Origin of the sequence: Parabacteroides goldsteinii, from assembly GCF_020091425.1 — a bacterium.
GTDB lineage: Bacteria > Bacteroidota > Bacteroidia > Bacteroidales > Tannerellaceae > Parabacteroides > Parabacteroides goldsteinii.
The window spans coordinates 3,575,629-3,633,299 of sequence record NZ_CP081906.1 but is presented as its reverse complement, the minus strand read 5'-3'; the positions used below and the strand labels follow the sequence as shown (position 1 = coordinate 3,633,299).

The 57,671-nt window shown below is 43.3% G+C and carries 38 protein-coding genes and 2 pseudogenes (2 of these 40 only partly in view); 32 read left to right on the top strand and 8 right to left on the bottom strand.

The window, feature by feature from the left end:
* The 5 genes and pseudogenes from K6V26_RS16120 to K6V26_RS16100 form a co-directional block, all read right to left on the bottom strand.
* Positions 1 to 1,958 carry the 5' portion of a DUF4906 domain-containing protein gene (locus K6V26_RS16120; protein WP_224263294.1) on the bottom strand. 343 nt of this gene lie to the left of the window's left edge, so the window shows 1,958 of its 2,301 coding nt (coding positions 1-1,958); the start codon lies at positions 1,956 to 1,958; its stop codon lies beyond the left edge, outside the window.
* A 6-nt stretch (positions 1,959 to 1,964) separates the two neighbouring features.
* Positions 1,965 to 4,427 carry a fimbrial protein gene (locus K6V26_RS16115; protein ID WP_224263293.1) on the bottom strand — a complete coding sequence of 821 codons (2,463 nt, stop codon included), beginning with the start codon at positions 4,425 to 4,427 and terminating at the stop codon, positions 1,965 to 1,967.
* A 10-nt stretch (positions 4,428 to 4,437) separates the two neighbouring features.
* On the bottom strand, positions 4,438 to 5,436 hold the full coding sequence (locus tag K6V26_RS16110; protein ID WP_224263292.1) for a FimB/Mfa2 family fimbrial subunit: 999 nt from the start codon (positions 5,434 to 5,436) through the stop codon (positions 4,438 to 4,440).
* Between the two features lie 24 nt (positions 5,437 to 5,460).
* Positions 5,461 to 7,068: pseudogene (locus K6V26_RS16105) on the bottom strand (Mfa1 family fimbria major subunit).
* Between the two features lie 36 nt (positions 7,069 to 7,104).
* Entirely contained in the window at positions 7,105 to 7,692 is a 588-nt protein-coding gene (locus K6V26_RS16100) for a DUF3575 domain-containing protein (RefSeq protein ID WP_224263291.1), read from the bottom strand.
* A 664-nt stretch (positions 7,693 to 8,356) separates the two neighbouring features.
* Between K6V26_RS16100 and K6V26_RS16095 the strand changes: the two genes are divergently transcribed.
* From K6V26_RS16095 to K6V26_RS16060, 8 genes are all read left to right on the top strand, one after another.
* Positions 8,357 to 10,678 (top strand): TonB-dependent receptor, encoded by a 2,322-nt coding sequence (locus K6V26_RS16095; RefSeq protein ID WP_224263290.1) that lies wholly within the window; start codon positions 8,357 to 8,359, stop codon positions 10,676 to 10,678.
* Between the two features lie 161 nt (positions 10,679 to 10,839).
* On the top strand, positions 10,840 to 12,912 hold the full coding sequence (locus tag K6V26_RS16090; protein WP_224263289.1) for a TonB-dependent receptor: 2,073 nt from the start codon (positions 10,840 to 10,842) through the stop codon (positions 12,910 to 12,912).
* Positions 12,913 to 13,251: 339 nt separating this feature from the next.
* Positions 13,252 to 14,457, top strand: coding sequence for an MFS transporter (locus K6V26_RS16085; RefSeq protein ID WP_122327170.1), 1,206 nt, complete (start codon positions 13,252 to 13,254; stop codon positions 14,455 to 14,457).
* A 2-nt stretch (positions 14,458 to 14,459) separates the two neighbouring features.
* On the top strand, positions 14,460 to 15,827 hold the full coding sequence (gene hemN, locus K6V26_RS16080; protein WP_224263288.1) for an oxygen-independent coproporphyrinogen III oxidase: 1,368 nt from the start codon (positions 14,460 to 14,462) through the stop codon (positions 15,825 to 15,827).
* Position 15,828: 1 nt separating this feature from the next.
* Positions 15,829 to 17,202, top strand: coding sequence for a protoporphyrinogen oxidase (hemG, locus tag K6V26_RS16075; RefSeq protein WP_224263287.1), 1,374 nt, complete (start codon positions 15,829 to 15,831; stop codon positions 17,200 to 17,202).
* Positions 17,203 to 17,236: 34 nt separating this feature from the next.
* Positions 17,237 to 17,635, top strand: a complete 399-nt coding sequence (locus K6V26_RS16070; RefSeq protein ID WP_224263286.1) for a putative signal transducing protein — start codon at positions 17,237 to 17,239, stop codon at positions 17,633 to 17,635.
* A 13-nt stretch (positions 17,636 to 17,648) separates the two neighbouring features.
* Complete coding sequence (locus K6V26_RS16065) at positions 17,649 to 17,831, top strand: hypothetical protein (protein ID WP_224263285.1); 183 nt, start codon at positions 17,649 to 17,651, stop codon at positions 17,829 to 17,831.
* A gap of 162 nt (positions 17,832 to 17,993) precedes the next feature.
* Positions 17,994 to 19,328 carry an NADP-specific glutamate dehydrogenase gene (locus K6V26_RS16060; protein WP_046145185.1) on the top strand — a complete coding sequence of 445 codons (1,335 nt, stop codon included), beginning with the start codon at positions 17,994 to 17,996 and terminating at the stop codon, positions 19,326 to 19,328.
* 88 nt (positions 19,329 to 19,416) lie between these two features.
* Here K6V26_RS16060 and K6V26_RS16055 read toward each other — a convergent pair whose 3' ends face one another.
* Genes K6V26_RS16055 through K6V26_RS16045 form a run of 3 tightly spaced genes read right to left on the bottom strand, consistent with a single transcriptional unit; the run spans position 19,417 to position 21,730 of the window.
* Positions 19,417 to 20,601 carry a class I SAM-dependent rRNA methyltransferase gene (locus tag K6V26_RS16055; protein ID WP_007657372.1) on the bottom strand — a complete coding sequence of 395 codons (1,185 nt, stop codon included), beginning with the start codon at positions 20,599 to 20,601 and terminating at the stop codon, positions 19,417 to 19,419.
* A 2-nt stretch (positions 20,602 to 20,603) separates the two neighbouring features.
* On the bottom strand, positions 20,604 to 21,188 hold the full coding sequence (locus tag K6V26_RS16050) for a 3'-5' exonuclease (protein WP_048314819.1): 585 nt from the start codon (positions 21,186 to 21,188) through the stop codon (positions 20,604 to 20,606).
* Complete coding sequence (locus K6V26_RS16045; protein WP_048314817.1) at positions 21,185 to 21,730, bottom strand: DUF5063 domain-containing protein; 546 nt, start codon at positions 21,728 to 21,730, stop codon at positions 21,185 to 21,187. Before K6V26_RS16045 ends, K6V26_RS16050 begins: the two co-directional genes overlap by 4 nt.
* A gap of 378 nt (positions 21,731 to 22,108) precedes the next feature.
* Here K6V26_RS16045 and K6V26_RS16040 point away from each other — a divergent pair, with 378 nt between their 5' ends.
* The 24 genes and pseudogenes from K6V26_RS16040 to K6V26_RS15925 all read left to right on the top strand — a co-directional run.
* The gene (locus tag K6V26_RS16040; RefSeq protein WP_048314816.1) at positions 22,109 to 22,708 is read left to right on the top strand and encodes an HU family DNA-binding protein; all 600 of its coding nucleotides are present in this window, start codon (positions 22,109 to 22,111) and stop codon (positions 22,706 to 22,708) included.
* 1 nt (position 22,709) lies between these two features.
* A pseudogene (locus K6V26_RS16035) lies at positions 22,710 to 23,101 on the top strand (A1S_2505 family phage non-structural protein).
* Positions 23,102 to 23,331: 230 nt separating this feature from the next.
* Positions 23,332 to 23,919, top strand: a complete 588-nt coding sequence (locus tag K6V26_RS16030) for an RNA polymerase sigma factor (RefSeq protein WP_048314815.1) — start codon at positions 23,332 to 23,334, stop codon at positions 23,917 to 23,919.
* 87 nt (positions 23,920 to 24,006) lie between these two features.
* Complete coding sequence (locus K6V26_RS16025) at positions 24,007 to 25,182, top strand: FecR family protein (protein WP_224263284.1); 1,176 nt, start codon at positions 24,007 to 24,009, stop codon at positions 25,180 to 25,182.
* 147 nt (positions 25,183 to 25,329) lie between these two features.
* Complete coding sequence (locus K6V26_RS16020) at positions 25,330 to 28,767, top strand: TonB-dependent receptor (protein WP_224263283.1); 3,438 nt, start codon at positions 25,330 to 25,332, stop codon at positions 28,765 to 28,767.
* Positions 28,768 to 28,780: 13 nt separating this feature from the next.
* Positions 28,781 to 30,406, top strand: coding sequence for a RagB/SusD family nutrient uptake outer membrane protein (locus K6V26_RS16015; protein WP_224263282.1), 1,626 nt, complete (start codon positions 28,781 to 28,783; stop codon positions 30,404 to 30,406).
* Positions 30,407 to 30,451: 45 nt separating this feature from the next.
* A complete protein-coding gene (locus K6V26_RS16010; protein WP_224263281.1) occupies positions 30,452 to 30,631 on the top strand; it encodes a hypothetical protein in 180 nt (59 codons plus the stop codon).
* Between the two features lie 27 nt (positions 30,632 to 30,658).
* Complete coding sequence (locus tag K6V26_RS16005; RefSeq protein WP_224263280.1) at positions 30,659 to 33,808, top strand: SusC/RagA family TonB-linked outer membrane protein; 3,150 nt, start codon at positions 30,659 to 30,661, stop codon at positions 33,806 to 33,808.
* Between the two features lie 13 nt (positions 33,809 to 33,821).
* Positions 33,822 to 35,642 carry a RagB/SusD family nutrient uptake outer membrane protein gene (locus K6V26_RS16000; RefSeq protein ID WP_224263279.1) on the top strand — a complete coding sequence of 607 codons (1,821 nt, stop codon included), beginning with the start codon at positions 33,822 to 33,824 and terminating at the stop codon, positions 35,640 to 35,642.
* 26 nt (positions 35,643 to 35,668) lie between these two features.
* Complete coding sequence (locus K6V26_RS15995) at positions 35,669 to 36,001, top strand: hypothetical protein (RefSeq protein WP_224263278.1); 333 nt, start codon at positions 35,669 to 35,671, stop codon at positions 35,999 to 36,001.
* Positions 36,002 to 36,016: 15 nt separating this feature from the next.
* Positions 36,017 to 36,640: a hypothetical protein gene (locus K6V26_RS15990; protein WP_224263277.1), complete on the top strand. Its 624-nt coding sequence runs from the start codon at positions 36,017 to 36,019 to the stop codon at positions 36,638 to 36,640.
* 80 nt (positions 36,641 to 36,720) lie between these two features.
* The gene (locus K6V26_RS15985; protein WP_224263276.1) at positions 36,721 to 39,111 is read left to right on the top strand and encodes a glycoside hydrolase family 88 protein; all 2,391 of its coding nucleotides are present in this window, start codon (positions 36,721 to 36,723) and stop codon (positions 39,109 to 39,111) included.
* Positions 39,112 to 39,286: 175 nt separating this feature from the next.
* On the top strand, positions 39,287 to 39,838 hold the full coding sequence (locus K6V26_RS15980; protein WP_007657398.1) for an RNA polymerase sigma-70 factor: 552 nt from the start codon (positions 39,287 to 39,289) through the stop codon (positions 39,836 to 39,838).
* A 77-nt stretch (positions 39,839 to 39,915) separates the two neighbouring features.
* Positions 39,916 to 40,899 carry a FecR family protein gene (locus tag K6V26_RS15975; RefSeq protein WP_224263275.1) on the top strand — a complete coding sequence of 328 codons (984 nt, stop codon included), beginning with the start codon at positions 39,916 to 39,918 and terminating at the stop codon, positions 40,897 to 40,899.
* Between the two features lie 210 nt (positions 40,900 to 41,109).
* The gene (locus K6V26_RS15970) at positions 41,110 to 44,496 is read left to right on the top strand and encodes a TonB-dependent receptor (protein ID WP_224263274.1); all 3,387 of its coding nucleotides are present in this window, start codon (positions 41,110 to 41,112) and stop codon (positions 44,494 to 44,496) included.
* A gap of 17 nt (positions 44,497 to 44,513) precedes the next feature.
* Positions 44,514 to 45,995 (top strand): RagB/SusD family nutrient uptake outer membrane protein, encoded by a 1,482-nt coding sequence (locus K6V26_RS15965; RefSeq protein WP_010802308.1) that lies wholly within the window; start codon positions 44,514 to 44,516, stop codon positions 45,993 to 45,995.
* A 184-nt stretch (positions 45,996 to 46,179) separates the two neighbouring features.
* Positions 46,180 to 48,687, top strand: a complete 2,508-nt coding sequence (locus K6V26_RS15960) for a family 43 glycosylhydrolase (RefSeq protein WP_224263273.1) — start codon at positions 46,180 to 46,182, stop codon at positions 48,685 to 48,687.
* Positions 48,688 to 48,721: 34 nt separating this feature from the next.
* Entirely contained in the window at positions 48,722 to 50,815 is a 2,094-nt protein-coding gene (locus K6V26_RS15955) for a beta-galactosidase (protein WP_224263272.1), read from the top strand.
* Positions 50,816 to 51,021: 206 nt separating this feature from the next.
* Entirely contained in the window at positions 51,022 to 53,538 is a 2,517-nt protein-coding gene (locus tag K6V26_RS15950; protein WP_224263271.1) for an FtsK/SpoIIIE family DNA translocase, read from the top strand.
* A 24-nt stretch (positions 53,539 to 53,562) separates the two neighbouring features.
* Positions 53,563 to 54,237, top strand: a complete 675-nt coding sequence (locus K6V26_RS15945; protein WP_007657411.1) for a LolA-like putative outer membrane lipoprotein chaperone — start codon at positions 53,563 to 53,565, stop codon at positions 54,235 to 54,237.
* A 54-nt stretch (positions 54,238 to 54,291) separates the two neighbouring features.
* Positions 54,292 to 55,245, top strand: a complete 954-nt coding sequence (gene trxB / locus K6V26_RS15940) for a thioredoxin-disulfide reductase (RefSeq protein ID WP_046145166.1) — start codon at positions 54,292 to 54,294, stop codon at positions 55,243 to 55,245.
* 42 nt (positions 55,246 to 55,287) lie between these two features.
* Entirely contained in the window at positions 55,288 to 56,766 is a 1,479-nt protein-coding gene (locus K6V26_RS15935; protein WP_224263270.1) for a glycoside hydrolase family 10 protein, read from the top strand.
* Between the two features lie 47 nt (positions 56,767 to 56,813).
* Positions 56,814 to 57,251 (top strand): hypothetical protein, encoded by a 438-nt coding sequence (locus tag K6V26_RS15930; protein WP_224263269.1) that lies wholly within the window; start codon positions 56,814 to 56,816, stop codon positions 57,249 to 57,251.
* A 318-nt stretch (positions 57,252 to 57,569) separates the two neighbouring features.
* Positions 57,570 to 57,671, top strand: the 5' end (the start) of a protein-coding gene (locus tag K6V26_RS15925; protein WP_224263268.1) for a TonB-dependent receptor. The gene runs 2,109 nt beyond the window's last position; the window shows 102 of its 2,211 coding nt (coding positions 1-102); the start codon lies at positions 57,570 to 57,572; its stop codon lies beyond the right edge, outside the window.

Below are 57,671 nucleotides of genomic sequence, written 5' to 3'. Positions count from 1 at the left end.
GGAACATAAGCAGATATACTATTATTCATCTCCAGGTTTTTAGGGTTTTCAGACAGTTCCCGGGTAACGGCTTTCCCGTTATCCAGGTTCGCCGTTCCATAGTCATCAGCCGTGTTTACGCGATAATAACCGGGATATTGGGCTTTTTTCTGTTGCTCCTTATTCTCTGAATATGGGGAGATATTTTCTCTTATCTGTTCACACAAAAGTCCCATCTTATAAACCCCGTTTTCCTTCTCTCCTCCGAAACGTCCGCAGTAGATTGCCGGACGCTGGTCCATGCGGTAGATGGTGGTAGCCTCCACCGGCTTTCCTTCTTCGCCTTCGGTGGCGGTGGTTATTTTGATGTACAATGAGCGTTTACCTCCCTTGCCGTCCGTACCCGTGTCGGGAAGGGTGACGCCATCGTCCAGATACGTATATTCATTGCTGTAAAGGTAGAGCCTTACTTCTGTCGGAAGGACAGTCTTTGTCGTCATGAGCGTGCTCAGGGGTTCCTTTCTATTGTTATATGCATCCGTATAGTTGGACGAGGAGGAAAGGCGGAGCCAGCTGGTAGCTTCTGAAGCCTGGATAGTAGCCCCCTTATCCGTATATACCCCGACGGTAATGATACGCCCGTGTGCCTTTATATTGATGGGGCGTGTGTCGCAATGAGCGTCGAGGTCGTATTTGACATCGGGCACATCATACTTACCCTTGGTTCCGCTTGTGATAGCGCTGGCACGGAAATTAATGCTTTGTTCGGCGGTATACGCCCTGATGCGTTCGTCGTTCTTGGCCGATTCGATCTCTGCATTGATAGAGGTGCGCAGGTTGTAGAAATGGTTGGGGGTCACATCGAAATTATCCGTATTATTGTTGCCCACATACATCTGGTAGATGGCATATTTATCCGCCGACTCTGTGGAATAGGCCCATGCCTCTATCTGGGTGCCGAGTGGCGGGGCTTGCCCCGATTCGACTGTTCCGTCCACCTTGTAATACCGTTTGTCTTCGGAGATGATGGTGCCGACGGTGCCCCGGCGGTTTTGTGCCACATACCAGGTCTGCGTCCGGAAGCCATCGGCGGCGGGTTCTCCTTCCAGCACGCTTTCCAATGTTCCGTAGGCGTTGACTTTCTCGTCGTTTACATCCGGATTGGTGAGGCGGATGGTCTTGCTGACATTGAGTAGCTTCAATCCCTGCAACCGGTAGTTGTCAACATCGAATTTATAATGCAGCGTGATACGTGCCATCAGTCTGCGTATCTCGATTGCCCCGGTAAACCCTTCGGGCGTATTGTATTCTACCAGTCCGTGCTTGCCCGAATCGATGTCGCTGACAGTGACGCCTGTCACTTTGCCGGCGAAAGGCACATCGACATCGGAAGTGATCAGCGATTTGTCGCTTCCTCCTTCACTGGTCAGATAATCGAAGCTATTCTTTTCCAGCTCTTCAAGTGTTGTCACGCCACTGAAATCCCGGTCCAGTTTAGGCCCCAGCACCAGCAGGTAGAGTGTCTGGTCGGTAGCGACCACCAGGGGAACTTCCAATGTCGCCCTATCGTTGACCGCTGTTGTAGCATCGCTCAGTTTTTGCGGTTCGCCGTTGATGGAGCCGTCGGCATTGAACTGGAAGAGCCACAGGTTATGTAGTTCTGTCGTGCCGTCGGATGCTTTGGTATTTGTTTCCGGTTGCGCTTGTTCGAGATATACCATAAACGCGGCGTCGGCATTATTTCCTTGCTGTGTTTGTATGCTTTGCCCGGATCGCCCGCTTCGTGAAGCCTGCGCTGCTTGTTTCGTCCCGGCGGTGGGATCGATGGCAGGCGGCAGGCTGACTTGCAGGCTGACCATGACGGTCTTTCCTGTCCGGTTACCCGGTTTGACGAGGCTTTCGTCCGTGCAGCCGCTCGGCAATGCCAGTATCAGGCATGCAGCCAGGAAACAACTCGTATATACTATCCACCTTTTCATATTTTATTAATTAGTTCCTTTCTGTTGTAAGTCTCTGATGGCGAGTTGCACGTCTCCCATACCTTCCCGTTTCAATATAAGAATGACTTTAATGCCGATCATATCGGGGAAGTTGTTCGGGTTGATTGTTAGCGGCACCGAATAGTTATGTTCCCCAGAGCTGATGGCCACTTCCTCACTTTGTGTTTGTAACACACCCAGATAGGATACGTAAAGCCATAATTTCCCGGCAGGCGGATCGATGTCTTCAGGAGTAAGGGTGACAGTAACCGTATAGTCGCCTCCGGCCTGTGGCACCGGATCGATAGCCTTGTCAAAAGCGAGCTTTCCTTTGTATGTATAGCCGCTCTGGGAAATGGTCGTTATTGTGCTGACGGTCTCTCCGTCGAGACCGGTTCCTTCTACCTTAACCTTGAAAGTCCGCCCGCTCTGATTCTCCCAGCGCGGAAGGTAAGCAAAGGTCTGTTGTGAGTAGCTTCCGTGGGTGGTATGAACTTGTCCTTCATCCTTTTTGAACGAGAACTGATCGAAATCGATGGCAGTTCCCGCCCCCTCCCCGGTTATCAGCGTGGCCGTCCAGTAAGGGACATTCGATTCGATCTCGAAGGAAGGGGTTCCGCCTTTATATTCGACTGAAATGATTCTTACTACTTTCATTGAACTAGCCGGGATGGTATTACGTACACACCGGATCGTATAGCCGTTCTGTGTATCTGCATTCTCAATGGCGGCTGTCGGCGTGCCTCCGCTGAAGTTGAATGCTTTACCGTATGATGTTGTCCAGTAATGGCCCGAAGCAAGGTCACCCGCCACTTCCCCGTTCGTGCTGCGATAGGTGGCATGAGGCTGCAATAACCAGTGGAAAGAGGGATATCCGTCAGCATTCGCTTCATTGTCGCATGTATTGATCAATATCTGATATTGCTCGGCGGTTGCCATGTGCCATTGCAGGTTGTCTACAATCTTGTTGTCCCTGATCTGCACTTCTGAAAGGCCGACCAGTTTGCAGGGATCACCCAAAGCCTTTTTAACCTCATCCTCACTGTTATCCGCAGGGATATCACCCGATTGCAGGTAAGGGATACCGGCCCAATCAGAGATATTCGCTACCGTGGTGTATGATCCCGGATACCATAGGATATCTTTCAGGTCACTACCACTTACAGGCGGTTCAAAAGCTGTGCCTGTAGTGGATTTTCTCTTGGTTTGCACAGCGATCAGGCTGCCGTATTTGAACACGACGTCCTTATAACCCGTTTCGGAATGGTAGGTTTTCAGGATGCCCGAGTAGACGCTGTAGTCGTCCCAGACATTGACGTTCTTTGAGGTATCGTTGTCAAAGTCAAAGTCGGCCGACTTGTCGCTGACAATCACCAGGCCGTCGATCGGTTTCCAGTTGATCGTGATATCGTGCTCCTCCATCTCTACAATTTCGGCATAGATGCCCAGGGCGCCTAATCCTGTAATGGTAGCATATATATGGTATGAGTTGTTTCGTTTCAGATTATAGTCAGGCGAAACCCCTTCACCGATATTCAGCAGATAGATGCTTCGCAGCACCTGTGTGCTCCCGTTCTTCAGTTGGCATTCGGCTTCTATCTTCAGGTAGGTGGCACGTGAAGCATCCGCCCTGTTCGACAGGATATGTTCCGGAATATAGGTCTCCGGGAGGGTGATCGAGTGTATGCCGTCGGGGACGGTATAAGTCCAGGGATCGGCAGATTTGTCGACGGTGTATGTTCCGTTGTTGTCGAGTTCGCCGGTTTGCCCGATCAGGAGTTCGTCCGACCATGCATCTGCCGTATATGGCTGATCTTCGCCAACCGTTGTAGACTTTGGCATGCGGCATACCCGAATACTGACTTTCGTCACTTTGAAGTCTTCCTCTTTCGTACCGTCCACGTTCTTGATGGCCGTAAAACCGAGACGTGCCACCATACGGGTTACTTTGACCGGAAGCTCCGTCAATTTGGTGCCGCCGACCGTGACTGTGGCCTGTGAACCGTCGCTGCGGGCCTCGATAAAAGCGTTCTCCACTTTTCCGTACATGGGAGGTGTCCCCGTGATGCCGACGGCGTTGAAGGTGATATCTTCGATATCGCTTTGTGTTGCGATGCCATCCAGTTTCCCTGTCAACTCTGTCGTCTCATTACAGAAGATATACACATGGTTGATTCCGCGCGCTGCCTTGACTTTGATAACACGAGAACCATCCGTGGAGTTGGCGACGGGGTCTGGTGCGCCATTAAATACCAGTTCCCCGTCACCGTTAAACACGATTGCCCTGACTCCGGTGATCTCCAAGTCCGGGTCGGTGGCATCACGTGTCTCCATCTGTATGTTCAGCGCGACCTTTTCGCCGGTGTAGTGATGCCCTCCGATCTCCGTTTCGTTCGAACAGGATGGGAGCAGCAGAAGCACGTACAGGAAAAAGACGGTTGCCGTATATGTCGTTTTAAGTAGTATCATCGTTTATTAATCAGAGGTCTGTCGGATAGAACCAATATACCCAGTTGTTGATCGTTATGCACAGCGCCAGATACGCATCGCCTCCCTCGCCCAGACGGATACGGATGTCCCACAGATACCGCCGGTCGAGGTATTCCTGGTCGCCCATTCCCTCCGGTTTGCTCCGGAGCAGGTATCCGATCAGGTCGAGCTGTGTGCCGCCTCCTATGTCGATGGCCTTTCCGGTAGACTTCTCCGTGATGGAGAAGGTGATGTCTTCTCCTTTGACAAACCGGAGAGTATGCAACCGGACTTCGGATGGCAACGATGCTTCCCCGGCATCCGGAGCGTTCCCGCTCTCCGGGGTCTCCTCTTCGGGGCAGGGACAGTAGGTGATCAGGCGGGTTTCGTCCGATGGCTCATTTTTATAATTGTATGCGCCGTCGGCACTTTTGATCACGATGTCGAAGGCGGACATGTCGAGCGGGGTATTCCCACGGGAGATGCCGACCGTTACGTCGTTCGTGTTGCGTACCAGGCTGGCGGTTTCCGTATCGCCGGTGTACCCTTCCGTAAAAAGCGGTAACGGACCGCTATGCCAGAGCGCATCGAGATGGTTGTTGCTGACATTCTCCTTGGGTTCATACTTCAAAGCCAGTTTCTCTATCGGATCGCCTGCCGCGAGGGTCGGAAGCGAATAGAACCGTTCGGTCTTTCCTGCCCACACCACGGCGGTGCTGCCTTTCAGCTTATAAGGGATCGGCATGCGGTACCCCGGCTTCTTCAATGCGGCACCGCTTTCCGTGAGTGTCCGGATATATTTCCCTTCGGCACTGAACAGAAAGACCTTGACCGCTCCCACTTGGTCGGCAAACCAGTCTTCGCGAGCCAGGTTATAGTCATACCGGAACCGAAGGTACAGGTCGCACTCGCTCAGGTCGTCGTGAAGGACATCACAACCGCCCATCCCTGCCGCCATCATGACGGCAAGGGACATCACAAACTTCCCTATGTGGCTGAATATACGCATGCTATGAGCTGAACCGGCTGACGATTAATGCAGGTTTGCCTCCTGTGTCCAGAAAGTCCAGGGGTTGATTGTTATCTTGACGGATAAGTAAGCATCGTTCTCGTCGTCATCGATATCCGGACCGGTTGGATTTTCGGGGTCCGGTTTAGGGTTATCCGGATCTGTCGGGTCGGGATCGGACGGGTCCGGTATCCACGGTGTGCCGGGGCCGGTTACGCTTTTGAGTTCGATGGAATACCAGTTGTTACGCACTACACCTCAGCGGCCCAATGCCATCTTTTGTTCGACGTTTTTGTCATGGCGGATCAGGACGTCATAATAGCAAACGGATTCATGATAATAACGGACAGCGCAATAACGACCGATGATGCCGGTCTTCTCTGTGAATTGGTCTGCTGTGAGAGCGGCAACAGCATTGCTTTTTGCCTCGTCAGTCCCGTTAAATACACCATCCTCCATAAGTTTGGCTTTATGGAGAAACTTCGGCAGGTCTGTTTTCAGACCGCCACTGGTTGTATTGTTATATGCCGTCTTGAGGGCGTCCAACGTATAGAATTTCCCGGCATAGGAGAAATAGCTTGTATTTTCTGTAATATCTTTAGGTGTATATTTTGCTTTGACAACCACTTTGGTGGTGAAGCCTAATTTCTGAGCTTTTGCTTCCATCGTGTTTTCAAGGCAGTAAGCACTTGCTTCGCTTGCTCTCGTTACTTCCGGTATGTCCTCCGATGTATTATCTATGTTCTTCAGATAATCAAAAGCAGCCCGCAGTTCAGTTGGATTTTTGGGCTGTTCGTTCTCCAAGTAATTCTTGTCCTTACGGTATACGGCACCAGTCGTTTTATTATCATAATCCACCAGGTCGGAATAAAGCCGTACACTCTTATTGGTTACACTCAACTCCCAACCCTGAAATGTGAATTTAGCGCCTGTCGGTGCTATTGTAAAGTCTGCCGCTTTAGTGACAGTGACCTTGCTGGCAAGACGGTCTACATTGACCACAGCCGGAGAACCTTTTGCCGCTGTTTTCGCTGCTTCGATTTTCTCTGTAGTGTAATCATCCGGTATTTTTACGTTCGTTGTAACATCGGTCAATGCCCCTTTATCAGCAGTAGTTTTGTCTCCTTCACTGACCATCATAAAATGATCGTCTGTCGCTACATTCTCTGCCTTCGCATCAGTAAGAGTCGTATTAATCTCATCCCATGTCTTGTTTTTCACTTTATCTTCTGTGAAATCCCAACCGGTAGTATAAGGGTTGATCACGACAAACACCTTTGCTGTCTTTGGCGGAACCGCTATCGCTTCAGTTGCTTCGGCCGGAGGATTATTATTGCTTACGCCATCACTGTTACCAATCTTCGCATCTGTGACAGTTACTACCCCCAGGCAAAGATCGTGCTCATCAAACAATAAGACCTTTACATCTCCTGCCTTACTTTCTTCTGCACTCCCCGGCTTTTCTTCAATGCTGCCAGTTGCTCTCGTCGAAGGTCCCGTAGTGCTTTGCAGCGACAACGACAGGAAGGCCCTTCCTATCATTGATGGGTCCGGAGAATCTCCCTCACTATCCGAACAGCCGGTAAACAGGGCGGCGGCCAGAACGGTTAACAATAAACTCTTTGCTTTCATATTAGTGTCTATTTTTATTTTGAATTATTTCTCTGATTACTTGAAAAAATACATGATTGATATCCCTACTTTGGTAGGCCCCCAGTAATTGCGGTTTTCCGTACCGATTTTGTCTCCGCAGGTCTCACACCGGAACTTATCGTAATGTAACCGCGCATATCCTACGCCTATGGTCGCTTCCGCACTCCATCGGTTACTGATGATATATTGATAACCATACGAAACACCCGCCCCGGCACCCCAGCCTTCAAAACGATATTGTTTGGAATGTTTCCCGAACAGAAGTGGCAATTCGTGCCCTGCAATATTGTATTGTCCTCCCAGGGCATGCACTCCGAAGAAATGACCGTTGAACTTTTCGCAAGTCCAGTACCGGTATTCGGCCATACCCAGCCAATGAACCAGTTTCTTATTGGTTGCGGATTTGCCGGAGGTGAACCAGTTATAGCCACCGCTCAGGTCTAGCGTGCTGCGCGAAGAGAGCCACACTTCCACTCCCAGATTCGGAGTACGGGAGTAGGAGCCATAGAACAGATTCGTTTTTGCCGTCACTTTCTGGGCAACACAGGTTAGTGTGCTCAAAAAGAAAGCCAATAACAGTATCAGTACATATCTCATGCCCATAAAATGATTGCCTGTATGATACTGCCCTTTCCTATAACTATGGAAGTGATTAGTCGACGCCAAAATGAATATTATATTAATAATAGTGTTTCTAATAATTCTTTCTGAGGAAGGTGTCTAATTGTTGCCATATGTTAAATGACGAGTTTAAACGATCCTTTTTTCTCGCCACTGTTTTGAAGGCAAATTAGTTTGTAATTTTAAATCACAATATTTCAACTTAAATTCATATTCAACTGATAATAAACAATATATATTTACAAGTTATTTCTTTGATTTTAGTTGCTTTTATGAAACTTATTAGTAATTTTGTGGCGAGAAAAAAGGATCGTTTAAATTAGTCATACCTAAAATAACCATCATACATTGTTTATCAAATAATGAACTGCTATTTTTATCCTTCAAACACATTACTTCTATAAATTGGGTACATAATAACGTACATGCGTACATATATTCTATTGTAATAAAATGCCTTTTTCAGCTCTTTTTAGACATTCCGGTTAAATTCACCCGGTTTTAGCCGATTTCCCGATAGGAGAAAGTCCGACATAAAACTTATGAACTCTGTCTGTATTTTGTTAAAATCACTACATCTAGTGATTGACCGCCTTGTTTCTTTCCTGTTCCTTTGCAATCGTAATATACTAATAGTGAAAATACGATGAAACAACGCTACTTGTTTGTTCTGATTGCAGGGGCTGTCTCTGGATTACAACCGTTGATGGCTGATGAAGTAAATGTGAATGTAAATGAAAATGACACCATCAAGACGTATAATATTGATGAGGTCATTATAACATCTTCTACAAAGGAAACGAATGACTTACGGTTATTGCCCGGCTCTGTTTCCATCCTTTCCCCCCAAGCGATATCAGGACGTCAGATCGATGCGTTGAAAGATATCAGTTCGTTTGTTCCTAACCTGTATATGCCGGATTACGGCTCCAAGATGACTTCGGCTATCTATATCCGCGGTATCGGTGCACGAAGCAGCGGACAGTCGATCGGACTTTATGTCGATAATGTGCCGTACCTGGATAAGAGTACCTTTGATTTTGAATTGAACGATATACAGCGCATGGAGGTGCTGCGTGGTCCGCAGGGTACTTTGTACGGGCGTAATGCGATGGGAGGGATTGTGAATATTTATACATTGTCACCCTTCAATTATCAGGGAACGAAGTTCTCCATGTCGACAGGTAACTATGGAGCCTCCAAGATCAAAGCGTCCCATTATCGAAAATTGAGCGAGCACGTAGGTATTTCCCTTAGCGGTTACTACGACAGGAATGACGGTTTTTTCATGAACGAATATTCCGATACGAAGGCAGATAAGGAGAAGTCTGCCGGCGGACGTTTTAAACTGGATTGGCTGATCAATCCGGCAATGAAACTGCAATATGCATTCAATTATGATTATGTTGACCAGGGCGCCTTCCCTTACGGACAATATAACACGGAGACAGGAAAGGTGGAGCCTGTACGTATAAATGATCCCAGCACCTATTGGCGGCGGATGCTGAATAACAGTATTTATTATGAGTGGAAAACGGATAAATTCCTGCTGTCCTCTACCACCGCCTACCAGTATCTGAAAGACGATATGAAGATGGACCAGGATTATACGGAGAAGTCTATTTTCACACTGAACCAGAAACAAAAGCAATATGCCTGGAGTGAAGAGGTGGCGATCCGGTCGAATCACCAGAAGAATTATCAATGGAGCTTCGGTGCATACGGCTTTTATAATAGCCTGAAAACAGATGGCCCGGTGATGTTTAAGGAGGATGGTCTGAAAGATGTCTTGCAGAAAGCCTTTGATGAGATCGTGGCCGGTAACCCCAAGGCTCCGCAATTGACCGTATACGGTGATGATAAGAACCGGATTTATTTCCCCGGATATTTTGAAACGCCTACATTCGGTTTTGCTGTCTTCCACCAGTCCACTTATAACAACTTATTTACGGACGGACTGTCTGTAACGGCTGGTATCCGGCTGGATTATGAAAAGGCAAAGCTGAATTACGACTCTTCGGTAGATAGTATGAAGATAGGTGTGTCGATGGGAGGACGTCCTATGGGTGTTCTGCCTGTCGAGACAAGATTGGAGGGGAAAACATCGCAGGACTTTTTGCAGGTGTTGCCTAAGGTGTCTGTGAGGTATCAATGTTCGCCGGGTACGTTTACGTATGTATCGGTTGCCAAAGGGTATAAGACGGGAGGCTACAATGTGCAGATGTTTGGTGACCTGGTGCAGGAGTATGCCCGGTATGACCTGATGTCGAAGTTTATGCCAAGCGAAGCAAAGAAGCCGGCAGAGGTGGAAGAAGTGGCTGCCTATAAACCGGAGCACAGCTGGAATTATGAAATGGGCATCCGCAGCGAATTGATCAAGGACCGCCTGCATGCCGAACTGACACTTTTTTATATGGATATTCAGGATATCCAGTTGACGACATTTGCCAAAGGGGGAAGCGGGCGCATGATCACCAATGGAGGCAAGGCCGACAGTTATGGGGTGGAGGTAAGCCTTCGCAGCCGTATTGCCGAGGGCCTGACGGCTGATTTGAATTATGGTTTCACCCGTGCTACCTTCCGCGATTATAAGACGTTGGATAAAAACGAAACGGAGATAAATTATAAGGATAACTTCATCCCGTACACTCCCCGCCACACCGTCAGTCTGGGATTGAACTATACCAAATTGTTGCGGAACAGTTGGTTCGACCAGTTTACTGCTTCCGTCCAGTATGCCGGAGCCGGGAAGATCTTCTGGACCGAAAAGAACGATATCAGTCAGGACTTTTACGGTGTGTTGAATGGCAAAGTGGGAGTGCGTAAGGGGATCGTCAACCTGAATGTATGGAGCCGCAATATGACTGACACTGACTACCAGGCGTTTTATTTCGAATCATTCGATAATTCATTTATACAAAAAGGCAAACCCTTCCAGATCGGGGCGGAAGTGGCTGTGACGTTTTAATTCAGTATTTATCAGATATGAGCTATCCTGTCCCCGTGCTTGACACGGGGCCGCAAGAGAACTGGCGGTATCAAAAGATATTATAGGATACGGTCTGTGCCTTTGCGATCCCGTGTCAAGCACGGGAACGGGATAACTCAATTATTTCTAAAATAACTTATATGAAAGTATTATTCTTATTTGTTTGTTTGTGCTTGTCCGCATCAGCGGTTAAAGCAGATGATCCGGATACAACGAAAGTTCGTCAGGTGGAGTTGAACGAGGTAGTGGTCCGGTCGTTTAAACAAAACAGGGATTTGCGCCTGGAACCGCTGTCGGCTTCCTCCGTTACCGGCACAGCCATACAAAATAAGAATATTACAGGTATTAAGGAGTTCAGTTCCTTTATCCCGAACCTGTTTATGCCTGATTATGGGTCGAAGCTGACTTCGCCTGTGTATATCCGTGGGATCGGTTCGAAGATCAATGCGCCTTCCGTCGGGCTTTATGTGGACGGTATCCCTTATTTTGAAAAGTCAGCGTTCGATTTCGATTTTGCAGAGATCGACCGTGTCGAAGTGTTGCGTGGCCCGCAGGGAACTCTATACGGACGCAATACGATGGGGGGAATCATCAATGTCTATACCAAATCCCCTTTGAAATTTCAGGGAATGAATGCTTCGATCTCTAACGGTACTTACGGTGCCCGCGAGTATGCCCTTTCCCGCTATGCGAAAATAGGGGAGAAGTTCGGCTACTCCCTTTCCGCCAATTATAACAGGAATGACGGATATTTTACCAATCTGTTTACCGACAAGAAAGCGGATGACCTGAAAAGCGGCTCCGGCCGTATCCGATTGGAATGGCAGCCGACGGAACGGTTGTCGCTCGGCCTGATGAGTTCGTATGACAATTCCAGGCAGGGAGGTTATCCGTATGCCGTCTGCGATTCGGTGACACACCGGCCGGGCGACGTCAACTACAACGATTACAGTTTTTATAAACGGGCCATGTCTACCACCGGTCTGACGGTGGAATATAAAGGTACGGGATACAGTCTCAGTAGCAAAACGGCTTTCCAGTACCTGTCGGATCATCAGGGGATCGACCAGGACTTTTCTCCGGCAAGTATTTATTTTGCCAAACAGGATCAGAAACAGAAGATGTTTTCGGAAGAGTTTAATATAAAATCGATGACAGACGGGCGGTATAAATGGCTGTTCGGCGCCTTCGGTTTCTGGCAGGGAATAGATAATACGGTGATAATGGATTATCTGTCGGCTGCCTACAGTTCGCGTAAGTTGTACGACACGCCCACCTACGGAATAGCCTTTTATCATCAGTCAACCTTCGATGACCTGTTGGTCGACGGCCTTTCCGCAACGATCGGCATACGTTATGATTACGAACGCGCTTCTACCGATTATCTTAGCTTCAAAGATACGGAGGAGGAGAGTAAGGAGTTGGATGCCTTTTACAGCAAACTTAAATTCAGCCAGGTTACACCTAAATTTGCCTTGCAATATATGTTTCCCTCTTCCGGGATTATCTACGCCACTGTAACGAAAGGATATAAAACCGGTGGCTTCAACACCTCTTTCGAGCGGGAAGAAGACCGCTCTTTCCGACCGGAGACCAGTTGGAATTATGAAGTGGGAGGCAAGCATCCTTTCCTCGATAACCGCCTGCGTGCCGAGATCGCTCTTTTCTGGATCAACTGGAAAAACCAGCAGATCAGCCAGTCGCTTACGGTAGGTTCCATGCTCAACAATGCGGGGCGGAGCGAAAGCAAAGGGGTGGAAGTCAGCTTGCAGGGAAATCCGGTCAACGGATTGATGGTACAGTTGAATTACGGGTTTACCCATGCCACATTCAAGGATTATACAGACAAGAAGAAAGACAAAGTGTATGACTATTCGGGCAATTATCTGCCGCTGGTCCCCTCGCATACTTTCTCTGCCGGGGCTGATTATACCATTTCGAATCCTTGTTCCCATATCGACCGCATCCTGATCAGTGCGAACTTTACCGGTGCGGGCCGGATATATTGGAAAGAAGATAACGTTGTTTCCCAACCTTTTTACGGACAATTGAACGGAAAAGTTTCTGCAACGAAAGGATTTGCTACCTTTGCAATCTGGGCTAAGAATATCACCAACACACAATATACCGCTTTTTATTTTGAGATGGGAAAAGGTCTGGCACAAGCGGGCCGCCCTTTCACGATCGGAGGAAGTGTAGCGGTGGCCTTTTAATCGGGTGTAAAATGCTTTCCCGGTTTGGGAAACGACTTTACAAGGGTGCAAAATGCTTTCCCGATTTGGGAAACGACTTTACAAGGGTGTAAAATGCTTTCCCGATTTGGGAAACGACTTTACAAGGGTGTAAAATGCTTTCCCGATTTGGGAAACGACTTTACAAGGGTGTAAAATGCTTTCCCGATTTGGGAAACGACTTTACAAGGGTGTAAAATGCTTTCCCGATTTGGGAAACGACTTTACAAGGGTGTAAAATGCTTTCCCAACGTGGGAAACGACTTTACAAGGATGAAAAGTGCTTTCCCAACATGGGAAACCATATTACAAAGAAAACGAATGGAACAAAAAAATAAAATATTCAATCTCGGGACCTTTTTCTGCCTCTACATTGCGCAGACTATCCCGATGAGTTTTTTCTCTACCGTTATCCCGGTAATGATGCGGCAGGAGAATTTTTCTTTATCAGCCATCGGTTTGCTGCAACTGATCAAGCTGCCTTGGATACTGAAATTCCTCTGGTCGCCGATGGTGGATCGCCATGCCCGGACAACGGGCGATTATAAACGGTGGATCTTCTCGTCTGAACTGATCTATGCCGTCCTGATCTTTGCCGTCGCTTTCCTCGATTTTAAAACGGATTTCTATACCATTATCGCCCTGATCATCGTATCGTTCGTAGCTTCTGCCACTCAGGATATTGCGACCGATGCGCTGGCCGTCCTTTCCTTTAGCCGGAAAGACAAGAGCCTGGTGAACAGCATGCAGTCGATGGGCAGTTTCGGCGGCTCGATGATCGGGGGAGGCGTGTTGCTGCTGTTGTTCAAACAGCTGGGATGGAACAGCCTGTTGCCTTGTGTCGCCTTGTTTGTGATCGTCGCTTTACTGCCGTTACTGTTCAACCGCGGACTGGAGATTGCACCGAAAGATACGCATGAACGGGCGAAGAAAGCAGATGTCTTTTACTTCTTTACCCAAAAGAATATATGGAAACAGATCGGTTTCCTTTTCCTTTACTATTCCGGCCTGATCGGTACGCTGGCGATGTTGAAGCCTTACCTGGTCGACCTGGGATACTCGATGAAAGAGATCGGGGTGATGAGCGGTGTGATAGGGACCTCTTTCGGGTTCATCTTTTCTTTTGTCGGGGGCTTTATCGTGCGCCGCATCGGACGGCATTGGGCACGCATCCTGTTTGCCGTGTTTGTATTGCTTGCCACGCTTTATTTCCTCGGATTGTCTTATGTCACTCCGACACTCGGACTCTTGCATGCCGGCATTGCCCTGCTCTGGGGCAGCTATGGGATGGCGACGATCGTGGTTTATACAACGGCGATGGATTGTGTTCGTCCCGGACGGGAAGGCACGGACTTTACGATACAGACGGTTATAACCCATCTGAGCGGAATGGTGATGGCGATATTGAGCGGAAAGATTGCCGACCATACCGGCTACCACGGCTTGTTTTTCTTTGAAGTCAGCCTGGCGGCCTTGTCGTTGGTTTATATATTGATCGTATTCAGGAAAGAGAAAGAAACAGTATAATTATGATACAGGATTTATTACAAAAATATAATGTGCCGGTGCCGAGATATACCAGTTATCCGCCGGCCAACTATTTTACGGAAGCGTTTGCCAATAAGGAATACGAATCGGCCATAGAGGCATCCAATACGGCACGGCCCGAGCATATCTCTTTTTATGTGCATATACCGTTCTGCCGCCATCTTTGCCATTACTGCGGGTGTAATTCATTCCCGATGATGAAGCGGGACGTGATAGAACGTTATTTCTCAGCGTTGCACAGGGAAATAGAACTGGTAAAGATGCGGCTGGCTCCCGGACGTAAGATTTCCCAGATACATTATGGCGGAGGAAGTCCGACATCCATGCCCGTGTATTATCTGAGAGAACTGAACGAGCATTTGTTGGCAGGTTTTGAAACGATCGACCAGCCCGAAATAGCGGTCGAGTGCCATCCCGGATATCTGGATGAAGAGTCTTGGCAGTCATTGACGGAGGCGGGTTTCAATCGGTTCAGCCTCGGCGTGCAGGATTTCAATGAAAAGGTGTTGAAGACGGTCAACCGCCGCCCGTCGTTATTGCCGGCGGAGATGATCTTTCAGATTCTCCGTAGCAAAGGGGCTCGCATCAATATGGACTTTATCTACGGCTTGCCGTTCCAGACGGCCGAAAGTTTTGCGGAAACCATTACGCGGGCGGCAGTTCTGTGTCCTGACCGCCTGGTTACTTTCTCGTATGCCCATGTCCCTTGGGTGAACAAACAGCAACTTATCCTGGAAAAAGCCGGTTTGCCGCCCAGTGAGGAGAAAAGCCGCATGTATGAATCGGCAAAGAAACTTTTGTCAACAGCCGGTTACAAGACGATCGGCCTGGACCATTTTGTCCGGCAGGATGATGAATTGTATACGGCGTTGAAGAACGGCCGCTTGCACCGTAACTTCCAGGGCTATTGTACCCGCCGTACAACCGGACAGGTGTATGCTTTCGGTGTGACCGGAATCAGCCAGCTGAATACCGCCTATACCCAGAACAGCAAGGATATTAATCAATATATGGAACGAATCGAAAACGATACGTTTGCCGTATCGAAAGGATATGAGTTGAGCCGGGACGAACAGATTACCCGTGAGGTAATCGAAACGTTGATGTGTAACTATTCCCTGGACTGGCAGGAGATAGCTGCCCGTTTCTCCCTGTCTGCGGAAGAGGTAAAATCGGCAACCGCCTATAATGACAATCGTCTGAATGAATTTGCCGCCGACGGCCTGATCGAGTATGACGACAACCATATCCGTATGACTTCCGGTGGAGCTCTCTTTGTCCGTAACGTTGCCGCTTCGCTGGATAAACTGATGCTTCATTCCAATAAATCATTTTCAAAACCTGTTTGATATGGAACAACATAATACGGATATTCTGGTCATCGGAGCCGGACTGACCGGTCTGACTACCGCCTTCCGGCTGACTCGCGGGGGAAAACAGGTACATATCTTGGAATGCAGTAACCGGGTAGGCGGGCAAATACATACCTTCCGTGAAGACGGATTCGTTTTTGAAAGCGGACCGAATACTGGAGTAGTATCCTATCCCGAAGTAGCCGAATTGTTTGAAGCCTTGTCGCCTGCCTGCCAATTGGAAACGGCCCATGAAGAGGCCAAACGCCGCCTGATCTGGAAAGGAAACTCTTTCCGTGCATTACCTTCCGGCTTGTTCAGTGCAATAACAACCCCGTTGTTTACCCTCGGTGATAAATTCCGTATCCTGGGCGAACCCTTCCGTGCAAAAGGTACGAATCCGGATGAATCGGTCGGTGAACTGGCTGCTCGCCGTTTGGGTAAGTCATTCCTGAATTATGCCGTAGACCCCTTCCTCTCCGGTGTTTATGCCGGCGATCCGCTGAAACTTATTACCCGTTATGCTTTACCCAAATTGTATAACCTGGAACAGCAATACGGAGGATTTATCAAAGGCACGATTGCCAAAGCTCGGCAGCCCAAAACAGACCGTGACCGGTTGGCTACCAAAAAAGTGTTCTCCGCTGCCGGAGGTTTGGAGAATCTGGCAAAAGCGATGGCGGATGCTATCGGTTCTCAGAATATCACCTTGTCGGCTTCCGGCGTGACGGTCCGTCCGTCTGAAAAAGGCTGGCTGGCAACTTATACGACTTCCGAGGGTGAACAACTTATGCATGCCAATAAGGTCGTAACGACGAGCGGTGCCTATACTTTGCCTGACCTGCTGCCGTTCATTCCCCGGGAAGATATGGATAAGATCAGTAACCTGCAATATGCTCCGGTGGTACAGGCGAGTGTCGGCATTCGTAATACCGGGAGTTTGCGTTTTAACGCTTTTGGCGGACTGGTCCCTTCCTGCGAAAAGAAAGATGTGCTGGGGATTCTTTTCCCGGCTGCCTGTTTCGATAACCGTGCACCGAAAGAAGGAGCCCTCTTTTCTTTCTTTATCGGTGGCGTCAAGCGGGCGGAACTGACCCGTTTAACCGATGATGAACTAAAGGCACTGATCACATATGAATTTCATGCAATGCTGAAATTCCCTATTCAGGTGCAACCGGATATGATCCGTATTTTCCGCCACCAGCATGCAATACCACAGTATGGCCTGAGCAGCGGCGAACGTTTCGCTACGATCGATCAGCTGGAGGCGCGTTATCCCGGACTGATACTGGCCGGTAATATGAAAGGTGGCATCGGCATGGCTGACCGTATCCGGCAGGCAACTGGTATTGCTGAAAACTTGCTCATGTAAGTCAAAATCCTTTTCTTTGTAAAAAAGTCAAATTATGGATAAGGTCGAGGATAAAATGGTTGAAATAGCCCGGTTTCAATATGTGGAACAAGCTCAGGGACTGGCCTCTTTATTGCAAGCCAACGGAGTTGTATGTTATGTAAGAAATGAATATACAACTCAGGTTATGGGACTTACGGATGTGGGAGGTATCCGTGTGGAACTTTTGGAAAGCGATGTGGAACAGGCTATGCAGATTATGGAAGCCAACGGATATGAAATTCCCTCAGAAGAGGAAGAACCAGAGCAGATACAGGTCGTAGCCGGATGGGCCCGTCATATCCCTTTTCTTCGTAATTACACGTTAGAGAAGCAAATTGTCATCTTATTTGTGATTATTGCTGTGTTTTTGGTATTATTGATCTTTTTTGGATCACAAATCTCGTCTAACTAAAAAAATGTAACCGATGGCCCGTAGAAAGATAACAAATAGTCAGGCGGTGTGTCTCACTCTTTTATGGGGTGTTTTGGCCTACATGCTGCTTGTTTACAGTGAAAAGATAACCTTTGATGTGATTTTTGCCCTGGTGGCGTCCGCTATCATTGTGTTCGTTCCTGTCTATAAAAACATAAAACGTAGAAATGAGTGACATTTAGTCACGTTTGCCTCTTTAAAATATCATTTCGATATTTTTTTATCATTTTTTCTTTCAAATATTTGCTGGTTTGAAAAAATGGCTTACCTTTGCGACGTTCTTAAAAGAAGAACGCTAACTAGCAAATTGGTATAACATTCTAAATAAACAGTTCTTATGAAGGCAAATGAAGTTTTAGACAACTTAAAGAGAAGATTTCCTAACGAACCCGAGTATCATCAGGCTGTTGCTGAAGTTTTAGGCACAATTGAAGAAGCCTATAACGAACATCCTGAATTTGAAAAGAGCAACCTGATCGAACGTCTTTGTATTCCTGATCGTATTTTCTCATTCCGTGTAACATGGGTAGACGATAAAGGACAGGTACAGACAAACATGGGTTACCGTATCCAGCATAACAACGTGATCGGCCCGTACAAAGGCGGTATCCGTTTCCATGCTTCTGTAAATCAATCTATCCTTAAGTTCCTGGCTTTCGAACAGACTTTCAAGAACTCATTGACTACACTGCCGATGGGTGGGGGTAAAGGTGGTGCCGACTTCAGCCCGCGTGGCAAATCAAATGCTGAAATCATGCGTTTCTGCCAGGCTTTCGTTATGGAATTGTGGCGTCATATCGGTCCGGATACAGACGTTCCTGCCGGTGATATAGGTGTTGGCGGACGTGAAGTGGCTTATATGTATGGTATGTACAAAAAGCTGGCCCGCGAAAACACAGGTACATTCACAGGTAAAGGTATCGAATTCGGTGGTTCACTGATTCGTCCGGAAGCAACAGGTTACGGTAACGTTTACTTCCTGCTGGAAATGTTGAAGACTCGTAACATCGACATTAAAGGTAAAGTGGTTGCTGTTTCAGGTTCGGGTAACGTTGCTCAGTATACGGTTGAAAAACTGATCGAACTGGGTGCTAAGCCGGTTACTATGTCTGACTCTGACGGTTATATCTATGATCCGGACGGTATCGACCGTGAGAAACTGGATTATATCATGGAATTGAAGAACCTCTATCGTGGACGTATCCGCGAATATGCAGAAAAATATGGCTGCAAATATGTTCAGGGTGGCCGTCCCTGGGGCGAAAAATGTGACATCGCCATGCCGAGTGCAACTCAGAACGAATTGAACGGTGACGATGCCAAGACATTGTTGGCTAACGGTTGTTTCGCTGTATCGGAAGGTGCAAACATGCCTTCTACTCCGGAAGCTATCGATGCATTCCTGGAAGCTAAGATCCTGTATGCTCCGGGTAAGGCTGCTAACGCCGGTGGTGTTTCCGTATCAGGTCTGGAAATGACTCAGAATGCAATGAAGCTGAGCTGGACAAGAGAAGAAGTAGACGAAAAGCTGAAAGGCATCATGAAGTCTATCCACGAACAATGTGTAAAATACGGAACACAGGCTGACGGAACTGTAAATTACGTGAAGGGTGCAAATGTGGCCGGCTTCATGAAGGTTGCAAAAGCTATGATGGCGCAAGGTATCTTATAATTGACAGAAATGTCGGTTACCATATAGATTTTGGTCATGGAAAAAGGGAGTCAAAAATGGCTCCCTTTTTTATTAAATACAATTTTTTTTATTCCACGTATAAAACCAGTCCTTTCAGATATTCCCCTTCCGGATGGTAAATATTGACCGGATGATCGGCCGGTTGCGTCAGCTGATGCAGGATACGGACGCTACGTCCGGATTGTGCTGCGGCACTGAATACGGCCAGGCGGAAATTCTCTTTACTGACAACCTGCGAACAGGAGAAAGTAAATAAAATACCTCCCGGTTTAATCTTTTCAAAAGCGATCGCGTTCAGTTTACGGTATCCTTGCAAAGCATTGCGGAGCACGTTCTTATGCTTGGCAAAGGCTGGCGGGTCCAGAATGATCAGATCGTAATTACTTCCCATCTTTTCCAGATATTTGAAGGCATCTTCGGCAAAAGCCTTATGTCGCAGGTCGCCAGGGAAGTTCAATTCCACATTTTTATTTGTCAGTGAAATCGCTTTGGCCGAACTGTCTACCGAATGAACCACTTCGGCACCGCCACGCATCGCATAGAACGAAAATCCACCGGTATAGCAAAACATGTTCAGCACCGAATGACCTTTGGCGTACCGTTCCAGCAAAGAACGGTTTTCGCGCTGGTCCACAAAGAAACCGGTCTTTTGTCCCTTCTGCCAGTCCACGCAGAATTTCAGTCCGTTTTCTGTCGCAATATCCTCTACTTCTCCGCCATACAGATAACCGTCCTCACTGCCGAGATTGGCCTTGTAAGGAAGAGTCGCTTCCGATTTATAATAAATGTTCTGTAAAGTATCTCCCAGTACCGTTTTTAACGCTTCGGCAATTTCGTGGCGGGCATAATGCATACCGACCGAATGCGCCTGCATAACAGCCGTATGGGCATACATGTCGATAACGAGTCCCGGAAGATTATCTCCTTCCCCATGAATCAGGCGAAAAGTATTATTGTTTTCCACACCTGCCAGTCCCAGTTCGCGGCGAATAGCATAAGCCACGCGGATACGTTCTACCCAGAAATCCGCATCGATCGTAATCGGTTTGAACGATAAGATACGTACGGCGATGCTGCCTATCTGATAATGGCCGATAGCCAGAAAACGCTGGTTCGTTCCGTACACCTCTACCAGGTCGCCCTCTTCAGGATTCCCTTCAATGCTTTGGATAGCTCCGGAGAATACCCACGGATGGAAGCGCAACAACGATTCTTCCTTTTTCGGTTTGAGAAAGATTTTACAATAGTTCATTCTTATTTATCTTGATTCAATTGGTTGTAAATTTTCAGACAAGCCCAGGCGTCCAGGGCTGCATATTTCTTTTGTTGTTCGGTCAGCACATCGGCTTCCCAGTTGCTCAGGCGCTGGCCTTTCGATATTTTCTTATCGAAAAGGATTGCATAGATTTTTTGCAGGCTGGCATCCTCGATACCGAATTGTCCTACATAATTCTGCAAATCCAGAAAGTTAGCCGGTTTGATATCCGTCCGCTTCCGCATGGCACCGAAATCATCACGCAGGGATAACCCGATTTTTAATATTTTATCGTTAACCAGAAAATCTTCAAGCGATTGCGGAATACCGATTCTGTTCAACCGGAACAGGAAGCAAGCCTCGTCTGTCGAAATCTGCATCAACGAAATCTTATAGCGTGTCCCCTTTTTAAAACTGGGACGTGTTTCCGTATCGAAGCCAACCGCTTCGAACTGGGTTAAATAGCTGATGGCTTTATCGGCATCCTTTTCGGTGTCGATAACAAGAATCCGTCCCGGAAATTCTTCAATTTCAAGAAGTGATATCTCTTCTTTTGTTATTGTGTGTGTGTATTGTGTCATCATTCCTCGTTCGTTTCAATAATTTCTTCATCGCTGTAACGGATAGCGTGAAGCGCTTTCAGTGCATTTAAGAGTTGCTGTCCCCAGAACTCCTGGAAATTGGCGCGGCATAAGGCAATAGCCTGAAGCATGACTTCCTCATTTCCCTGTCGGAAAAGTGAAACAAAATTTCCTGTGTCCTGGTAAACATCTGCCAGGTTTTCCGAGATAAATGCAGCGATTGGCGTGTCGCTGTATTGCATATCCGGATGAAATGTCTCCAGGTAAGAGTCTTTTTCTCCCAGCAGGGTGGCAATACGGGTCCGCACGGCTTCGTACATATCTTCCGTAACAGTCAGTTCCGGTTCGTCATCTTCGTCGTCCACTTCCGCTTCCGGCAATAGTGTCGCCTTCAGATAGAGCAGAGGTAATAGCTTGATTCCTTTATCTATAAAATCAAAAAGGCCGTTTTGTCCGGCTGTTTCAACAAATGTACAAAATTCCAGCGCTACAGTTACAAACTCCAGCGTATTGCGTTCATATATGGGATTATTCTCCTTTTCCATGCTACTTCTTATAGTATACCTATGATTTCTAACTTGCAAAAGTAAGAAATATATTGCGATAATCAGAATTATTAATTCTTATTAAGGTCTAATAAGAGGATGTCGATGAGAAAATTTTCGTGTGTGTTGAAGATAATACGCGGGAAACAATAAAATATAAGCGTTCAGGAGAATAATTTCTCCCTTTCTGTTGTATCTTTGATGCTAATGGATTTAGCGGCTGATAATTGTCGGCCGTTTGGTTGATAATTATGTGCCAATCGGTCGATAATTGTGAGCCAAACGGCCGAGGGTTATCAACCATTGATTACCTGCCGTACTAATTCAAATTAGTAAGGCATATAGATGAAAAGAGTATGTAACCAAATAAATAATACCATGTCAATAAAATTTAAAGCTTACTACACGCCGAAGCCCAATGGACGTAAAGGCATGCGGTTGACACATGCCCGTGCGATCAGCAGGGGAACTTATAATCTGGAAAAAGTTTGCAGGTTGATAAGCGAACGTTCTGCTGTGTCGTCGGCAGAAGTCAAAAGTGTCTTGGATTCATTTGCCTGGGTGGTCGAACTGGCCCTGGAGGACGGCTGCCATATCGAGTTGGATGATCTGGGGTATTTCTCGCCATCATTGAAAACTACTCCGAATAAAGAAAACGGAAACAAGGGAACGGTTTATGTAGATGGAATTAATTACCGTTGTTCCACTTCTCTACGAAAAAAGTTAAGAAAAATCGATCTGGAGTTTGAAAAAGATAAAAAGAAACTTGATAACTGGGAGACACGAAAAGATAAATTGTTGAAATACATGAAAGATTGGGAAAGTGTGACTCCGCGTGCTTATGCTAAAGAATTTGGTTGTAGCCGTTACCGGGCGGAAATAGATCTGAAGAAGTTCGTGGAGGAAGGCGTACTCGTCAAGGTAGGCTATCAGAATAAGGTGATGTATTTGCTGGCGGCGGATAAGCAGGAAGAATAGTATGTATAAACAGCGCATAACAAACAATCGGATACAGGAGTTGAAGCCGGATGAGATTTTTGTATTTGGTAGTAATTTGGCTGGGGCTCATGGTGGAGGAGCCGCTCTCCTGGCTTATCGTAAATGGGGAGCTGTATGGGGCAAGGTGTTGGTTTACAGGGGTAAACGTATGCTATGCCTACGATGCATGGCGGTGTGGATAAAATCGATCCTTATGTAAAGGATTTTATCTGTTTTGCAAAGCAACATCCGGAAATGACTTTTCTGGTAACAGAAATCGGTTGTGGAATTGCTGGCTTTCTTCTGGAAGAAATTGCTCCTTTGTTTAATGAGGCTATTCTGGTCGGGAACATTTATCTTCCGGAAAGGTTTTGGATGGTTTTGATGAGTTAGTAGATTGATTAACATAGTAAAAACAAATAATATACCATTGGTTGTGCTCGTTTTCCGAATTGTGGCTATCTGTATTGGAAGTATTAACTGCATATGAAGTATTTGTTTGTTATAGGTAAGTATTATATGCTTTTTGCTCAATAAAAAAGCATATAATAAAAAAATGGCTATATTTGGAAGCTGAAGTTAACCAGGTGCAGGTAGACACTGGTTAGTCTATTAATGCTTTTATGAATGTAGCTGAAGAAGATATTATAAAAAAATTAGTTCAGGGAGATCGAGAGAGTTTTGACTATATTTATACTTGTTATGTGAATAATTTGTATGCTTATGGGAAAGGGTTCGGTCTTTCGGACGATGAATTGTATGATGTTCTTCATGACCTTTTCCTGTCATTGTTATCTAATACGAAAATTTTTGAAGGCGTTAGAAATATAAAATCTTTTTTGTTTACTTGTTTTAAGAACAGACTTTTGAATGTCTTAAAAATCCCCTATGAATATAGTGACGTAGAACAGTGTGAACATTTATTTGTTGTTGAAGTCGATTTGCTGGATGAACTGATAGACCGTGAACAAGCTGCTATGAGAGTACAGAAAGTAAAATCTCTGCTGAATACTTTAACGGACCGGCAACGGGAAGCCATCTATTTAAGGTATATGCAAAAACTTTCCTATGATGAGATTGCAGATATGTTAGACCTGACCCAGAAAGGTGCACGAAAGTTGGTGGCGAGGGGAATTGAACATATGCGTGAGGAGGCAACCTCATCTGTTATTCTGCTATTTTTGGTAATCTTTCCTCCTGATTGGATATAAAAAATTATTTTTTTTAATTATTTGAATTTTTGTGGGGGCAAAAAATGAGTGAGGTTGTCTTAATAGTAACAACACTTGTTTTCTTATATGAAAAAGAAAGTAAATAATGATTTTTGGCAAGATGAGCGTTTTGTCCGTAACAGACTGTTGTCGGATGAAGAATCTACTGCATATTGGGAAGCCTATTTGAAGGAACATCCTGATAAGCAGGAATTTTATGAAGAAGCGTGCCATGATTTTGAAAAAATACAATTGAACAATTATTCTTTATCGGAGGAAAAGCAAAAGGAATTATTGGATAAGGTTTATAGAAGCCATAATGCACAAAAGAAAAAACAAAAACAACATAACCTTTATTTATATGGGGCACTGGTTGCAGCCTGCCTGATCGGAGTTTTGTTTTTGATTCCGGTTTATCTGAGTCATAATTCATCTGTCGGTCAAGATAGTTTGACTGTTCTCCCAGTAAGCGATACTGTTCATACGGAAGTTACTTTAATCACAGATCGAGCAGAAACAATTGAGATTGAAGATAATGCTATTATTGCCTACGATTCTACTGTTTATGTACAGAATGCCAAAGGGCAGAAAAATTATTTATCAGAATCGAAGGTGGACCCGAAGGAAAAAATGGTTTACAATACCTTAGTCGTTCCCCGTGGAAAACGTTCCTCATTGCAATTGCCGGACGGATCGAAAGTATGGGTCAATGCCGGATCTGTTTTACGTTTCCCTTCAACGTTTGCTTCTGAAAAGCGAATGATTCAAGTGCAGGGTGAAATTTATATAGAGGTGGTCAGAGACGAGTCGAAACCTTTTTATGTGCAAACTCCTAAATTTACAGTCAATGTGCTAGGGACGAGTTTTAATGTCTCTGCTTATTCTGATGAAGAACTTCAGTCTGTCGTTTTGGTTAAAGGGCAGGTCGCTGTAAAAACAGAGATGAATGAAGAAATAAAATTAATTCCTAATCAGAAACTAGAGATGAACGATCACAAGAATAAAGTCGTACCAGTCGATGTGTACGACTACACTTCATGGAAAGATGGAATTCTTCAGTTTAAGGGAGAAACTGTTGCCGAAGTATTGAAACGGTTGAGCCGTTATTATAATGTAGAGATAAAGTGTGATCCATCAGTGGCCGGTAGGCGATGTGGTGGTGAGTTGATTCTTTTTGATGATGTAAATCAGGTGATGAAGTCTCTTTCTTTGTTATATGAATTTACTTATCGGTTTGAATCGGAGACTATTATAATTGAATAATAACTAAAAATGAAAAGCCTATGTAAAATGTAAAGAGAGTCATTGTTAATTAGTAAAGAATAAGCCCGGATAACGGCAATTATCCAGGCTTGATTGAATTTAAATTTTCCAGTAGTAAATTGAAAAACCTAAAATGTATACAAATGTATGAAAAAAGTAAGTCGTAACAATACAAATCGGTTACGTTCTCTTCTTAAAATGTTTGAAAGTGTGGGATTTATTGTAGTTCTATTATTAGGAGCTACTAATATTCATGCTCACACGGATCATGTTTTCGTATCGATAGAACAACTAGTTAAAGCTAGAAAAACAACCATGTTGGATGTCTTTAAAACGATAAAGGAAAAGACCGGGTATATATTCTTTTATTCGGAAGACATAAAAGCTGAGTTGGAGAAAGAAGTTACTCTAAAGACTACCTCCGGTTCTATAGAGGATATTTTAAAGCCTCTTTTTGTAAATTCTAATCTGACTTTTGAAATTAACGAAAAGCAGGTTATTATTAAACAGAAAATGGATAGATCCGTAGCTCCTTCCATACAACAACAACCGATTGAATTGACGGGTGTTGTGGTGGATGAGACAGGAGTACCTGTTATCGGAGCCAATGTGTTGGTTAAAGGAACGACAATGGGTATAATAACGGATGTCGATGGTAAATTTATATTGAAAGTGCCTGCTAACAGTACGTTGGTTGTTTCTTTTATCGGATATAAAACGGTAGAGATAAAACCGGGTAAAAGGAATCATGTCTCTGTAGAACTGGTAGAGGATACGGAACATCTGGAGGAAGTAGTGATCGTTGGATACGGAGTCCAAGAAAAAGAAAGTGTTGTGGGTGCGATCACACAGGTTGGAAATAAGAGTTTGGTGCAATCTGGAGTGTCTGATGTGACTGCTGCAATTGCCGGTAAACTATCCGGTGTATTAACTATGCAGCAATCTGGTCAACCGGGACAGACCACGAATGATATTATTATTCGTGGTGTTTCCAGTTGGAACAGCTCTAAACCTTTGGTTATGGTGGACGGAGTGGAACGTGATTTTGCGGATCTCGACCCGAATGAAATCAATACGATTTCTGTTTTAAAAGACGCTTCGGCGACAGCTGTTTTCGGTGCAAAAGGTGCTAATGGGGTTATCTTGGTGACGACTAAGCGTGGTGTGGAGTCTAAACCGAAATTAGATTTTTCAGCTTCTTACGGTATTGAACTGCCGACCCGAATGCCTAAGCATATTAATTCTTATACGACAATGAGTATGTATAATGTCGGATTGATGAATGCCGGGACTTTTCAGAGCCTAACCCCTCAGAATGTACTTGATGAGTACCGTAACCCTTCTACCCCTTTGAATTCAATCCGTTATCCGGATGTCGATTGGTTTGATGTACTGGCTCGTGATTTTGCGTCGGTAACGAATGCCAATTTTAATATACGCGGCGGTACAAATTTTGTGAAATACTTTGCTTCTTTGGGATATTATCATCAAGGTTCATTCTTTAATTCTTTGAATGAAGGTTATTGCGATACGAGATATAAGTATGATCGTTTTAATTTTCGTGGAAATTTGGATTTTGATTTGACTAAGTCTACTGTTCTATCCTTTAATATCGGAGGAGATATTAGTATACAGAATACTCCGGGTGAAGATCCTTGGAGGCCGGTTTATCAGGCTAGTACAACATTGTATCCAGCCTATTATCCGGCATGGGTTTTGGAGCAGGTTCCGGATCTGGATTATCCGGATGCGTCCGGAGATCGTCTGGCGGCAGCACAGAATGATGCAAGAGGAAATCCTTATTCCGCTCTTCACCAGGGGAAATTTAATGAATATACATCTTCTAAATTATTTACGGATCTTATTCTTAAACAGAATTTGGATATGGTAACGAAAGGACTGTCCGTCCAGACAAAAGTGTCATTAAGTACGTATTATAAAAATAAATCTCTGACAGCTGATTGGTCGGTTCCTCAATATACGCTTAATTTTGATAAAATAGGGACAGGAATGAATCCTTGGTTCAGGGAAGGTGAAGGAAACGAAAGTTGGACGCAGCCTCCGTTGGATATTAATGTGGGCGGATTGGAAAATGGCTATTACAGTAATTTGTATTATGAGTTTTCATTGGATTATAAACGTTCATTTGGAAAACATAATGTAACGGCACTGGCATTAATGAGCCGTCATCAGAAAAATTCAGGAACAGATTTTGCCTACTATAACGAGAGTTGGGTAGGTCGTGCTACTTATAATTTTGATAAAAGATATTTATTGGAGGTCAATATTGGGTACACTGGTTCCGAACGGTTTGCACCTTCTAATCGTTTTGGTTTTTTCCCTTCAGGTGCTGTCGGTTGGGTTGTTTCGGAAGAAAAGTTCTTTAAAGATAATATCTCCTGGATAAACAAATTGAAATTCCGTTATTCTGATGGGAAAGTAGGTAGTGATTCCGCTAGTGAACGATGGCTTTATATTGGCGAATATAGTGCTAACGGAAATTATATTTATGAAGATAAAGTACCTAATATATACGCTCAGTGGGAGGAAGCTCGAAAAAGAGACTTGGGTATTGAAATGGCTTTTTTAGATAATATGATAACTGTAGGAGTTGATTTTTTTGATGAAAAAAGAACACATATGTTGTTAAATCCTCAAAGTAATACCATGTTGATTGGTAATAACGGGTTTAAACAATTAAACAAAGGTTCAATGAAAAAGCATGGTCTGGAAGTTGAACTGGGATTTAACAAAACAACTTCGTATGGATTAAGTTATAATTTGAAGGGAATTTTCGGTTTCAATGAAAACCGGATTGTAGATAAAGATGATTTACCCTATGCTCCGGAATATAAAAAAGCGGCTGGAAAACCTTATGGAGCTCAGCTTGATGGGGCTTTATTAACGGGTTCCGGATATTATACGTCTGTGGATGATATTCATAATAATCCGGCTCCAACAACTATAGGCAATATAAATGTAGGTGATTATAAATTTTTGGATTATACGGCTGACGGAAAAATAGATACTTATGATAAGTATGCAATTGACGGAACTCTTTATCCGCCGATAACTTTTTCTTTATCCGGAGGATTTTCCTATAAAAATTTTGATTTTAGTATTTTGTTTCAGGGAAATTCCGGTAAATATGTTGAGTATAATGAAGCATTTGAGGCAGAGTTTACCAGTGGTTCTCTTCGGGTTCATGAGTCTCAATTGGATTATTGGACGCCGATTAATCCTAATGCAAATCATTCGACTTTGCATTATGTGGGACAGGGAAATCCTCCTATGTTATCTTGGGGGGGAGGAGATGCTTATGCCGGATATGGTATAATGATTAAAGATCGTTTTTGGAGAAAAGCGGACTATATTCGGTTGAAAGAGATTTATCTGGGTTATAACATAAAACCGAAATACTTGAAGAAGTGGGTCGGTATTTCTGCCGTTACAGTATATGCTTCGGGAAATAACCTTTTTACGATTACGAGTTTGTTAGAAGGTGATCCGGAAAGAAAAGATTTCGCTCGCGGATTCTATCCTCAGATGAGTACTTATAAAGTTGGTTTGAAAGTCGCTTTTTAAAACTTAAATCAATATGAAGAAATATATATTATTATTTATTGCAATAATTGGTTTGTCAACACAATTTTCTTGTACGGATTATTTGGATAAAGCCCCGGAGTCTGGTTTATCAGAAGAAGATGTGTTTACTAAACATGTGAATTTTAAGAAATTCTTTTATACCGTTTATGGGGGTAAAGAGAACAAGAATATTACATGTGCTCATGCATTGAGTATAGCGAATTGGGATCAACGTTATGGGCTGGAGGCATTAACAGAACTGGCTGATAATGGACGTTTACTTGGTGGTCAAAGGATAAAAGGCGGAGTGATGGGAACAGATATCAATTTTTTTACCTATCAAACTTCGGCAACCAGAAGACCTATCCTTGATGCTATGTTTAAAGTAATACGGGTCTCGAATATCGCATTGGAAAAAGTTGATCAGATCAAAGATGCTACTCAGGAAGATATTGAAGATTTGAGAGGACAAGCTTATTTCATACGGGGATATGCACATTTTGTATTAAATCGTTATTGGGGTCCAATGCCGTATCTGAATCAGTCGATCGGTGCTTATGATGAATGGGATATTCCGCGTCTTTCCAAAAATGAAAGTTTGAGGTGCGTTGCATTGGATATGGATTCAGCTTTTGTCGCTTTCGAGAAAGCGGGAAAAATACGCCGTGATCCGGGACCAGGAGAACCAGGACATTTGAATGACCCGGATTTGGAAAAACCCAATGGCGTAGCTGCTAAGGCGATGAAAGCCAGAGCGCTATTGTATGCGGCAAGTCCGTTGAATAATGCGAATGGTTCGAAAGATTGGGAAGATGCAGCTGTTGCTAGTTGGGAGGCGATCCAATTGGCACAAAAACACCAGTATGCTTTGATTGACGGAGACAGGTATACGGATAATATGTACGGTGTAAAATATACAAATGAGCAGATATGGGCCTGGCATGCGGGAAATAAAAATTATGGAAATGCTCCGACTGCATTACAAAATGGAATATTTTCTAATAAGAAAACAATTGTATCCGGCGAAAATCCAACACAGAATTTTGTGGATATGTTCGAAACGCAGTGGGGAGATCCTTTGAATACGGAAGAGGATAGAAAAGTGGCAATCAAATTAGGACATTATAATGAGCAAGATCCTTATGTAAATCGAGATCCTCGTTTTTATCATTGCGTTATCTATAATCAGGCAAATATAATATGGGCGAAAGTGGCAGATGGGGAAGTGAAAAATAAGGCAAATATCTATTATGAGAATGATAATGGAAAATTTAAATATTCTACACTTTTAGATCAGAGTTATGCAGGTGTTAGTCATACAGGGTATTATACCCGGAAATATTTTGGCGATATGAGTGTTCAGAATCAGGTAAATACTTTGACGACAGACCCGTTGATTCGTTTGACTGAATTATATCTTAATTATGCCGAGGCAACAAATGAAGCTTTTGGTCCGTCCGGAAAAGCCCCCGGGGCTTCTATGTCTGCCATAGATGCTATCAACCTGATTAGAGAACGTGTTGATATGGTTCCGGTGAAATCAATTTATACGAAGGATACGGAAACGTTCAGAAAGCATATTAAAAATGAACGTACAATCGAATTATATGGCGAGGGTCATCATTACTTTGATATCTGACGCTGGAAGGATGCTCCGGTAATCATGTCGACAAAATTATATGGAATGGATATTGAGAAAGTGGAGAAAAGCGCTGAATATCCTACCGGATTTAAATATACACGGCAGCCGTTGGAAGAAGGACGTCAGGTCAGATGGCATGATGCTATGTATTATTTCCCGTTCCACTCGGATGATTATTATAAATTGAAAAACTTTGATACCAGTTTGAATCCAATTTGGTGATAAGAACCATAAAAAAAGAAGAATTATATGAATCTATATAAACGACTATATGTCATAACAAGATGCGTAGGTTTGATTTTACTTTTTCTGGCCGGCTATGGTAATCTGTCTGCACAGGAAAAAGAAAAATCGAAAGTGTTAGAACTCACCATACGAGTTATGGATGAGGCTGATGAGGCTGTTTCTGATGCGGAAATAGTGGTTGGTGAAGGTTTTACCCATGGGGTAACAGACCAAAACGGTGAATATAAACTGAAAGCGAAACCAACCGATTTTATCACTGTTTCTAAACCGGGATTTGAAAAAGTAGTTACTTCAATGCCTCTGTTGAATAACGACCCTTCGGTAGTATTGAAACATTCTATACTCTATCGTTCGGAGGAGGATCGTATTCAGTTGCCGTACACCTATAATTTTAAAAGGAATACGACGGGTGATTATATTGTTATTACAGGCAAGGAATTGGAAAAATATCCTTCCAATGATCTCCGTAATGCGTTGGTTGGGCTGATTCCTGGCTTAATGATAACGGAAGGGGAAGGATCGACCGGTACGAGTGCGGAAGAAACACGCGGCCAGTTCGGGGTAAAGACGAAAGTTTCTGCTAATATGCGTGGTTTCAGTCCGATTTATGTCATAGACGATATGCAGATCGATATTACGGAAATGCAGTTGGATCCTTCAGAAATAGAAACGGTTACATTTGTTAAAGATGTGGTTGGTAAAGCAATGTACGGACCGCGGGCGGCAAATGGAATTATTTTTATCAAGACTAAAAAAGGACAGGCTAATGACCGGATATTGAATGTGAATGTAGAAGGCGGGGTTAGCATGGTAGATCGTTTCCCGAAATGGGCGACAGCCGGAGAATATGCCCGCTTGAATAATCAGGCACGTATCAACGATGGTTTGTCTCCTTTATATGATGACGCGGCACTTGTCGGTTATGATAGAAATGATCCGTATGATAAAATATATCCGGCTGTTAACTATCAGGATATGATGTTTAATGATCTGAAATCTTATCAACGGGCTAATGTGTCTTCTTCGGGTGGCAATAACTTTATTAAGTATTATGCTTATCTGGGATATTCGGGTGAAGGTGATAATTTCAAGATTGGAAATAATGCGGATTATAACCGGTTGAATGCCCGGGCTAATCTGGATATGAATGTGAATGATTTTATTAATGTGGAATTCGGATTTTTCGGAGGACTGACAATTCGCCGCTCTCCCAACTATGGATATGATAAAGATTATGGGAAGGATAATAGTGATGATGCGGAACTGGATATTTTTGAATTTAATTCGGCTATAGAAGATGCGACGACAATTGCTCCCAATGCATTTCCTGTATATGCGGCTTTTGATGAAGAATCGGGTTTACCTTGGTATGGAGTAAGTTCCACTTTTAAAAGAAATCCGATTGGTCATTTGGTAGATAATGGTTACTATAACGAAACGGGGCGTTTGGGCGCTGCCAATGTAGCTTTGAACTATGATATGAATCATTTGGTTAAGGGACTGAAATCCAGAACGTATGTCGGATTTAATGCTTATAACCTGACCCGTATCGGAAAGGCGGAACAATTTGCAGCTTATATTGCCACCCCGAATGCTGATAAAACAGATGTAACTTTGGAAAAAGTGTGGGATTTGACGGAAATGTCCGGACAGGCAAAATTGCATGATTATTATTTCCAACAGTTTTCCGGCTATCAGACATTTTCTTATGACCGACTATTTAATGATGTACATGGAATCAACACTGCATTGACTTATCATATTTCCAAATTGACGCGTAACCAGGTAGAGAATCCTTTATGCCAACAAAATGTGAATTGGACGGGTAGTTATACCTATGATAATAAGTATACGTTGCAAGCGGCTGTGACTTTTGCCGGAACACAGAGCCTGATTAGTTCATATCAATATCAGTTCTTCCCTTCTGTCGGTGCCAGCTGGATCATCTCGGATGAACAGTTTATGAAAAACTTGAAATTTATTGATTTTCTTAAATTGAGGGCAGAATATGGAGAACTCGGCTATCAGGCGTTGACTCCGACGCTTTTCATGTATGAAGATAAATGGGGGGTAGACAATAAAGGTACTGCATTTGGACCTCATACGAATAATCAGTGGTTTGGAAGTAATACGGATAACAATATTTACCGTTCGACCTATAACAAACTGGGGAATCCTGATTTGAATTGGGAAACACGTAAAGAGTTTAGTGTCGGTTTGGATGCTCTTACGTTGGATCGTAAATTGTCTGTCAGTGTTAGTTATTATAATACTCTTCGTACTAATGAATGGGTGAAACCGACTAACCGGTATCCGTTGGCTATCGGTTTGCTGGCAACACCTTATGTGAATTTTAATAAAACGCGTTATTACGGAGCGGAACTTTCTGCAAAATATACAGATAAAATAGGTGATTTCCGGTATTCAATCGGTGCGATGGCTACTTTACCGAGAACGGAACGCATCCAATTCGATCAACCTGATTATCGTAATGAATACCAAAGTCGTATCGGAAAACCGATAGATGCTTATTTTGGATTGGTTCATCAGGGACGGTTTAGTTCGGATGAAGAAGCAAATAAAATACCTCAACTGTTCGATGAAAAATTGAAAGCTGGAGATTTTAAATATGCAGATTTGAATAATGACGGAGTTGTGGATGGTAATGATATGAAACAGATAGGGAATACATCTCCTCGTTTGTTTTATGCATTGAATATTAATCTGGCTTATAAAAATATCGAGTTAACGATTATCGGAGACGGCCGTTCTGGTTTTGATATTCCATTGACCAGCAAATATTTCCATAACGGTTGGGGTGATAATAATTATTCAAAATATTTAGTGGAGAATGTGGGTACTGATAAGTTACCCCGGCAGACATATTATAAAGTGGAAAACAATTATCAGGCATCTACATTTTGGTTGAAAAAAGGTGATTATTTTAAAATTCAGAATATTGAAATTGCTTATAATCTACCTTTGGCAGCCTCTGCTTTCATGGGTATCCGTAAGGCTCGTTTCTTTGTTCGTGGTGCTAATCTGGCAACAATTTCCGGAATAAAAGATATTGATCCTGAATCTGCAACCTCGGGGATAGATCGTTATCCGCTGAATAGAACGTTTACGGGCGGAGTCAAATTAACTTTCTAAAATTAAGAGTAAGATGAAAAATATAGTAAAAACAAGTCTTTTTGCAGTAGTAGTTATGATGAGTACATCCTGTGCGGATTTTCTGGATCCTTATCCTTACGGCAGGTTATCGGAAGAGGATTTTTGGGAGCGCCAGGATGCTGTACAAGGATTAGTTGGACAGTGCTATGACTATATGCAGCGTAATTATAACCATAATAATGGCTTTTTTCTGGATGGGGCGACCGATGATGCGGTAGTAACGAGCTCTACACATGCGATGGCAAAGTTGGCTACCGGAGCTTTAACTCCGTCAAGGGATCCTTTTAAGGCTTATTGGATAGAGGATTATAAAGGAATCGCTTTAGTCAACAAATTCTTGAAAGATCAACATGGGTTTAATACTCGTTTTATGGTAGATGCCCATTTTAACGATCTGGTACGTTATCGTTTACAGGGAGAAGCTTTTGCGTTGCGTGCCTGGTTCCAGTGGGATTTACTTCGGCGTTATGGTGGTATCGGTATAAAGAGTGGCGAGTTGCTGGGGTTCCCTATTATTACCGAACCGGTAAATGTTTTTGAGGACGATATGAACCTTGCACGAGATACGTATGCCGCGTGCGTAAAACAAATAGAGAGTGATTGCGATTCCGCATACGCTTATTTGCCGATCGCACATCGCGATTTTTTAGTGGAAAATGCGGGCGATTTGGTTTATGCCGGTTCTCGTTATTGGGGCCGTTTAGACGGTATCACAATGACTGCCCTCAAATCGCAAATGTATCTTACATATGCCAGTCCGCTGTTTAATCCGGAGAATGATATGACACGTTGGGAGAAGGCAGCTATATATGCCAAACAGGTGATCGACTTTAAACTAAATGTGGATAATGTAAAAAACGGATTTAATCCGGTAAATAGAGTTGATTGGACTGATCCGAATTTTCCGGGTATAGTTTATGGTTCTCGCTATGATAATAATAATGATGCAATGGAACGTGCTTTGTATCCGGGTGGTTTCCAGGGAAATGGTGCGCTAGGGGCTACTCAGGACCTGGTGGATGCTTTTCCAATGAAGAACGGTTATCCGAAAGATCATCCGGAAGGAGCAAAACTATATGACCCGAAAAATCCGTATGCCAATCGCGACTCTCGTTTTTACAGTGTGATTTTTTATAATAATTCGAAAGCCAACAGAGATAATAATGAGACAAAGCCTATGTATACTTTTGAATGTTGGGAAAATCAAGATGCATTGGGAAAAGATGCCGCAGGAAATAAAGCAACCAGCCGTACGAACTATCATATAAAGAAATATATTTATATGGGACTAAACTGGAGTGATGCGACCGTAAAGAAGATGCCGCATTCCTGTTTCTATATTCGTTGGGCCCATATGGTTCTGAACTTCGCAGAAGCAGCTAATGAAATTGGAGGACCTAATCATACGATTGACGGATTGTCGGCAAAGGAGGCTATGAAATATTTGCGTACCAGAAAAACTTATGATGGGAAAGAGCTTTATACGGACGATGATCCTTATCTGGACGAGGTCGCTACAATGGGAAAAGATCAGTTCAGAAAGTTTATACAGAATGAACGGCGTCTGGAAACTTGTTTCGAGGGTATGCGTTTTTATGATCTTAGGAGATGGTCGAAAGATGGCAGCATTGAAATGTTGAATCAACCTGTCTATAAAGCAAAAATTTTGAAGAATGCGGAGAATACTTTTGATTATGATAAGGATGTTGTAGAAAATAGAATTTATACATCACCTTATCTTCCGTTGCCTTATGATGATATTTTACGGATGGATAAATTGGAGCAGAATAAAGGCTGGGATAATTGGCAGTAAAATGAATTTAATAAAAACATAAAAGCATGAAAAAGATAGGAGTTTTTATATTATTGGCTGCGGCTTTGACTTCTTGCTATGATGAATATGTGAAAGACTATGATTATGATGGAGTTTATTTTCCTTATCAGGAGAATGTCAGGACTTTTGTCGTTGGCGAGGGGTTGAAGATCGATGTAGGAGCTGTATTGGCCGGAGTTTTGGAAAATAATAAGGACCGTGTTGTTCGTTATCAGATAAAGAATGATCTGGTGACACCGGATGCTTTGGCACGGATGAAAAGCGGACAGAATTATATAAAGAATTCTGTCGCGGGTGTAAATGAACTGTTGCCTATGCCTGCGGATTATTATTCATAAAGTAATTCGGAAGAAATGGTGATTCGTAAGGGTTCACATGGCGGAACAGTTACTGTCTATGCGGATTCTGCTAAATTTCTTTCCGATCCGAAGACATTGAAAGCGGCTTATGCGTTGCCTTTTTATATAGAGTCGGCTGATGCGGATTCTATCATAGAGCCCATGCGGTATGCTGTGATCGGATTGAAATATGAAAATATGCTTTTCGGTAATTATTGGCATGGAGGAGTTCGGGTTGTAAAGGATGCGGCTGGTAATACGCTGAATACGGTTGCTTACTATACCCAGATACCACAGCCGGAATCTAAAGTCTGGATTTTATCTACAGTCGCTCCTTTTGAATTGGAGACAAACGGTCTGGCAGATGATGCGGATAAAGGTTCTATGAAGTTGACTTTAAATTCGGACGGGACTATTACGGTGGGAAAATCTTCTTCCTCTGACATAAATGTATTGCCGGACGGAGAATCCCGTTTTAATCAGGCCAAACTACTTCAGGATAGAAAAATATTCCTTAAGTATAAATACGATAATGGAGATGGTACTATCTCTTATGTGACGGATACATTAACATTCAGAAACCGTGTAAGAGATGGAGTGAATGAATGGCAGGATGAAAATCCGGGAAACTATGAGTGAGTTTTTTATTTGTGTTTTTTAAAAGAACAGTGTCTTTAAGCAAAGACACTGTTTTATAATATCTAATATCAAGAAACTATATGATTACAAGAAATGTACGAAAAGTTTGGAATACGGCTTTTCTGGCGTGTTGTTTATTAGCAGGAGGTGTGAATGCCCAACAATATAAATGGGACACGCCTCCTTATGCTGAAGATTATGCCTTTATCACAAACGATGGTGCCTGGTGTTGGTTTTCGGATCCCCGTGCGATTTATGTCAATGATAAGATGATTGGCGGTTTTGTGGATAAAGAGGGAAGCATCTGGGCTTTTAGTTATGATCCTGCAACTCAGGAAAGGCAGCAGTATAAATTGAAAGATAAGTTTGATTACGATGACCATGCGAATCCATCGGTGATGGCGCTTCCGGACAATCGAATTGCCATTTTCTTCTCAGCTCACGGCGGAACCAAGAATTCACCCATTTATTATGCGATATCGAAAAATCCGGCCGATATATCATCATGGAATGAATTACAGCAAGTCGATCCTGATATGCCCGGAAAATTAGGTGTTTGTTATTCCAATCCGGCTATGCTTTCTTCAGAAAATAACCGGACGTATCTCTTCTTTAGAGGACGTAATTTTAAACCGACTTTTATAGCGACAGATGATTTTAAAACCTGGAGTGATCCGGTAACGATTGTAGTCAATGACACGATTTTTGGGGAGAGTGGTCGTCCTTATATGAAAGTTACGACTAATCATAAAGATAAAATTTTCTTTGCTTTTACAGATGCCCATCCTCGTGATAGAGCAACGAATTCGATTTATTTTATGATGTATGAAAAAGGGAAACTGACTAAAGCAAACGGCGAAATTATTTCGGATAGCTTTGATAAGCCCGTGATGCCAAGTCAGACCGATAAAGTTTACGATGCAACAAAAACATTCGATAAGGCCTGGATTTGGGATGTGGCTTTCGATCAGGAAGAGAAGCCGGTCCTGGTCTATGCCCGTTTTTCTCATGCCAGAAGTACTCATTCTTATTGGTATGCCCGTTGGAATGGGAAAGAATGGGAGAATCATAAAATAACGGATGCCGCTCAGTGTTTTATGCGTAATGATTATAATAATAAAAATTATATGGAAACCGAAGAGAATTATTCGGGAGGAGTTTATCTGGACCATCAGAATCCTTCGGTTGTTTATACCTCGCGGCCCATTAATAATGTATTTGAAATAGAGAAATGGACATTTGTTGGAGGAAAGGATAAATGGAAGACAGAGGCGGTAACCCAGGATTCGGAACGTGACAATATTCGTCCTTTTGTTGTTCGTAATTATTTCGGTGATCAACCGAATGTCTTATGGGCTTATAATTATAAATATCCAGGCTTTAAGTCTTATGAAAGTGCTATCCGCGTGAATCAAAAGGCGAAAGGATTCGATAGCGGTCTGAATAAAGAAGCAATTAAAACAGTTGCCGCTAAGGTTGCGGATTGGCAGCTTCGTGATTATAAAACAGCGCCGTTTAGTAGTGGTGTCGCCCGTGGCTGGAGGAATGGAGTTCTATATAACGGAATGTTCGACTGGGCAGAATTGAGCGGTGATAATAAATATTTTAAGTATTTGGAGAATATCTTCAATAAAGAATATTGGCAGGTAGGTAACCGTATGTATAATGCGGATGATATTTGTGTGGCTCAGGTTTATTTGGATATGTATGTAAAGTACAAGAAGGACAATATGTTAATTCCAACATTGGCACGTGCGGAATGGGTACTCGAACACCAACCAGAAGGAAATATCGATATATCGAAAGGAAAAAGTGACCGTTGGTGGTGGTGTGACGCTTTATATATGGCTCCGGCAGTTTATTCCCGTCTGTATGCGATTACCGGCAATAGGGCGTTTATGAAATTTGCCGATAAGGAATTCAAAGCGACTTACGAACATTTATATGATAAAGAAGAGAAGTTATTTTTCCGTGATGGGAATTATCTGGATAAACGTGAGGCAAACGGAAAGAAGGTTTTCTGGGGGCGTGGTAATGGTTGGGTTATGGGTGGCCTGGCTGAAATATTGAAAACCTTACCGGCTGGGGATAAAAAATATCGTCCGTATTATCTGCAACTATTCCGTGAAATGAGTGACCGGGTAGCTGAGTTGCAATGTGAAGATGGTTTTTGGCGGACAAGTATGCTGGATATAGAAACATATCCGGATCCGGAAACGAGTAGTACGGGATTGTTTGTTTATGCACTGGCTTACGGCATAAATCAGGGATATCTGCCTAAAGATAAATTTTTACCGGTAGTAATAAAAGGTTGGAAAGCGCTTGTCGCTTCAGTAGATACGGGGGGAAAAGTCTGTTGGGTACAACCGGTAGGGCAGGCCCCGAAGAGAATTGAAAAAAGAATGACACAGGTGTATGGGACCGGAGGTTTTCTGATGGCTGCTTGTGAAATGTATAAATTGACAGAATGATAGCTACTTGTTTAGAAGTAGCTGTTACATAATTAGTAGTATGATTGTAAACCTCGAAAGTTTTTATTTACTTTCGAGGTTTATTTGGTTTATAAATAATGACTTTTGCATATTCGATGTTTTTATTTACTTTTGTTTATAGTAAGGAGTTTGTTTTGAGATATCGGATATATTGATGGATTTCGAGAATTTTTACATAACATGGTATTCGCGTGTCAAATATTTTGCGCGCGACTATGTCCTTTCTGATGAGGAGGCTGAAAATATCGCACAGGATGTTTTTCTGGAGTTCTATCAAAAGAGAGAGGAACTGGGTTTCCATATAAACCTGGTTGCCTATTTATTTACCTCTGTGAAAAATAAATGTATCGATTATTTACGGCGGAGATTGATGGAACAGGAAGCTGCTGTTAAAATGCAGGAGGAGTTCGATCTGTCTTTCCGTATGAAATTTGATTCATTGGAGGCTTTCAATATAGAAGGCCTTTCTGAAGACAATATAAAAGACATCATAGAGAAAGCACTTGATACGTTACCCGAACGGTGCCGAGAAATTTTTGTAATGAGTAAAATAGAAGGGAAAAAGCAGAAAGAAATAGCAGAAGAATTGAATGTCTCTGTGAAAACCATTGAAAGCCAAATGACTATAGCTTATAAGAAGTTGAGGGAGGAACTGAAAAACCACTTACCGCTACTCTTGTTCCTTTTATCTTCCTGGGAAAATTGAGATAAACAGAAAAAAAATTGATTTTGTTTAGGGGGATTATTTTTCCTGTTCGTTTACTATATAAAGAATCGTACACGATGGATGAAAGAATAATAAAATATTGTCAGGGAAATTTATCAAAAGAAGAACAGGATCAGCTTCTGAAAGAAGCCTACAAAGACCCTGCGCTGAAATCCCGGATAATAGATTATCAACATTTACATAGCTTGCTCGAATTGACTCCCGAACGGATGGACAAGGAGCAGGGCCGGATAAATTATGCCTGTTTCAGAAAGCTGGTTAATGCTCAAAAACGAAAAGTAATGCTGATCTCTTTCAGCCGGTATGCTGCGATCATTGTAATTGCTTTTGTTTCTGCATGGATGCTGGCCTCTTATTATTTTTCGGGGAATCTGGCAGAACAGAAAGAATTGATCGCTTTTCAGCAGGAACTGCTTGTCCCTGCCGGACAGCGTGCGGAACTGACGTTGCCTGACGGAACGAAAGTGTGGCTGAATGCCGGTTCGAAATTATCTTATCCTTCTTTTTTTGAAAAGGAGCGGAAGGTTTTTTTATCGGGGGAAGGATTTTTTGATGTGGCTAAAAACGAAAAAGTACCTTTTATTGTTTCTACCGGAACGATCGATGTAAAGGCTTTGGGTACTCAGTTCAATGTGTTCTGTTATCCGGGGAGTGACTATACCGGTGTTTATCTTCAGCAAGGGTCTGTGAAGGCTTATTTCCCGTCTTTAGAGTCGGAAGGAGTTGTACTTTCTCCGGAACAGTATCTGGTTCAGAAAGGGAAACGGCTGGAACTGTCGACGAAGGATCCGGATGAATTGTTGTGGCGCCAAGGTATTTATACATTTAAAAGGCAAAAGTTAGGAAGCATCATAAAGAAACTCGAATTATATTATGATGTAAAAATAATAGTGAAAGACCCGGAAATATTAAATTATGAATATGTTGGAAAATTCCGTCAAAGGGATGGCGTGCTGGAAATACTCCGGTTGATCCAGCGGATACATAAATTTAATATTAAAAAAGATGATGAGTTGAATCAGATCGTTCTGAGTAAGTAAAAAGAAGTATTAACCTTTAAATGTAATATGTATGAGCCCATGACAAATTAAAAAAATCGGCAGATATTGGCGTATCTACCGATTTAGCGAAAAGCAAACCCATTTGTGATCAAAAAAATAGTATTTACTTAACAAAACAAAGATATGAAAATAAATCCTTTGTTAATACATAAGTTATGCCCTAAATTAATCAAAAAAGCATTCAGGATTATGAAGATGACCTTTTTATGTATGTTTATTTTCGTTTCACAGTTATTTGCTTTCAACGGTGAGGCACAAAATAAAGTTGTAAACCTTCAGTCTGAAAACTTATCAATAGAAGAACTCTTTAAAGAAATCGAGCAGCAGACTGATTATCTGATTATTTATAGTACGAGTGAAATCAAATCAAACTTTGATATTTCATTGAATAGAAAAAAAGCGAAAGTTGATGAATTATTGAACGAAGCCTTACAAGGGAGGAATTTGAAATACGAACTCTCTGATAACTATATCATCTTGTCGCCTTTAACAAAATCTGAAAAAGATCAACAGACTGGTCGCGTTATTTCCGGAATAGTGAAAGATCGGAAAGGCGAACCGGTAATAGGTGCTAATGTCATGGAAAAGGGAACGACAAATGGTATCATTACAGATTCAGAAGGTCGGTTTACTCTGAAAGTCTCTTCGAATGCAGTATTGACCATATCTTTTATTGGATATCGGGCAATTGAAGTAAAGGTTGGCAACCAACAATCTCTGTCGGTTACTCTTGATGAGGATATGGAGGTATTGGACGAAGTGGTAGTTGTTGGTTACGGTTCACAATTGAAAAAGACGGTAACGGGCGCAATTTCTTCTGTTAAAGCCAAAGAATTGGAAGCTCCGAATGCCGTAAGTGCAGATAATTTGTTACAAGGGAAAGTAGCAGGTTTGAGTATCACACAAAATTCCGCACAACCGGGGTCAGGCATGTCTGTTAATATTCGAGGTGCACTTTCTCCAAATGGTTCTAACAGCCCGTTGTATGTGATCGACGGAGTGATTATCAGTTCCGAATCAAACAAAGCGTCAAAGGTCGGGCCGTCCGGTTTGTTAGGTACGGCTTTGAGAGATGGTTCGGATCGTAGTCCTTTGGCAACATTGAACCCTAACGATATTGCTTCGATCGATGTTTTGAAGGATGCGAGTGCTACGGCCATTTATGGTTCGTCGGCTGCAAACGGCGTGATTTTAATTACGACGAAGAAAGGGCAGAGCGGACGTCCGAAAGTGACATACAGCGGTTCATTCTCTGTACAAGGCGTAAATAAGTATTTCGACATGCTGAATGCTCAGGATTTCATGAACGTGGCAAATTTGGGTATGAAAGAGCAATGGCTGTATATCAATAAATATTATCCGTATGGTCCGACACCGGCTCCTGCTTCCGGTTGGGCTGTGTTGTATGATGAGAATCAGTTGAAGCAGACCGAGTCGTATGATCATTTTGACGAAATAAGCCGTACCGGCCTGATCCATAATCACAACGTTTCTTTCAATGCTGGTAGCGAGCGGTTTAAGGTCTACGCCTCCTTCAATTACTACGATCATAAGTCGGTTATGAAAACGAACGATCTGGAACGTTTCAGTGGACGTATCAATGTGGAGGCTGATTTCAGCAAATATTTGAAATTGAATGTGGCAAGTATGTATTCGCTCTTGAGCGCGAACAACCCGTCTTCGGGGCATTGGAGAGCGAATGCCAATGAGGCGAACCAAACGAATGCAGCCTTATATTTTTCTCCGCGCCTTCCGTTGGAGGATGAAAACGGCAACCTGACATTGCCAGAAAATGCGATGACGGCGAATCCGTTGGCCTGGAGCTATATGAGAGACAAGACAACGACCAAACGTTTGATGTTTGCTCCGAATCTGGAAATCAGAATTTTACCGGAATTGAAAGCGAATATGCAGATTTCTGTCGATAAGACAGACGAAAATCGTGATGTATTCTCACCGACTAAATCGATTTTACCTCAACAGACACAGCGTAACTTCGGTGGTTATTCCAACGCATACAATAATAATTATGGTATCGAAGAATATTTGAGCTACGACAAACAGTTCGGACGGGATCACCGTTTGAATGTTGTGCTCGGTACGGGATATTATGTGACATCCGGCAACAATTATTCTGTTACCGTCTTTAATTTCCCGTCAGATGCACTTGAAAACAATTATCTGGAATTGTCGTCTGATGTAGATGAAACGACTTACAACTCGGGGAGATGGGAACGGAACAAATTGTCTTATTTCGGACGTTTCAATTATACGTTCAAAGATCGGTACACGATTGGTGGTACATTACGTAACGATGGTTCTTCCGTATTTGCTGCCAATCACAAATGGGGATGGTTCCCGGGTGTTTCTGCAGCATGGACTGTTTCGGAAGAGAATTTTATGAAACAGCAGAAGGTGGTGGATTTCCTGAAAGTGAGAGCCGGTATCGGTACTTCCGGTAATGAAAGTATTTTGACGGGTGGAAACTATAGCCTGACGACTTATGGCATGGCGACCGGTGCATTCTATTATTACAATGGACTTTTACATAAGGGAATCGTTCAGAAGCAGAAAGGAAACAAAGACTTGAAATGGGAAACGGATGTGACGGTTAATGCCGGGTTGGATTTCGGATTGTTCAATGATCGTTTGAGCGGTAGTTTCGATTATTATGTACGTACGGCGAAGGATTTGCTTGATTTTACATCTTTGCCTGCGACTGATATGGTGGCTACTTTGGCAAAGAACATCGGCTCGACACGAAGTACCGGATTTGAAATCGGCCTGAAAGGGGTGATTATGGAGAAGAAAAACTTCGACTGGACGGCTTATCTGAACATGAGTCACAACCATTCATACTGGGTGGAACGGAATCCGGAAGTAGACATTGCCCCTTGGATTAAGGAGAAGGATGATTTGAGTCCGATTTACGGTTGGAAGACAAACGGTATTTTCCAGTCGCCAGAGGAGGTACAACAATATACTTCCAATGGAAAGGTTCTTCAACCGGATTCTTATGCCGGAAACAAGAAATTTGTCGATATCAACGGTGACGGTGTACTAAATGATGACGATATCGTGAAGCTGGGTAACAATGAGCCTAAGATGCATTTCGGCTTGGGTACGAGTTTCCGGATCAAAAATGTGATGGTCGATCTCGATACCTATGGTGTGTTGGGACGAAAAACGTATGACCAGTGGATACATCGTGGTTTGTGCGACAGCAAGATCAATACGAGTTATCGGTATAAGGAAGTCTGGACTTCGTTTAATACATCGGGTTGGTGGCCGGGTATTGCACCTAATGCGGCAGCAAACAGCAATAAGTCGGGAACCGATGATTTTTCTTTGCAGAACACGCATTATTGGCGCTTTAAGAATATCAAAGTGACTTATTTGTTGCCGAAAGATTGGATGAAAAAGAGCAAGATTGCTTCGAATGCTTCGGTTTATCTGGATTTGCAGAATACATTGTTGTTGACGAATTACGAGGGACTGGATCCGGAAATGGAACAAAACGCGTCTCCGCTCCCCATTCCGTTTACAGTCGTTTTAGGTGTCGATATTACTTTTTAATTTAATTTGAATGAATCATGAAAACGAAAATAATAGCTTTTTTATTGGCTTTGTGCATGACCGCATGGTTTAATTCGTGCGATTTGGATTCCAAGGTTTACTCTTCGTTTTCGGAAACGAACTTTCCGAAAACGGAAGAGGATGCGCGCTCTATGTTGACTGGGTTGTATGCCTATTTTAAATGTAATTCGGGGGCGGTGAATGATAATAGCAATGGTGCTTGGGTTTGGCCGCTCTTCACGACCGGTTATGGCGGATGGATCGGACTATCAGAGATGACGACCGATGAAATCTTTAATATTGAACATCAGGAAATCCACTTCAATTGGGGTAGCGCATTCGATACCTATTCGACTTATGCGGTAAGTCGTAATATTACGCGTGCGACTTATATACTGGATGTTTTCAGCAAACTGACGGATATGGATAAGGACGTGAAGAATGAACTGATGGCCGAGACGAAATGTTTGAGAGCCTGGATGATGTTTTGCTTTTACGATATGTATGGACCGATACCGGTTGTTACCGATCCGGCCAAAATCGACAATATCGTATATGAACCGCGTCCTTCGAAAGAAGAATACTTCAACCAGATGGTCAAGGACCTGACGGAAGCACTTCCGTATTTGTATGACAAGACCAATAATACAGAAAACTGGGGACGAGTGAACAAAGGGGTTGCTGCCATGCTGCTGATGAAGTTATATATGAACGATCACCAGTACGATAAGGCACTCCCGTATGCCGAAAGCCTGACACAGATGGGATATACGCTGTCCGACGATTACAGCAAAGTGTTCAGCGAAGAGCACAATAATGAAAATATATGGTCGGTTCCGAGTGGGCAGCAGATGGGGAACGAATGGTTTTTTTATATGATTCCTCCTTCTTGTGCCGAGGTTTGCGGGATAAAGGTTGCGCCTTACTGGGGGGTGACGTTGATGCCGTGGGAGTTTTACGATACGTATGCGAAAGAAGACAAGCGTTTGGCTGGTATTGCTGACCGCTATATCGGTACGGACGGAACTTTGTATTCGCGTGAAGGCAATCAGGGAGAGCGTTTGCCGTATGGTGCAGTTATCGTCAAGTATCTGTTACCGAAGGAACAGACGCAAGCCGGTAATATACCGTTGGTGGTTTGCCGTTATGCAGATGTCATTTTATCATTGGCAGAGATTGAAAATGAGTTGAACGGACCAACCGATAAGGCTTTGGGATATTTGAAGCAGATTACCGACCGTTCGGGCGTCACGCATACGATTCCGGCAGACATTCGGACAAGCAAGGATAAGTTTAAGGAGTTCCTGTTGGCTGAACGTGGACGTGAACTTTATTTTGAAGGTTGGAGACGTCAGGATATGATCCGTTTCGGCAAATATATTGAATATGGCTTGAGTAAGGGATATCCGGCCAAGGATTATATGACTTTGTTCCCGATTCCGCCGAAGGTCATTATCGAATCAGGAGGTATTGTTAAAAACAATCCCGGATATGAATAAATGTTTGTTGAGGAAAGAAGAATAGATCGTTTGCGATGAAGTGAACATTTATTTTTAGGCAGAAGAACAGAAGATACATCAGAGGCATTTGTTTGTTATTATAATTCTTTTGTTCTTCTGCTATTTTGTTTAAAACTTATTTAGAGGTAACTCCTCCATTATTTAAATACAAAGTTTAATCATCATGATAAAAAAAGCAGGGAATTCCTTTTTTTTATTATTTTTTCTTTTGGGTTTCTCCATACAACTTTGGGGAATGGAAAATATCGGGATAAAAAATGATATTATTTCTGTTATTCGGTTCGGAATCAAAAATGACGGTTCGGTTATTGGTGCAGAACTTAATCGGTTGGTAAAGGATAGTTATGGAAAAACGTTATATTTTCCCGCAGGAACTTATAATTTGTCGGAACCGATCGTATTACCGTTCGATTATACGAAAAATGTAAATATCGTATTTGATAAAAATGCGTTAATCAAAAGTGATTTTAGATTAGATGCTTTGCTGAAAGTCGGTTATTCTGAAATGTCGACACCGGATGTCACTCATCGACGTTTTTCTTATATAGAAGGAGGCATGTTCGATTGTTCTAATGTTGACAACGGTATCATGGTGAATGGCTTAAAACAATTAGTGTCTTTAAAGTATATCAGTTTGTTTAAAGGACGTAAAACCCATATCAGAATTTGTGTCTCAGATGATTTTAAAGGAACTGGAAGTAGCGATACTAAAATTGACAATATCACCATACAAGGAATTTCTTCCAACGAAGAAGTCTATGGTATCTATATTGATCATTCTTGTTGTGACTGTAAAATTTCCAATACGTTTATATATGGTACAAAATATGGTCTCGTTACAAAATCGGCTGGACATATATTGAATAATGTACATATTCTTTCTATGCATACAGGAGGAGGTTTGGATCTTGGTACTGATAATTATCGTCGGACGGAAGGTATACGTGTGGAAAGTGATGGCTTTTTTGTTTTTAATGAGATTTATTATGATACAATCGACAAATCGATAGTCATTGAAGCGGATAAGAATCCTACTTTGATTCTGGATAAAAATATATTTTATTCTTATTTGAAAAATTTCGGAACATCCTTTCTTTATAAAGATTCGTCTTCCATGACACCATTTCAGGTAAAAGTTTCTAATAGTATTATTGAAGTGGCAAATAAAGGGTATAAAATATTCGATATAAACCCCTCTCTTATAAGTGAGGATATTGAAGGCAATTTTTCATTTGTAAATTGTGCGTTAAGAAATTCCCGGTTATTGAACACATTGGATGTTTCTTTGGCACAACGGGTGAGAGGAAGAAGACAAGATGTTGTGTTACCGGGAAATCAATCTGTTATTGCTGGCGAATGGATGCCTGTAGGTGCAATTTTGGCATCCGGGGAGCATAGTTTATTGAGACTCGATCTTTCGAAAGATTGCGCTGTCGAGTTGGATCTTTTTTTCAGGAAAGGGGAAGATCCTCTAATTAAAAGCTATCGTAGGGAAGATTCGGAAACTGTATTTTTCGAAATTGGATATGTGGTTAAGGATTCTTATTGTATATTATTGGTGAAATCTGAAGAAAGTCAAATATCCCCTGTTGTCAGTGACCTGTTAGGGACAGGCTTGTTTATGCCTACTCCTTCTAAGGAAACCCGCTATTCTTTGTCAGATTATGAGATAAAAGAAGAGTCCGAAATTATATCTTTACTCTCTTGCTTTAAAAAAGAAAGAACCTATACGAATCCTTTGAGAACGACAGACAGCACTTACGTGTATGTGGCTGATCCATTTGTTTATAAGGCAGGGAATTTATATTATCTGACCGGTACGAGCACTTTGCCGGAAGGAGAAGGTTTTGTTTGTTACACCTCTTCCGATCTGATCACCTGGGAATATAAAGGACTTTTGTATCGCAAGCCGGAGAATCATATCGGTAGTTTTGGTTTTTGGGCGCCTGAGGTGGAATACTACAAAGGAAAGTTTTATATGACGTATAGTTGTTATGTGAAAGAATATGACCGTATGCTAACCTGTCTGGCTGTCAGCGAAAACCCTGGTGGACCTTTTGTTGATCTCCATACTCCCTGGTTCGATTTGGGATATTCGGCCATTGATGCAGATATATTTGTGGATGATGACGGAACCCCTTATGTTTATTTCAGCAAAAACGGCATGCAGGATACTTTAGCTACGGGTGAACTTTACGGTGCAAAACTGAAAGATGATCTTTCCGGTTTTGTTGGCGAGCCCGTTTTTATTTCCGGTGCTTCTCAGCCCTGGGAGAAAGTAAACTGGGGCAGGAACAGGTGTAACGAAGGCGCTTATGTATTTAAGAGAAACGGGACTTATTATATGACTTATTCCGCAAATGATACGGGATATGAGTCGTACGGAGTAGGAGTCTCTTATGCGGACAATCCGTTGGGACCCTGGACGAAAAGTGGAGATAACCCGCTACTGGCTACCTACATATCAAATGGTATTTCAGCACCGGGGCACAACTCGGTAGTGGAAGCTCCGGATGGAGACCTTTATATCATTTACCATCGCCATGCCGATGCGTCTTGTCAAAAGCCGAACTGGGATCGGGTTGTATGTATGGACCGATTATTTTTTGATGAAGAAGGTAAATTGCATACAGACGGCCCTTCGGCTATGCCCCGGCAAGTTTACTGGTGATTTATAAAGGAGTTGAATATGTAATTAATGAAAAATGAAAAAACTGATTTTATTATTATCTCTGTGTTTGTGTTGGCGGGTTTATGCCCAATCACCGGTTGAAATATCTTTTCCTAAAGAGAATATGTTTGCCTTAGGTTCCTATTATTATCCGGAGCAATGGGATTCTTCCCAGTGGGAGAGAGATCTGAAAAAAATGTCGGAAATAGGAATCCGGTTTACCCATTTTGCTGAATTTGCCTGGGGAACACTGGAACCGGAAGAAGGTATATACGATTTTGAATGGTTGGATCGTGCAGTTGCCTTGGCAGGAAAATATGGATTAAAAGTGATAATGTGTACACCGAGTCCGACACCTCCGGTTTGGCTGTCGAAAAAATATCCGGATATTCTTATCCGGAGGGATAATGGAGTAAATATTCAACACGGACGTCGGCAGCATGCATCATGGAGCAGCGAACGTTATTGTGATTTTGTGAAAAATATAGTCACGAAGCTGGCGGAACGTTATGGTAAAAATCCGACAGTTATAGGTTGGCAAATCGATAATGAGCCGGGACACTATGGTTTAGTCGATTATAGCGAGAATGCTCAACAGAAATTTCGTCTTTGGCTCCGTCGGAAGTATAAAACCATAGATCAGTTGAATGCAACCTGGGGGAATACTTTCTGGAGTGAAAGCTACCAGCATTTTGACCAGATCCGTTTACCGAATCAACAGGAATTGCCGGAGAAACCGAATCCGCATGCCATGCTTGATATGAATCGGTTTATGGCAGACGAGTTAGCCGGATTTGTTAATATGCAAGCGGATGTTTTACATAAAAATATTAGTGAAAAACAATGGATAACGACCAATTTGATACCGGTCTTTAATCCTGTGGATCCTGTGCGGATGGACCATTTGGACTTTACTACCTATACACGTTATTTGGTAACAGGCCATAAAATGGGAATAGGAAAACAGGGATTTCGGCTGGGAATTCCGGAAGATATCGGTTTTCCGAATGATCAGTTCCGAAATTTTGCCGGGAAAACATTTGGAGTTATGGAATTACAACCGGGGCAGGTGAATTGGGGCGTTTACAATCCTCAACCTATGCCGGGGGCTGTTCGTATGTGGATATATCATGTATTTGCCGGAGGAGGAAAATTCGTATGTAATTATCGTTTCAGGCAACCGTTGAAAGGAAGCGAACAGTATCATTACGGAATGGTCATGACAGACGGGGTTACCTTATCTCCCGGAGGTGAAGAGTATCGGCAGGTGGCTGGAGAAATGGAGCAGTTACGAATGGCTTATGATCCGGATAGCGAAATGCCGGAATATTTGGCGGCACGTCGCATCGGAATGCTTTTCGATATGAATAATTATTGGGAAACAGATTTCCAGAAACAAACGGATCAATGGAACACGATGTCGCATATTCATAAATATTATAACCTGTTGAAAACCTTCACCGCCCCTGTCGATATTATATCCGAGAAAGAAGACTTTTCCCGTTATCCTTTTTTAATCGCACCGGCTTATCAATTACTGGACAGTATGTTGGTGGAGCGATGGGTGAAATATGCAGAACAGGGAGGACATTTGATTTTGACCTGCCGTACGGGACAAAAAGACCGGAATGGCAAACTCTGGGAGGCTCCCTTGGCTGCACCTGTTCATTTTTTAGCCGGAATAGATAACCTCTTTTATGATCATTTGCCTGAAAGCCTGCAAGGCGGGGTGAACTTCGGTACGGAAAAGTACGATTGGAACAATTGGGCCGATGTCATCACGCCGAAAAAGGAGACGGAAGTGTGGGCTACTTATGCAGACCAGTTTTATAAAGGAGCGGCTTCTGTTGTTCACCATAAGCTGGGAAAGGGAACTGTTACTTATATTGGAATAGATACGGATGACGGAAAGTTGGAAAAGGATGTGATGCGCCGTGTCTACGAAGAAGCGAAGGTGACTGTCGATGACCTTCCCTATGGGGTTGTGAAAGAATGGCGCGATGGATTTTATGTGGCTTTGAATTACACTTCGACTACTCAGGATATCGCAATCCCTTCTCATGCTAAAATATTAATAGGCAGCAGGGTGCTGGAGCCGGCAGGCGTTGTGGTATGGAAAGAAAAATAGCGGACTGAATCTGATATTTTATAAAATAAATCGATCCTATTGAGGAAGGATTGGAGATATAAATCGTTTAATTTAGCAAAAAGTATTAAACCAGAATAAAAGATTTTTTTTTGTGGCAGTTTGGAGAAATCCCGTATATTTGCATGTTATAAAATAAGGAGAGGGGGATAAATCTCTCTTTACTTAAAATATATACGAGGATTTATATGGCAAAGAAAGCAACTACAACAAAACAAAATAATAATAATGAACCGGGTAAGTTCGCAATGATGAAAATGTTTTTCACTAATGAACGTACCCGTTTCATTACAGGGTTGGTGATAGCTATTATTACCATTTATATAGGATTGGCTCTTATCTCCTTCTTTTTTACGGGAGGGGCCGATCAGAGTAAGATAGAAAACGTTCCGTTGGCAGACTTGCTGACCAACAGAGGGTCCGTCGAGAACTGGACGGGAGTGCGGGGAGCTGTCCTGGCAGATCTGCTGATGAACCGGTGGTTTGGGATATCTTCTTTTATGATCCTGTTTTTCCTGGGGTCGGTAGGAGCTAAATTGATGAACCTGCGCCGGGTATCGCTGTTGAAACGGTTTTTGTTTTGTGCAGCCATGCTGATTTGGGGATCTATGTTTTTTGCCTTTGTCTTTATCAGCGGATATGAAGATACATTTATTTATCTGGGAGGACAGCATGGGTATTACCTGTCGGAGGTGATGATTACGAATGTCGGTATTCCCGGAACGATACTGTTGTTGGCGGGGGTGTTTCTGATCATCGCCATATTCTCCAGCAAACGGACGATACCGTTTCTACAAAGTGTCCTTTCTTTCGGATGGTTGAAGAATCGTTTGAAGAGGGAGAAAAAAGAAGTATTGGAAGAAGAGGATATCCATGAAGATGATGAGGATGAGGTAGCAGACCCGGTAGTGACAGAACAGCCGGACGAACGGCCGGAAACAGAAGAATTTGTTTTCGATACTGAAAAAGAAATAGAAACAGCCCGCAAGGAAGAGAGCCGGAAGAAGACAGAGGTTTATTCAACGATCTCCCATGATGATGCTTTTGAAGTGACAGTGCCGCAGGAAGAAGAAGTGTATGATGCTCCGAATGCGGAAAATCAGCCTGATGAGCCGGAAGATCTTCCCGGAGATCCTCGCTTTACGGTGGAAGTCCCGGCCGGAGACGATGAAGTGTATGATGCTTCTTCATTAGGTGAGTACGATCCGAAACTGGACTTGTCCGGCTTCCGTAATCCACCGATCGAATTGCTGAAAAAATATGATGTAAGCGACCACCAGGTCGATATGGAAGAACAGATGGCTAACCAGAAACGTATCAAGCAGACGCTGGAAAGTTTCGGTATCAGCATTGCCTCTATCAAAGCAACCGTCGGTCCGACTATTACCTTATATGAAGTGATACCTGATACCGGGGTCCGTATTTCAAAAATTAAGAATCTGGAAGACGATATTGCCCTGAACTTGTCGGCTTTGGGTATCCGTATCATAGCCCCGATGCCGGGTAAAGGTACGATCGGTATCGAGGTGCCGAATAAGGATCCGCAGATTGTATCTATGCAGTCGGTCGTTGCTTCACGTAAATTCCAGGAATCGAAATATGACCTGCCGGTTGTGCTGGGTAAGACGATTACGAATGAAATCTTTATGTTCGACCTTTGTAAGATGCCTCACTTGCTGGTGGCCGGTGCTACCGGACAAGGTAAGTCCGTCGGGTTGAATGCCGTGATCACTTCTTTATTGTACAGGAAGCATCCGTCGGAACTGAAGTTCGTCATGGTCGACCCGAAGATGGTGGAGTTCGGTATCTATTCCGATCTGGAACGTCATTATCTGGCGAAATTGCCGGATGCGGACAAAGCGGTAATTACGGACTGTACAAAAGTTATTATGACGCTGAACTCCGTTTGTAAGGAAATGGATGACCGTTATGAATTGCTTATGAAAGCGCATGTGCGTAATATCAAGGAATATAATGCCAAATTTATTTCCCGCCATCTGAATCCGGAGAAGGGGCATAAATTTATGCCGTTTATCGTGGTGATCATCGACGAGTTCGGTGATCTGATCATGCAGGCCGGTAAGGAGATTGAAACACCGATCGCCCGTATTGCCCAGAAAGCACGTGCCGTCGGTATCCATATGATCATTGCAACGCAGCGTCCGTCTACCAATATCATTACCGGTATTATCAAGGCAAACTTCCCAGCCCGTATGGCATTCCGTGTGATGCAGATGGTCGATTCGCGTACGATTCTGGATGCACCGGGTGCCAATCAGTTGATTGGTCGTGGTGACTTGCTGTTCTCACAGGGAGGCGATACAAATCGTGTGCAATGTGCGTTTGTCGATACTCCGGAAGTGGAACAGATCGTCAATTTTATCTCCGGTCAGGCCGGTTATCCGACTGCTTTCCTGTTGCCTGAATATGTAGGTGAAGGTGGTGAAGACAAGGCTCCGGGATCAGTGGATCTGTCAGACCGTGATCCGTTGTTTGATGAAGCTGCCCGTCTGATTGTGATTCAGCAGCAAGGTTCAACATCTCTGATCCAGCGTAAGTTTGCCATCGGTTATAACCGTGCCGGTCGTTTGATGGACCAGTTGGAGGCTGCCGGAATCGTCGGACCGTTTGAGGGTAGTAAGGCCCGTCAGGTCCTGATCCAGGATGAGTATAATCTGGAACAGTTACTGAATTCCCTGAAATAATATGTCCTTTAGTAAATGTAGTTTATGGAAAGAGAGAGAAAAATAAGAATATGGCGGGGAATCGCGTTTGTGGGATTTCTGTTGTGCCTTCTTTTTGGAACAAGAGTGATAAGCCAGGCTCAGAATCCGGTATCTATCCTCGATAAAGCGGCTTCTGCCTACGAAAACTCGAATGGTATAACAGCCTCTTTTGAACTGAATACCCGTTCGGATGTACAGAAAGTATCGGAAAGTTTTGAAGGAACGATCAATATGAAAGGCGATAAATTTACGTTGGTCACTCCTGATATGATAACCTGGTTCGACGGGACTACCCAGTGGACTTATGTGGAACGGAATGACGAAGTGAATGTGAGTACGCCGAGCGGAGAGGAATTGCAATTTACCAATCCGGCTTTGTTGTTACGTGTATATAAGAAAGGGTTTACTCCTAAGTATATCGGGGAAAGCACTGCGTCGAACGGAAAAACGGCTTATGATATCGAACTGACACCGAAGAAAAAAGGCGATATCATCAAAGTCGTGTTGCAAATCGAGAAGTTTTCCAATTTCCCTGCATCGATCAGGATCGAAGCGAAGAACGGAGTCAGCAACACGATTCATATCAGCCAATTGAAGACAGGGATAAACCAACCGGATGACTTTTTTGTTTTTAAAGAAAGCGAATATCCGGATGCAGAGGTGATAGACCTCCGGTAAAATAGAAGCGATGAAATAACAGCCAATTATCAATATTCAATTAACATAAAAAGTATGAGCGATTCAATAAATGAAAAGGTTCGTTGCCTTATAATAGGTTCCGGTCCTGCAGGATATACAGCAGCAATCTATGCTTCCCGTGCTAACTTGTCTCCGGTATTGTATGAAGGTATTCAACCGGGCGGCCAGCTTACTACAACAACAGAAGTGGAAAATTTTCCGGGATATCCCGAAGGAATCACTGGTCCGGAACTGATGGAAGACTTGAAACAGCAGGCGCTTCGTTTCGGTGCAGATATTCGTTTTGGTATCGCGACGGAAACGGATCTTTCGGCTGCTCCATACAAAATTACAATTGACGGGGAAAAGGTTATTGAAGCGGAAACGGTAATTATTGCAACCGGGGCAACTGCTAAATACCTGGGTATTCCGGATGAACATAAATATGCAGGAATGGGTGTATCTGCCTGTGCTACCTGTGATGGTTTCTTCTATCGCAAGAAAGTGGTGGCTGTTGTCGGTGGCGGTGATACGGCTTGCGAAGAGGCTATCTATCTGGCAGGACTGGCCAAACAGGTTTATCTGATTGTCCGTAAGCCTTTTCTGCGTGCTTCGAAGGTTATGCAGGAACGTGTATTTAACACGCCGAATATTATGGTATTATTTGAACATAATACAATTGGTCTGTTTGGTGAGAACGGGGTGGAAGGTGCCCATCTGGTAAAACGCATGGGCGAATCGGATGAAGAAAAGGTGGATATCGCTATTGACGGTTTCTTCCTGGCTATCGGACATAAGCCGAATTCCGATATTTTCAAACCGTGGATCGATACGGATGAAGTAGGATATATCAAAACCGTACCCGGTACGCCACGTACGAAAGTTCCGGGAGTTTTTGCTGCGGGCGATGTGGCTGATCCGCATTACCGCCAGGCGATTACGGCTGCCGGAACTGGTTGCCAGGCCGCTATAGAAGCGGAGCGCTACTTATCCGAAATTGGAAAATAACGAAAAAGTAGTACCTTTGCGCCACTCAATAAATAAGTGGAAATGAGAAAGTATTGCCTGTTATTTCTGGTCTTTTTCCTGCTTCAAGCGATTGGAGCGGTCGAATCTCCTAAGCACGAAATCCGTGCGGTTTGGCTGACTACTATCTATGGTCTCGATTGGCCGAAGAAGCCGGCTACAACGGAAGCGGGGAGAAAAGCACAGCAACAGGAATTATGTTCTATGCTGGATAAGTTGGCTGATGCCAATTTCAATACAGTGTTTTTGCAGGTTCGTCTGAGGGGTGACGTTATTTATCGTTCGTCTATTGAGCCTGCTTCCAAAACTTTCTCAGGAAAATACGGAACGATGCCCGGATATGATCCGCTGGCATTTGCAATAGAAGAATGTCACAAACGGGGGATGGAATGCCATGCCTGGTTTGTGACATTTCCTGTTGGTACGGATAAGGCTGTGAAGGAACAGGGAAAACTGTCCGTTGTGAAGCGCAAACCTAAACTGTGTAAGCGTCATAATGGCGAATGGTATCTTGATCCGGGGGTGCCGGAGACTGCCGATTATATTTTGTCGCTGGTGAAAGAATTGGTAAACGGATATGATATCGATGGTATCCAGTTCGATTATATCCGTTATCCGGAGCAGGCAAAGACGTTTCCGGATAAAGCGGTTCATCAGAAGTATGGCAAGTCTACCCGTCTGGCGGATTGGCGGCGTGAGAATATCAATAAAATGGTATACCGTATTTATGACTGGGTGAAACTGGCAAAACCCTGGGTTCAGGTCAGCAGTTCGCCGTTGGGTAAATATAACCGTATCGAACGGGTTCCTAATGCCGGATGGACGGCGTACGAAAGTGTTTTCCAGGACCCTAAAATGTGGATGGAGAAAGGAAAACAGGATATGATTGTTCCGATGATGTATTACCTGCATGATAACTTTTTCCCCTTTGTGGATAACTGGGTGGAAAATTGTAACGGACGTTTGGTTGTTCCTGGTTTGGGAGCTTACCGGATGGATAAGTTGGAGGCGGACTGGACGGTAAATGATATCACAGACCAGATAGATTATAGTCGTTATTATGGTGGTGCCGGTGCTACTTTTTTCCGTTGTGAGAATGTTCTGGATAATACAAAAGGACTGTATAATGAACTGAAAGATAATTATTATAAATATCCTGCTCAGTTATTTCCGCTGACCTGGCTGAATGACCGTGTTCCTATTGCTCCGGATGAAATTCGTGTGGATCGGGAAGGGGATGAATTGAAATTGTCCTGGCAGAAGCCGTTGGAAGAAAAAGAGGATTTAACCTATACGGTTTATTATTCATTGACGGATTCGATCGATACGGCATCGGCCAAATATATGCTGGCGACAGGGATAAGGGATACGGTTCTGTACCTGCCTGTCGGCCCGAATGAAGAAAGAGGATATAGTTTCAGTGTCTCGGCCTCTACCCGCTATCATATAGAGAGCCAGCCGTCTCCGGAAACGTATTATTACCTTTCCAGATTTCCTAAATAATATTAACGATTAGGAGCGGATTTACGAAAGCACTATCTTTGTGCTGAATGAAAAAAGCTGTAACATATTTGTTTATCGTTTTTCTGGCGTCTCTTATTTTTTATGGAGGGGCCGGAGTGAATTTTATTACCTACTGTTGTGGCGATTGCCGTACGGAAGGTGTTGCAGTTTTATTGAATGATAATTGCTGTGAAGTGCATGGTCATGACTGTTGTGATGAGGCGGCAGAAGCACCTGTATGTTCTTCCGGCTGCTGTGAAGATGACTGTTGTGATCTGGAACGCATCAGTTTTGACTGGAGCAGTTTTAATAACCCCATTGTAGAATTACAGCCGGTAGTGGTCGACCTCTTGTCGTTTGGCTCTTCCTTAGCCTCACTCGTGCCGGTTCCTTCCATAAAAGAATTTATAGCACAGAATCAGGATGGACCACCCATTGTCTGTCCCCGTATTTATTTGAATTTATTGACTGCACTTTTGATTTAGCAGGTCTTTATCTACTTTTCCCTTGATGGAAAAGTAGTCAAAAGATCAAGGCTGCACCGGCTTCACTGCTTCGGTGAAAGATTCCGCTGTCGCATCTGAACTCGCTTCGCTCAAACAGCAGATGCTCCTACCGCTCCATCTTTCCCCTTCGCGGACGTTCATCCGCTGAGGCCTTGACAAGAACGCAACGCGTTCTCTTAGGATGGCCGATACAGATAGTTGTGTAAGAGACTGATACCTATATAACAGGTGGTTTTGGCGATCCCAAAAGGAAGCTCTGCTTCCTCTGAATTAATGATTATAACTCAAATGTAAGACATGTTGAAACAACTCTATCTTATTATAATATTGACTTTCTGCGCAGTTTTTGCCCAGGCGGAGGAAGTAAAAGGGCATGTGTTTGATGATAACAACCAGCCG

Coding starts and splice junctions, on each gene's coding strand:
- K6V26_RS16010 (WP_224263281.1), top strand. CDS start 30,452: ATGGATATTGAGAAAGTGGAGAAAAGCGCTGAATATCCTACCGGATTT.
- K6V26_RS16090 (WP_224263289.1), top strand. CDS start 10,840: ATGAAAGTATTATTCTTATTTGTTTGTTTGTGCTTGTCCGCATCAGCG.
- K6V26_RS16115 (WP_224263293.1), bottom strand. CDS start 4,427: ATGATACTACTTAAAACGACATATACGGCAACCGTCTTTTTCCTGTAC.
- trxB (WP_046145166.1), top strand. CDS start 54,292: ATGAGCGATTCAATAAATGAAAAGGTTCGTTGCCTTATAATAGGTTCC.
- K6V26_RS15965 (WP_010802308.1), top strand. CDS start 44,514: ATGAAAACGAAAATAATAGCTTTTTTATTGGCTTTGTGCATGACCGCA.
- K6V26_RS16025 (WP_224263284.1), top strand. CDS start 24,007: ATGAAAAAGAAAGTAAATAATGATTTTTGGCAAGATGAGCGTTTTGTC.
- K6V26_RS16000 (WP_224263279.1), top strand. CDS start 33,822: ATGAAAAATATAGTAAAAACAAGTCTTTTTGCAGTAGTAGTTATGATG.
- K6V26_RS15955 (WP_224263272.1), top strand. CDS start 48,722: ATGAAAAAACTGATTTTATTATTATCTCTGTGTTTGTGTTGGCGGGTT.
- K6V26_RS15975 (WP_224263275.1), top strand. CDS start 39,916: ATGGATGAAAGAATAATAAAATATTGTCAGGGAAATTTATCAAAAGAA.
- K6V26_RS16045 (WP_048314817.1), bottom strand. CDS start 21,730: ATGGAAAAGGAGAATAATCCCATATATGAACGCAATACGCTGGAGTTT.
- K6V26_RS16095 (WP_224263290.1), top strand. CDS start 8,357: ATGAAACAACGCTACTTGTTTGTTCTGATTGCAGGGGCTGTCTCTGGA.
- K6V26_RS15960 (WP_224263273.1), top strand. CDS start 46,180: ATGATAAAAAAAGCAGGGAATTCCTTTTTTTTATTATTTTTTCTTTTG.
- K6V26_RS16015 (WP_224263282.1), top strand. CDS start 28,781: ATGAAGAAATATATATTATTATTTATTGCAATAATTGGTTTGTCAACA.
- K6V26_RS16085 (WP_122327170.1), top strand. CDS start 13,252: ATGGAACAAAAAAATAAAATATTCAATCTCGGGACCTTTTTCTGCCTC.
- K6V26_RS16030 (WP_048314815.1), top strand. CDS start 23,332: ATGAATGTAGCTGAAGAAGATATTATAAAAAAATTAGTTCAGGGAGAT.
- K6V26_RS16070 (WP_224263286.1), top strand. CDS start 17,237: ATGGATAAGGTCGAGGATAAAATGGTTGAAATAGCCCGGTTTCAATAT.
- K6V26_RS15945 (WP_007657411.1), top strand. CDS start 53,563: ATGGAAAGAGAGAGAAAAATAAGAATATGGCGGGGAATCGCGTTTGTG.
- K6V26_RS15985 (WP_224263276.1), top strand. CDS start 36,721: ATGATTACAAGAAATGTACGAAAAGTTTGGAATACGGCTTTTCTGGCG.
- K6V26_RS15995 (WP_224263278.1), top strand. CDS start 35,669: ATGAAAAAGATAGGAGTTTTTATATTATTGGCTGCGGCTTTGACTTCT.
- K6V26_RS15930 (WP_224263269.1), top strand. CDS start 56,814: ATGAAAAAAGCTGTAACATATTTGTTTATCGTTTTTCTGGCGTCTCTT.
- K6V26_RS15980 (WP_007657398.1), top strand. CDS start 39,287: ATGGATTTCGAGAATTTTTACATAACATGGTATTCGCGTGTCAAATAT.
- K6V26_RS15935 (WP_224263270.1), top strand. CDS start 55,288: ATGAGAAAGTATTGCCTGTTATTTCTGGTCTTTTTCCTGCTTCAAGCG.
- K6V26_RS15990 (WP_224263277.1), top strand. CDS start 36,017: ATGGTGATTCGTAAGGGTTCACATGGCGGAACAGTTACTGTCTATGCG.
- K6V26_RS15970 (WP_224263274.1), top strand. CDS start 41,110: ATGAAGATGACCTTTTTATGTATGTTTATTTTCGTTTCACAGTTATTT.
- K6V26_RS16020 (WP_224263283.1), top strand. CDS start 25,330: ATGAAAAAAGTAAGTCGTAACAATACAAATCGGTTACGTTCTCTTCTT.
- K6V26_RS15950 (WP_224263271.1), top strand. CDS start 51,022: ATGGCAAAGAAAGCAACTACAACAAAACAAAATAATAATAATGAACCG.
- K6V26_RS16060 (WP_046145185.1), top strand. CDS start 17,994: ATGAAGGCAAATGAAGTTTTAGACAACTTAAAGAGAAGATTTCCTAAC.
- K6V26_RS16055 (WP_007657372.1), bottom strand. CDS start 20,601: ATGAACTATTGTAAAATCTTTCTCAAACCGAAAAAGGAAGAATCGTTG.
- K6V26_RS16065 (WP_224263285.1), top strand. CDS start 17,649: ATGGCCCGTAGAAAGATAACAAATAGTCAGGCGGTGTGTCTCACTCTT.
- K6V26_RS16110 (WP_224263292.1), bottom strand. CDS start 5,436: ATGCGTATATTCAGCCACATAGGGAAGTTTGTGATGTCCCTTGCCGTC.
- K6V26_RS16040 (WP_048314816.1), top strand. CDS start 22,109: ATGTCAATAAAATTTAAAGCTTACTACACGCCGAAGCCCAATGGACGT.
- hemN (WP_224263288.1), top strand. CDS start 14,460: ATGATACAGGATTTATTACAAAAATATAATGTGCCGGTGCCGAGATAT.
- K6V26_RS16005 (WP_224263280.1), top strand. CDS start 30,659: ATGAATCTATATAAACGACTATATGTCATAACAAGATGCGTAGGTTTG.
- K6V26_RS16100 (WP_224263291.1), bottom strand. CDS start 7,692: ATGGGCATGAGATATGTACTGATACTGTTATTGGCTTTCTTTTTGAGC.
- K6V26_RS16050 (WP_048314819.1), bottom strand. CDS start 21,188: ATGATGACACAATACACACACACAATAACAAAAGAAGAGATATCACTT.
- hemG (WP_224263287.1), top strand. CDS start 15,829: ATGGAACAACATAATACGGATATTCTGGTCATCGGAGCCGGACTGACC.